Below are 52,125 nucleotides of genomic sequence, written 5' to 3'. Positions count from 1 at the left end.
ATGCTGCGCCCGGACGTGGCCGTCTTGCAGAAGGAATCCCGGTCCTTTAGGACCGGGAGGACGTCAACGAGTTCACAGATTGCGTCATTAGCTTCGAAGCATCGCTTATTCGACGCCGAAACGCATCGCTGCTATGGTCGACGACATCTCTTTCCTGCATAGAAATTGCCATGAAAAAGCTGTGCCTGTCGTTATCGTTCGCTGCCGCGTTCGCGTTGTTGCCTCTGTGCGCATCGGCACAAGATCCGGGGAGTTCGCCACCCAGGCAATTGCGCATTGGTTATCAGAAAGCCGGTCTGCTTGCCGTGCTCAAGGCCCAGGGTTCGCTTGAACAAAAGCTGAAGCCGCTCGGCTATACCGTCAGTTGGTATGAGTTTCCCGCCGGGCCGCAATTGCTCGAAGCGCTCAATACAAGCAACATCGATTTCGGATACACCGGCGCGCCGCCACCGATTTTCGCGCAGGCCGCGGGCGTGAATTTTGTTTATGTCGGCGCCGAGCCGGGCGGACAAACCAATGAGGCGCTGTTCGTCAAAGCCGATTCACCGATTCATTCGCTCGCCGAGCTAAAAGGCCGGCGCATCGCGTTGCAAAAAGGATCGAGTTCGAACTTCCTGCTGCTTGCAGTGCTGCAGAAGGCCGACTTGAAACTCGACGATATCCACCCGGTTTATCTCCCGCCCGCCGACGCCCGCGCGGCCTTCGAGAATGGCGATGTCGATGCATGGATTGTCTGGGACCCGTACTACGCCGCCGCGCAAAAGGCGTTGACCGTCCGCACGCTCGCCGACTACACCGGTTTGCCGAAGCCGTTCTGTTTCTACGAGGCCACGCGTAGCTTCGCCACGCAAAATCCCCAGGCGGTGCGTGCCGTGATCGATCAGTTGCGCACGACCGGTGCATGGGTCACGCAGCATCCCGCGGACACGGCGGCGTTGCTTGCGCCGAAAGTCGGGCTGGACACGGGGCTCGTGGAGACGTGGGTGCGGCGCGTGCCGTACGGCGCGACGCCGATCGACGAGAAGATTGTCGCGACCCAGCAGAGCGTCGCCGATACGTTCTATCGCGCGAAGCTGATTCCGAAGGCGGTGACGGTGAAGGACAACGTGTGGCAAGACCAAGACGCGCTGACAGCGCGGTAGGCGGAAGGTCTTTTGAGAGATTGCGAATTCGAACGAGCAGGACGCCGGTGAAACGCGATCGAGCGTTGTGATGAACCCGAGGGTCTGGCACGGCAGGAGGGACTCGAACCCCCGCCCCTCGGCTTAGAAGGCCGATGCTCTATCCAGCTGAGCTACTGCCGCGTCGCAGATGATCCAGGATTTTACCTCATCGAAAGGATGCGAGGCCTCATTCCGGAACCTCGCTCGCTTCAACGCGTATTAAAACCGGTCAAACCGGTTGCGCATGCAACATGAACCAGCCGAGACAGAACGCACCGGCAATCACGCAATACAAGCCAAACGCGGCCAGCCGCCCCTTTCCTTCGAAGTAACGCATCAGGAAACGCACGCTCAGGTACGCAGCAATCCCCGTCAACACGCCGCCAAGGAGGGCGTCGGCGAGCTGATCGGGTGCGTGGAACAGCTTCGGCAATTCGAGCACGCCGGCCGCGAAAATAATCGGCGTGCCGAGCAGGAACGAGAATTCCGCCGCTTTCTCGGCGCTCAAGCCAGCGCCAATGCCCGCGATCATCGTCAGCCCGCTGCGCGAAAAGCCCGGAATCAGCGCGCCGATCTGCGCAAGACCCACCAGGAACGCCTGCTTGAACGTGAGTTCTTCAGGCGCGCGCTCCGCCCGCGCACGCGTCAACCGGTCGCCGACCCACAGCAACACGCCGTTGACCATCAGCGCAGCCGCGACAATCCGCAGATCGTGGAACAGCGCCTCGAGCCGCTTTTCAAGCACCAGCCCGACGATGCCCGTCGGAATCGTGCCGATGATCAGCGCCCACATCATGTGGCCATCGGCGTTTTTACGGCCGCGCAACGATCCGATAAACCCCGCCACCAGCGCAATCCAGCGCTTGCGGAAGTACCACAGCAACGCGAGCGCGGTACCCAGATGCAGCGCGACCAGGAACGGCAACAACTGCGGCGCGTGTTTGTCGATGTGCATCCCGATCAGGCCGGGCACCAGGAGCGTATGGCCGAGGCTGCTGACCGGAAACAATTCGGTCACACCCTGCAGCACGCTCAGAAAAATCAGAAACCACAAAGTCACGTTGATCCTCTTTCGTTAGTGGCGACAGGCTCATAGCCGCGGTGCAGCATATGGCACGCAAACCCGGGCGATTATGCCGCCCACCCAATGCAGCGCCAAGTCTTTGCGTTGCGCTTGATGTTAACGAAAGAAAATTGGTCGATTATTAGAATAATTCCGTAAGAATAAAAAAAGCCCGTCGTAAGACGGGCTTTTTTTATTCGCTGCGTTATACCTGTGTCACGGTCACAGCTTGTATAAAAACAGCAGCGTGCCCGCGCCAAACGTGCCAAAAATAAACACTCCAAACATCATCGCCAGATCCATATCATCCTCGCCGTTGCGCAGGATCAACTTGATCGATCTGAGATCGTCAAGGCCGAAAAATGTTTCATCTGCGTTACATCGTGTTCACATTATCAGGGTAGTGAAACCAGCTGTGTCAGTCGCAATTTCCCGAAAAGGGTTTCCCCGTAGAATTGAGCGGCCACCTGAACGCACAACCTGCTCGTTGCTCGTTTGAACACTCACCCAAGGAGACCACCGACATGTCGTCACAACCCGAAGACATCCTGGCAATCACGTTCGATGACGCCGCCCTCGAAATCGCGCCGCGCGCGGGCGGACGGCTGATGACGTGGCGTGTGGGCGGTGAGCCGGTCATTTTCTGGCCGGCCGCGCCGGACTGGTCCAACTTCGTCAAGATTCGCGGCGGCAATCCGCTGCTGTTTCCGTTTCTCGGCCGCCATTTCGTTGATGGTGAGATCGGCAAGTGGCGCGATCCGGAAGGCGTCGTGCATGAACTTCCCATGCATGGTTTCGCGCGCAATCTACCGTTCGAGCACCGCAAGGACGCGGACGGGCACGGCGTGCGTATGACGCTCGTCGACAACGACTTTACGCGCCAGGGTTACCCGTTCGCGTTTCGCTTCGAGGCTGCGTACCGGCTGGTCGACGCCATGACACTGGATGTGGAACTCACCACGTCGAACCCCGGTGAGGTGCCGCTGCCCTATTACGCCGGTCATCATTTCTACTTCGTCCTGCCGCACGATCAGCGCGGCATCAGCAGCCTGGAATTGCCGCGCACGGAAACACGCCGGCAACGCGATGACGGCTCGATCACCGACCCGGAAGCGGGCGCGGCGCGCTACGCACTGGACGACGCCAGCATTCTGGATCGGTTCCACTGCTTTACCGGTCCCGCCGACCACCCAGTGCGGCTCGTGACGCCGGGTTTGAAGCGCGTGGTGAACTTCGATCTGCAACGCCCCGGCTCGGTGCCCTGGTACGCCGTCACCAGCTGGACCGAAGCGCCGACGTCGGATTTCTATTGCGTCGAGCCGTGGGTCGGTCTCCCCGATGCCATTCACAACGGTCGCGGACTACGCTGGCTCGCACCGGGGAAAACCGAAACGGCAGCGCTGCGACTGAGCATTTCGCCGCCCGCGTGAAGCGGGGAACGGGCTGCGAACAAACGGGGAAAGATGGTCGCTTCTGGGGGCGGCAGCGCCGGGACGGTAAAATCGGACATTTCGCCGTTACGCATTCTGGTTTGTTGCCGCGGCGTATTTGGGTTTGTCGGTTTGTGCGGCGCTTTGCGAGGTTTTGAGTTTGGTGAAAATAATTCGACGGCTGACCTGCGTGTCCTTGATCGCAGTGCTCGCCGCGTGTGGCTCTGCGCCGGTCGGGCCGGGGTTTTATCGAGTAGAACGGGGCGATACGGTGTCGAAGGTCGCGCGCGCGAACCGGACATCGGCGCAGAATATCGCGCGCTGGAACAACCTCACCGACCCGAATGCGATCGAAGTCGGCCAGGTGCTGCGCGTCGCGCCGCCCGCGGGAAGCGCGACGGTCGCAACTACGCCCGTCGAGCCGCCCGCCCGCACCGGCAGCGCGGATACATCGAACGCAGCGGCGTCCGGGTTGACTACGCCGGCCACGAGTATTGCGCTGATCTGGCCGACGCAAGGCAGCGTGATTCGCGGTTTCGACGGCAAGAATTCGAAGGGTATCGACATTGCCGGCGCGTCCGGAACACAGATCGTCGCGGCGGCGGCCGGCACGGTGGTCTATGCGGGGAACGGGCTGCGGGGTTACGGCAATCTGCTGATCGTGAAGCACAACGCCGACTACCTGAGCGCCTATGCGCATAACCGCGCGCTGCTTGTGAAGGAAGGTCAGAGCGTCACGCAAGGTCAAGCCATCGCGGAAATGGGCGACACTGACACCAATCGCGTGATGCTGCATTTTGAATTGCGCTACAAGGGTAGTTCGATTGATCCGTCGCGCTATCTGCCGGCGCGATAATGGCTCGATAAGCGCGCCGGGCATGCCAGACGTGCTTTATCAAACAGGGAAGAATCGATGAAATTGAAAGTACGCGTCACGACGCGTGGAAAGCACCTCATGACGGCTGCCGTAATGGCCGCTGCGGCAACACTGGCCGGTTGCGCCGACACGGCGAAGATGACGTATCTGCCATCGGGCGACACGGGTTTTGCCATCAATTGCAGCGGCGGCGACGCGAGTACGAGCTGGGCTGCGTGTTACAAGAAGGCCGGCGAGATGTGCGGTTCGTATGGCTACGACGTGGTGTCGAAGGATGTCGACAACGGCGCGACCTCGGGCGGAACGGTGGCGGGAATTTTCGGCGCGAACGTCAAGAACCGATCGATGGTGATTCGCTGCAAGCAATAGCACTCGCGTGTTTCTTGAAGGCGCTGCCAAGGTGCGCAACGCGTTTGCCTGCCGCGAATTCCGCTTGGCGGCGTAGCGAGCCGATCAGTTGGGCGCCACGCCAGCGACCGGAAAGCGGATCGATGTGCGACGCGAACACGAGCAGCGAACCCAGCGCGACCGGACAAATGGCGAAGAAGATCCACAACGAGGTCATGATCGGGAAATCTGTTTCGGCAGGAGATGCGATCATACCTTTGCAGCAAGAAATGCGCATAACACGGCCTTATGCCTGCGTTTTGACCGTAGTAATTACGTGCCGCGGCCTTCGTTGACCAGGCTTGCTTAACGGTCGGAGAGGGCCGTGCACATTGGGTTACGCGTTGATACAAGTGATCACCATCCGCCAGATTGATGCGTTTTAGAATACGGCCAGCCTGTGTTTTTCTGAGCGAACAGATCTCGCGGGTCAGAGACCCCGGTGTGCCCGCATCGGGGTTTCGCTTATTCGGGCTGTGAACATACAAAAAGGCCGTTCCGACTGACGTCAGGAACGGCCTTTTTACCTTCGCAGCGCTTTAAACGACGCGCATACCAGATCAATGCGAGGCGTGATCGTGGTCGTGCTGATGAGCGCTCGGGTCTTCAGCGGCCTGGCATGCGGGGCAAATGCCCTTTAACTCGATGTCGTCGCCCGCCAGCCGATAGCCGCTCGCCTCGACCTGCGACATCAGGGTCTGGCGCAACTGCTTTTGCTGCTGCAACTCGGTCACGCGGCCGCATTGTTGGCACACGATCAGCACGCCGTGCTGGCAATGGGTGAGATCGTGGCAGACGGTAAACGCGTTGATCGATTCGATGCGATGAATCAGCCCCGCCGACAGCAGGAAATCCAGCGCCCGATACACCGTGGGAGGCGACGCGTTCGGATGCATCGCCCGCATTTCGTCGAGCAGCGTATAGGCTTTGGTCGCGCGGCCCGAGGCCAGCAGCAATTCGAGCACCGTGCGGCGAATGGGCGTGAGCTTTTGACCACGCTCGCGACAATATTCGTCAGCCATCGTGACCGCCGCCTGGAGCGCGTCGGCGGACGAGTGGGCGTGAGGCTGGGCGGCGTTGGCGGGCGTGTTCATGAGCGGATTATACGCTGCGGTATCCGGACAGGCAGCGGGCAAGCGGCGTCCCGGCTGTCATTGCGGCTGCTCGGGCTTGGCCGGCGCGATGATCATCACCGGCGGTGTGGTATCGGTCGGCACGCCCTTGTAATCAGGCGGATCTTGCGGCGGCGTGTGGTGAGGTACGGTGGCATCGGCACAGGCGGACAGGAGCAGGGAGCAAGCAAGCAGGACGGCGAAACGCGGCATGGACGGCCCGGAAAATGGAGTTTGAAGTTCGAATACGGCGAGCGAACGCAGAAGATTAAACGATATCGGGAATTTGCGATTGAATCGAAACGCCGTGCGGCCCCGGGCAGCTGTAACCTGCTACCTGCTGAGGTAGCTAAAGTGCTCACCTCTTTCTTGACCCGCACACGAGCGCGCCAGAAATGACGTCAGAAGTGACAAAGGGGTCACGAGTTGAACTCGTGACCCCTTCATTTGTAACGTGGTCGGAGCGAAAGGATTCGAACCTTCGACCCTCTGATCCCAAATCAGATGCGCTACCAGGCTGCGCTACGCTCCGACAAGAACGAGATGATAGCGTATTTCCTGATACCCGCGCAATCGAAAGTATCCGGTGGCCGGGACAAGCCCGAAGCCGCAGCACGTTCACAGCCTTCACCGGTCCAAACGAAAAACCTGAGCACAACCCAAAGGAGACAGTCGATGAACCTCATTCTCTGGCGCCATGCCGAAGCAGAAGACCAGGCCGCGAGCGATCTCGTGCGTCAACTCACCCCGCGCGGCGTAAAACAGGCGCAGGCGGCGGCGAAGTGGCTGAAAAGCCGTATCGACGACGACACACTGTTTCTCGTCAGCCCGGCCACACGCACGATCCAGACAATGGAAGCGTTTGGCGACCGGTATAGCGTGGTGAAGGAACTGGCGCCGGGCGCGAGCGCCCAAGCCGTGCTCGATGCCGCTCAATGGCCGCGTGGCGTGGCGGAAACCGTGGTCGTGGTCGGGCATCAACCAACGCTCGGGCGCGTCGCGGCTTCGTTGATGACCGGCCACGAAGCCGAATGGACTCTGAAAAAAGGTGGCATCTGGTGGTTCCAGCAGCGCTCCCGCGCGGGCGACGACCAGATCGTGTTGCGCGCCGTAAACAGTCCTGATTTACTGTAGCTACAACAAATTGGACGCAAAAGCGGTAAAACCGTGGCGGCGCAGTGACGCTTCATTGAATCGTCATCGTGATGCCATGCGAGCGTCATTCGGAATACTTACATTGGCGGCTAACTGTAAAACGTCAGCCAAATCCACTTTGGGGATTGCCAATGCAAAAATCGACGACGCTCGCCGCTTTCTTGAGCACATCGAATGGACTGAGCGGGTCTGGTGGCTCGAACGTTGCCGAACGCCAGCGTTTGCCGAGCGCGGCGGAGACCGTGACGGGGCAACACCGGCTGCGGGTATCGTGGGCGCATTCCGAGGCTGAATTGCGTGAAGCGCAGCGCTTGCGGTACCGGGTGTTCGCGGACGAGATGGGGGCTCACCTGAAGGGCCCGGCAGGTCTGGACGTCGACGCGTTCGATGCCTTTTGCGACCACTTGCTGGTCCGCGACCTGGACACCTTGAAGGTTGTGGGTACCTATCGCGTGTTGCCGCCGCATCAGGCGGCGCGTGCCGGGCGGCTGTACGCCGAGAGCGAATTCGACGTCTCCCGCCTCGCGCATCTGCGCCCGAAGCTGGTGGAAGTCGGCCGGTCGTGCGTGCACGCGGATTACCGCAGCGGCGCGGTGATCATGTCGCTGTGGGGCGGTCTCGCGGCGTACATGAAGCAGAACGGCTACGAGACCATGCTGGGCTGCGCAAGCGTCGCGATGGCCGATGGCGGCCACTACGCCGCCGACCTGTACGAGGGGTTGGAGAAAGAGGCGCTGACGTCGCCGGAATACCGGGCGTTTGCGCATACGCCGCTGCCGGTGCAGGAACTGCGCACGGGAGCCACGGTCGCGCCGCCGCCGTTGTTGAAGGGCTATTTGCGCTTGGGCGCAAAAATCTGCGGCGCTCCGGCATGGGATCCCGATTTCAACACGGCGGACTTTTTGACTTTGCTGCGTTTATCGGAGATAGGTGAGCGTTACGTGCGCCACTTCATGGCCGACTGAAGATTGAAAACGCCAACGAGCAGATAGCGGAAGAGACCAAACGCGCCAGCGATAACGATCAGATCAACGCCGCTGGCGCGACGAACTGCGATGCAATTGGGTGCAGGGCAAGAAACGTGGAATAAAGTTCGAAGTCCGTACTAATTTCACTTTTGCGCCGGAGACTCGCGCACGCAATGGGGCAGCATGGAACCGGGCTGCCCCGCTTTCCCTAACGCCGCCCCGCTACGGCCATCAAACCCCGGTATAAACCACCCGATACGCCTTCCCGATCTTCTCCCACTCCGCCGCCTCCTGAACGAGGCTATAGTCGGTGAGCGGATTAAGCGCGACCCAATCGTTGGGCAAGCGCACATCGAAGCCGCCATTGGCTAGAGACACCTGGATAGCCGGAAACCCGACATCGGCCCGTCTCCGGCAAAGCAGCGCCGCAAGCCGCAAACAAAACAGCAAGGTCCAGTCAACATCCCGCGCCTGGGAAAGCTTGCCCAACTTCCCCACATGCCCAAGCACCAACCCGGCCAACCGCGCCTGATCGGTCCTTGAAAACCCGGGCATATCCGCGTGACTCGCGATATACGCAGAATGCTTGTGATAAGCGCTATGCGAGATAGAAAGCCCGATCTCATGCAACGCCGCCGCCCACCCCAGAAACATTCTATTTTCGATCCGGCGCTCCGCATCGGCATCGGCTGCTTCGAGCTGCTCATAGAAGCTGATCGCCAGCGCGGCAATGCGGTCCGATTGTTCACCATCCACCGCATAGCGCCGCTTGAACCCTTCAACCGTCACCGTGCGCATGTCCTGATGCTGTGTGCGCCCGAGCAGGTCATACAGCACGCCGAGCCGCAACGCGCCGTCGGTGGTATCGACGTATTCAATACCCAGTTCCTCGAATACGCCGAGCATGATCGACAACCCGCCCGCGAGCACCGGAATCCGGTCGGCCTTCAACGCGATCAGCTTCAGCCGGTTCACGTTCTCGGCTTTGATCAGCGCCTTTTTCAACCGCTCCAGCCCGCCTCGGGAAATGCCGTGCGTGATACCGGGATCGTTGAAACCATTCGCCTCGATCAACTCGGCCAGCGCCCGCGCCGTACCCGACGACCCTATCGCCTGATCCCAGCCGGTCTGTTTGTATTCGCTCGAGATAATCTCGATCTCGCGCTTGGCGGCGAGCTCGGCCTGCCGCATTGAATATTCGTCGACATTACCGGCTGCGAAAAACTGCCGGCTATGGCTCACGCAGCCGATATACAAACTCTCCATATGAATTGGCGTGTAATGCGAGCCAATAATGAATTCCGTCGATCCGCCGCCGATATCCACCACCAGCCGCTTGCCCGCGCTCGCCGGCACTGAATGCGCAGCGCCCGCATAAATCAGGCGCGCTTCTTCCCGCCCGGCAATCACTTCGATGGGAAACCCGAGCGCGTTCTGCGCTTCGGCGAGGAATTCATCGGCGTTCTTGGCCACGCGCAGCGTATTGGTCGCGACCGCGCGCACGTGGTCGGGATGGAAGTCGCGCAGCCGTTCGCCGAAGCGCTTCAGCGCGTCCCAGCCGCGCAATTGCGAAGCGCGGTCGAGAAATTTGTCTCGTGACAGGCCCGCCGCGAGCCGCACGGGTTCACGCAGCGCATCGACCTGATAGATCGGGCTGCCGGAAGGCGTCTCCTCGACGCGTCCGACGATCAGCCTGAAGCTGTTCGATCCAAGATCTACGGCCGCCAAAAGATGAGGGGGGTTGACCATCGATTTTCCAGTTTCCGTAGGGTTGTGCCCGCGAGCGCCTTGCGTACTCACGCGGTGCGGGCAGCATTTGAACACGCCGCGCCGCCGAAGCGCGCCAATTTTAAGTCCAACCGGACGACTGTGCTGGTCTGGCAAATAATCCAGTGAAGCGAAATGTGCCAATAAAACAATTATTAGACGAACTCGGACGAATCTTGCCAGAATCGACCATACGCGAGGCAGGCGTTAGATTTATGACATTACGATTTCACAAAAACGTCATCAACCTGTGATGCATTCCGGGCGATCCTTGCACATTCCGCTTTTTTGACTGCCAATACTTTCGATGTCCTTACGCTATCCCCTTCTTAATCGCGAACTGGGCATTCTGGGTTTTAACGAACGTGTATTGTCGCAAGCCGCCGATACCTCCGTCCCGCTGCTCGAACGACTCCGCTTTATCTGCATCACCAGCAGCAATCTGGACGAATTTTTCGAAGTGCGGATGGCCGGCATGCAGGAACAGATGCGCGACAATCCGGGCTCGCTCTCGCCCGACGGCATGTCGCTGCAGCATGTGTACGACCTCGTGGTCGAACGTGCGCATCGCCTGGTGCATCAGCAATACGTGATGCTGCAGGACACCGTGTTTCCCGCGCTGGAAAGCGAAGGGATCTACTTTCATGGCGTGGAGTCGTGGAGCGAAGCGCAGACTGACTGGGCCCGCGATTACTTCCAGAGCGAGTTGCTGCCGGTGTTGACGCCGATCGGCCTCGATCCCGCACATCCGTTTCCGCGCGTGCTGAACAAGAGCCTGAACTTCGTGGTCGAGCTGGAGGGGAAAGACGCGTTCGGCCGCCAGGCCGTGATGGGTATCGTGCAGGCGCCGCGCGCGCTGCCGCGGCTCGTGCGCATGCCCGAGGCGCTGTCGGGGTACCCGCACGGGTTCGTGCTGCTGAGCTCCCTGATGCAGCGTTTTGTCGACGCGTTGTTTCCGCATCTGATCGTGCGCAGTTGCAACCAGTTCCGCATCACGCGCAACAGCGAATTGTTCGTCGATGAAGACGAAATCACCAATCTGCGCGTGGCGTTGCAGGGCGAACTGCCCGCGCGGCACCTGGGCAACGCGGTGCGGCTGGAAGTGTCGGCCGAGACGCCGCCGCACATGATCCGTCGCCTGCTCGACGAGAGCGAACTGAATGACCGCGATTGTTATCGCGTGAACGGGCCGGTGAATCTCGTGCGTCTGATGCAGTTGCCCGAGATGGTCGACCGGCCCGACCTGAAGTTCGTGCCGCATATTCCGGCGGTGCCGAAGACGCTCGCGGCGTCATCGAATCTCTTCGATGCCATCGATCAGGGCGACGTGCTCCTGCACCATCCGTACGAGAGTTTTCAGCCCGTGCTCGAGTTGCTGTTGCAGGCAGCCAAGGACCCGCAGGTCGTCGCGATCAAGCAGACCATCTATCGGACAGGCACCGACTCGCCGCTGATGGACGCGCTGATGCAAGCCGCGCGCAATGGCAAGGAAGTGACCGTGGTGGTCGAACTGCTCGCGCGCTTCGACGAGGAGACGAATATCAACTGGGCTTCGCAGCTCGAAGCCGTGGGCGCGCATGTGGTGTACGGCGTGGTGGGCCACAAGTGCCACGCGAAAATGATGCTGATCGTGCGGCGCGTCTCGCAGAACGGCAAGATGATGCTCAGGCGTTATGTACATCTGGGCACGGGTAACTATCATCCGCGTACGGCACGTCTTTATACCGATTTCGCCGTGATGACGTCGGATCAGCAAGTCTGCGAAGACGTGCATCACGTGTTCCAGCAACTCACCGGCATTGGCGGTGAGTTGCGCTTGCATCAGCTTTGGCAAGCGCCTTTTACGCTGCATCCGAATCTTATCGAAGCCATTCGTGCTGAAGCCGATAACGCGCGCGCCGGAAAGAAAGCGCGGATTGTCGCCAAGATGAATGCGCTGCTCGAACCGACCGTGATCGTCGCGTTGTATGAAGCGTCGCAGGCGGGCGTGAAAATCGATCTGATCGTGCGTGGGGTCTGCGCGTTGAAACCGGGCGTGGAAGATCTGTCCGAGAACATCACGGTGCGCTCCATCGTCGGGCGTTTTCTCGAACATCACCGTATCTTTTATTTTTATGCGGGCGGTGAAGAGAAAGTGTATTTGTCGAGCGCGGACTGGATGGACCGCAACTTCTTCCGGCGCGTGGAAGTGGCTTTTCCCGTGAATGATCGCCGCCTGAAACGGCGCGTGATTGCCGAAGGACTGTCAGTGTTTCTCGGCGACAATCAGTCGGCGTGGCTCATGCAGAGCGACGGGCATTATCGGCGGCGCAGGCCGGGTAAATCGATGCGCAATGCGCAACTGGGCCTGCTCGCGAAGTTCTGCCCGTGACGGTTTGAACGTGCCTTTGCGTCGGGGCACCTTTGCGTCGGGGCACGTCAAGCAGCAATCGATTTTCTCAACGCCGTGCGGGCGGCAGAAAACTTCACCGAGAAGGTACTGCCCCGCCCTTCCTCGCTTTTGACTTCGAGGTCGGCCCCATGCCGTTGCAATACATGCTTCACGATCGCCAGCCCGAGGCCCGTGCCGCCGGTATCGCGCGAACGGCTTCTATCGACTCGATAAAACCGCTCGGTCAGACGCGGAATATGTTCGGCCGGAATGCCGAGTCCGCTATCGCGCACTGAAAACACCGCGCGATCCCGAATGCGCTGCCACGATACATCGATCGTTCCGCCATCCGGCGTATAGCGAATCGCATTCGTTACCAGATTGGCAAGCGCGCTGACAATCTCCGTTTCCGAACCGGCCACCGTCAGCGCTTCATCGGCACTGAATGTGATTCGATGCCGGCCATTCGAAAGATTATCGGCGTCTTCTTCCAGATGACGCAGCACCGCGCGCATGTCGAGAACGTCGTCGCTGGGCGGTTTGACATCGCCTTCGAGATTCGCCAGCACCAGCAGATCCCGCACGATGTTCTGCATCCGCGACGACTGCTGTTCCATCATCTCCAGATAACGCGCCCGGTCGGATTCATTCAGCGGCAACTCGCGCATGGTTTCGAGAAAGCCCGACAAGACCGTCAACGGCGTCTTCAACTCGTGGGAAACGTTCGCGACAAAATCGCGGCGCATGGAATCGGTTCTTTCCAGTTCCGTGATGTCCTGGGTCAGAATCAGCTTCCGGTTTTCACCGTACGGGAATATTTGCACCGCCAACACATGCTGCCGGTTCAGCCCCATCCCGCGCATCACCAGCACCGACTCATAATGCTGCGAAGCGAGATAACGAACGAAGTCGGGCTGACGCACGAGATGCGTGATGTGCTGACGCAGATCGCGTTTGGCATCGAGACCAAAATGGGTTTCCGCGATCGCGTTGCACCACTCTATCTGGTCGCTGTCGTCGAGCATGGCTACGCCATTCGGCGAAGCCTGTATGCCCTGGATAAATCGTGAATGCTGCTGCTCGACCTGGCGCACCTGCGCATGCCAGCGCTTTGCAAGCTTATGCAAGCGATAATAAATCTCGCCCCACACGCCCGGTGCGCTCGGCACTTCGCCGTACACCGGCGCGTCGAGCAAACGCCACAGGCGCTGCGTATGAAAGGTGGTGAAAAGGGTTTGCAGAACGAGCATGAAGAGCGCAAAACAGAGCGCGACACGCACTCCGAACAGTGCGCCAACAATCCCGCTTAATACCGCGAGCAACGCGAGGGACACGAGCGACCGCGTCCAGATGATATTCATGAATGAGCGGATCGAGATTATTGCCACGCGACCACAATTGGTCGCGGGCTTCAAGCACTCTTGGCCAGCCTGTACCCACTGCCACGAACCGTTTCAATCATAGCATCGCAACCCGCGGGCTTTAGTGCTGCGCGCAAACGCTTGATATGCACGTCCACCGTCCGCTCTTCCACGAATACGTGATCGCCCCACACCTGATCGAGCAATTGCGTGCGGCTATGCACGCGCTCAGGATGGGTCATGAAGAAATGCAGCAAGCGGAATTCGGTCGGTCCGAGATCGAGCTTGATATCGTCGGAATGACCGTTCGCATGCGCCGCCACCCTATGGGTCGCCGGATCGAGACGCAAACCGTTGATTGCCACCACGTCTTCCGTCAATTGCGGCGCGCGCCGGCGCAATACCGCCTTGATCCGCGCCATCAATTCTTTCGGCGAAAACGGCTTCGTCACATAATCGTCAGCGCCGATTTCAAGTCCGAGCACCTTATCCTGCTCGTCGCCGCGAGCGGTGAGCATGATGATCGGAATGTGTTTCGTGCGTTCGTTGCCGCGCAATTCCCGCGCAAAGGCGATGCCGGATTTACCCGGCAGCATCCAGTCGAGCAGTACTAGGTCCGGCAAGACATCGCTGATCAGGTTTTGCGCCTGTTCCGCGTTATAAGCACGAATGGGGCAATGGCCCGCGTGTTGCAAATTTACCGAAATCAATTCGGAAATCGCGGGTTCGTCTTCTATAACGAGAATGCTGCTGGGCATCGGCACCTCTGTAACCTTCTTCGCGTAAGTTAAATAACTGACATCTGGATCACAAAAGAATCAGCTCAGTGCTTCGCGTTCGAGTTGATCGCGCGACACATGGCGGACATCCGTTCCCTTCACAATGTAAATAATGAACTCGGCAATGTTCTTTGCGTGGTCGCCGATCCGCTCAACCGCCTTGGCGATGAACAGATAATCAAGACCCGCCGAGATCATGCGCGGATCTTCCATCATGTACGTCACCAGCTTGCGCACGAACGCACGGAATTCTTCGTCGATGGCTTTGTCGTCGCGAACGATCTGCGCGGCCGCTACCGTATCCAGGCGCGCGAACGCATCGAGTGCACGGCGCAGGATAGAGACCGCCATTTCGCCGGACAACTTGATTTCCGCGATATTGACGTTACGCCCCATGCCATCTTCGTTGATGCGCTTCACGCGCTTGGCGATCTTCTCGGCTTCGTCACCGGCGCGCTCGAGATTCGTAATAGTCTTCGAAATCGCCATCAACAAACGCAGGTCACGCGCGGCCGGCTGACGGCGCGCGATGATGTTGCTGCACTCCTCGTCAATCTCGACTTCCATGGTGTTAAGGCGCGTTTCGGCAAGAATCACCGCCTCGACAATATCCATGTCGAACGTATTGAGCGCCTGCATGGCGTTGATAATTTGCGACTCGACCAGACCGCCCATTTCCAGCACCTTCGATGACACCGCATTCAGATCGGCGTCGAACTGGCTCGACAAATGTTTATCGGACATATGTGCTCCTGAAGTCCTTTTTTAGCCCGTATGACTGTGCGAATGATTCACCGCAGACTCAACCAAACCGACCGGTAATGTAATCTTCCGTTTCCTTGCGGGACGGCTTGATAAAGATTTTTTCCGTATCGCCGAATTCAATCAATTCGCCCAGATACATATAAGCAGTGTAGTCCGAACAACGCGCCGCCTGCTGCATGTTGTGCGTGACGATCACTACCGTGTAGTCATCTTTTAGTTCGGCGATCAATTCTTCAATGCGGCCGGTCGAAATCGGGTCGAGTGCGGAACACGGTTCGTCGAGCAACAGCACTTCAGGCCGGATCGCAATGCCGCGCGCGATGCACAGGCGCTGCTGCTGTCCGCCCGACAAGCCGTAGCCGCTTTGCTGCAGCTTGTCCTTCACTTCGTTCCAGAGCGCCGCTTTGGTCAGTGCCCATTCCACGCGGTCGTCCATCTCCGAGCGCGACAGCTGTTCGAACATCTTCACGCCGAACGCGATGTTGTCGTAGATCGACATGGGGAACGGCGTCGGCTTCTGGAACACCATGCCCACGCGCGCGCGCAGCAGCGAGATGTCGCGGCTGGTGTCGAGCAGGTTGTTGCCATCCATCAGGATCTCGCCTTCGGCGCGCTGCTCCGGATACAGCGCGTACATCTTGTTGAACGTGCGCAGCAGCGTGGACTTGCCGCAACCCGACGGTCCGATAAACGCCGTCACCTTGTGTTCGGGAATGCGCAGGTTAATGTTCTTCAGCGCGTGAAACTTGTTGTAGAAGAAGTTGAGGTTGTTCACCTCGATCTTCGGTTTCATCGACCCTGCCGGGGGCGAGTGATGCGTCGGCTTGAAACTGCCGGGTATCGCGCCTCGCTCCACCGGGTTCGTGCCGGAGTTATCACCGCTGCTGGCCGGATTCGCGTTCCGGGTGCTCACATCGCTTGCGACTGTGTTCATGGAAAGATTTCCGCCTTATTTTTTCGAGAAGATCGCGCGTGCCAGGATATTCAGACCGAGCACGCCGAGCGTGATCAGGAACACGCCGGCCCACGCGAGCGCTTGCCATTGCGGGAACGGGCTCATCGCGAACTTGTAGATCGTGACGGGCAGGTTGGCCACTGGCTGATTCATATCCCACGAGAAGAACTGGTTGGACAGCGCCGTGAAGAGCAGCGGCGCTGTTTCACCGGTGATGCGTGCTACGGCAAGCAGTACACCCGTCACGATGCCGCTTACCGACGCCTTCAGCGTAATCGAGACAATCATCTTCCACTTCGGCGTGCCGAGTGCGAAGGCCGCTTCGCGCAGCGCATTCGGCACGAGTCTCAGCATGTTCTCGGTCGTGCGGATCACGATCGGAATCTGCAGCAACGCGAGCGCGATTACGCCGGCCCAGCCGCTGAAGCGACCCATTTGCGCGACCACCAGTGCATACACGAACAAGCCGATCACGATCGACGGCGCCGACAACAGGATGTCGTTGATGAACCGCGTCACACTCGCGAGCCAGCGCTTGTCACCATATTCGGCAAGATACACGCCCGCAAGAATCCCGAGCGGCGTGCCAACGAAGGTCGCGAGAAGCACAAGCATCAAGCTGCCGACAATCGCGTTCAGCAAACCACCGCCGTCCGTATTAGGCGGGGGCGTGTTCTGCGTGAACAGATCGACCGACAAACCGCCGATACCCAGCTTGACCGTAGTGAACAAAATCCAGATAAGCCACAACAAACCGAACGCCATGGCCGCGAGCGACAACACCAGCGCGACCACATTCTTGCCGCGGCGGCGCCGCTGCAACTTGATCCGCGTGGCTTCTTCCCGTTCCGGATTGCCGGAACCGGGGAATTGAGTAGTGGTCCGGGTCACTTGCCACCCTCCCCTTTTTCGAGGCGAAGCAGCATGAGCTTGGAGAGCGAAAGCACGATGAACGTGATCAGGAACAGAATCAGGCCGAGCTCCATCAGCGCCGATGTATGCAAGCCGGGACTCGCTTCAGCGAATTCATTCGCGAGCGCCGAGGTAATGCTGTTGCCTGGAGAAAACAGCGATACGTTGTCGAGCAGATTGGTATTGCCGATCACGAACGTCACCGCCATGGTCTCACCGAGCGCGCGGCCGAGGCCGAGCATCACGCCGCCGATAACACCGGTTCTTGTGAACGGCAGCACGATTTTCCACATTACTTCCCAGGTCGTGCAGCCAATGCCATACGCCGATTCCTTCAGCAGGACCGGTGTGACTTCGAACACGTCGCGCATCACGGCCGCGATGTACGGAATGATCATGATCGCCAAAATCACGCCGGCGCAGAGAATGCCGATGCCGATGGGCGGCCCCTGGAAAAAACGGCCGATAAACCAGACGTTGCCGAGCAGATGACCCAGCGGTTTTTCGAAATACGTCGCGAAAATGGGCGAGAAGACCAGCAGACCCCACATGCCGTAAACAATCGACGGGATCGCTGCAAGCAGTTCGATTGCCACGCCAAGCGGCCGGCGCAGCCACGCGGGCGCGAGCTCGGTCAGGAACAGCGCGATGCCAAAGCTCACCGGCACGGCGATGATCAGCGCAATGATCGAAGTGGCGATGGTCCCGTAGATAGGAACGAGCGCGCCGAAACTATCGGTCTGTGGATCCCAGTCCGCACGCCAGAGAAAACTGAGACCGAATTTTTGAAGCGTAGGCAGCGAAGCCACCACCAGCGACACAATAATGCCGCCCAGCAGCAGCAGCGTGACGACAGCGGAGAGCCGTGTCAGTCCACCGAAAACGATATCACCGAGCCGGCTCGGAGCGCGTTGAGCGCGGCTGGCGGGCGGAGTCGATGAGAGATGAATGTCCGACATGGGAGCCTTCGGAAGGGCCGCGCGGCGGATGCCGCGCGGCAATACGGAACAAGAAGCCAGATGCTTGTTGCTTACCGCTTGCTGACCTGCAGCTTACTGTGCGACAGCCTTGCCCGATGCGTCCTTGACCTTCGCCTTCCATTGCGTTTCGATTTCAGCGACAACCGAATCAGGCAGCGAAATGTAGTCGAGTTCGTTAGCAGCTTGCGTACCGTTCTTGAACGCCCAGCCGAAGAACTTCAGCGTTTCCGCGCCTTGCGCTTCCTTTTCCTGCGTCGTGTGGAGCAGCACGAAGGTCGCGCCGACGATCGGCCATGCGTCCTTGCCCGGCTCGTTCGTCAGGATCTGGTAGAACGACTTCGACCAGTCCGCGCTCGCTGCGGCTGCCTTGAACGTTTCCGTCTTCGGCTCGACCACTGCGCCCGCTGCATTCTTCAAGTCGACATACGTCATCTTGTTTTGCTTAGCGTACGCCCATTCCACGTAACCGATAGCACCCGGCAGACGCTGAACGAACGCGGCGACGCCGTCGTTGCCCTTGCCGCCCGTGCCCGTCGGCCAGTTGACCGTCGAACCTTCACCCACCTTGCTCTTCCACTCGGCGTTCACCTTGGACAGATAGTTCGTCCAGATGAAGCTCGTGCCCGAACCGTCAGCGCGGCGCACGACAGCAATGTCCGTATCCGGCAGCTTCAGCTTCGGATTCAACGCGACGATAGCCGGATCGTTCCACTTCTTGATCTTGCCGAGGTAGATGTCGCCGAGAACTTCACCCGACAGCGTCATCTCGCCCGCCTTGATGCCCGGCACGTTGATTGCCGGAACCACGCCGCCCACGACTGTCGGAAACTGGAAAAGCCCCTGTTTGGCCAGCTCGTCGTCCTTCAGCGGTGCGTCCGAGCCAGCGAAATCCACCGTCTTCGCGATGATTTGCTTGATGCCGCCCGAGGAACCGATACCTTGATAGTTGACCTTGCCGCCGCCCGACTTCTGGTACGTATCGGCCCATTTCGTGTAAATCGGTGCAGCAAAGGTACTGCCCGCGCCGGTGATGTCAGCAGCTTGCGCCGACATCGCAAACATTGCGCCGACGATGCTTGCGAGCGCGGTGTGCATCAATTTCATGTGATCTCCAGGGTTGTGAGCAAGTGGCTCGACACCGCGAAGGATAGGGTTTAAATGTGACAGTCAGATGACTATCCATGAAGACAGCGTGACAACCAGCTTACGATCATGAAAGTTTCTTGTACGGGGTTTTAGCCGCCGAGGCCAAGCGGGATGGGCGTTGGAGGCAACCTGGAGAGGTTTCTTTCAATGATTGGCGAGACGGACCGATGCCCCTTCATGTGGCGATCCATGTTACGGAAATAATTTTAGAAAGCGCGTGCTTTTTAAGCGTTTTCGAAACTACGGATTCGTGGACGGCGCTCACATGCAAAAACGCCACGGAGCGAACCGTGGCGTTTTCCTCGCGCCGATGCTTCGGCTCGCGTCAGGTTGTCGCGTCCTTCACGACCTTGGCGATGCTTTCCGCATGCGCGATGGCGTCCGTTTGCGACGCTGCCTCGACCATCACGCGCAACACCGGCTCGGTCCCCGAGGCGCGGATCAGCACCCGGCCATGCGAGTCCAGCGCGCGCTCGGCATCCGCAATCGCCCGCTTGATGGCGTCGCTGCTCTTCCAGTCGGCGTCCGGACTCATCCGCACGTTGATCAGCTTTTGCGGGAACAGCGTCACGCCTTCGAGCAGATCGGCAAGCTCCTTGCCGCTGCGCTTGATCGCCGCGAGCACAAGCAGCGCCGAGACAATGCCGTCGCCCGTGGAATGCCGGTCGAGCGACAGGATATGCCCCGATCCTTCTGCGCCGAGCATCCAGTTGTTCTCACGCAGCTTCTCGAGGACGTAGCGGTCGCCAACGGCGGCGCGCACCAACTGTACGCCCGCCCCCTTCAGCGCGACCTCCACGGCCATGTTCGTCATCAGCGTGCCAACCGCACCGTCCACGTGTCCGTCCGTCGCGATGCGGTCCTTCACCAGCACGTAGAGCAATTCGTCACCGTTATAGAGCCGGCCCGAGGCGTCGACTACTTGCAGGCGGTCTGCATCGCCATCGAGCGCAATGCCGATATCCGCGCGATGCTCTTTCACCGCCCGCACGAGCGCGTCGGGCGCAGTGGCGCCGACGCCGTCGTTGATGTTAAAGCCGTTCGGTGACACGCCAATCGACACCACTTCCGCGCCAAGCTCGTGGAACACCTGCGGCGCGACGTCGTACGCAGCGCCATGCGCGCAGTCCACCACCAGCTTGAGACCGTGCAGGTCGAAGCTGGCCGGGAACGTACTCTTGCAGAATTCGATGTAGCGGCCACGTGCGTCGTCGAGCCGGCGTGCCTTGCCCAGCAGTTCGGACGGCGCGCAGGACATGGGTTCGTCAAGTTGCGCTTCGATCTGCAACTCGACTTCGTCCGGGAGCTTGTTGCCATCGGCGGAAAAAAACTTGATGCCGTTGTCGTAGTAAGGATTGTGCGACGCGCTGATCACCACACCTGCCGCGAGACGCAGAGCACGCGTGAGGTAGGCGACGCCCGGCGTCGGCATCGGGCCGGCCAGCATGACGTCGACGCCCGCCGCCGAAAAACCCGACTCCAGCGCTGCTTCCAGCATGTACCCGGACACCCGTGTGTCCTTTCCGATCAGCACCGTCGGACGGCTGCCGCGCTGCGCCCACCGATCCGCGCCCGCCAGCACCTTGCCGGCGGCATAACCCAGCCGCAACACGAAATCAGGCGTGATCGGCGCTTCACCGACCTTGCCCCGAATACCATCCGTACCAAAATATCGACGTGCCATTGTTTCGTTCTTATCCTTGCGCAAAATTAAGCGCGAACCGTGAATTCCCGTACTTGCGATGCGTTCGCAAAGTTCATGCCGTCAAATGTTGCCGTTCATTGCGTCGCGTTGCCGGCAGCGCGCACCGCCTGCCATACTTTTAACGCGTCGGAAGTCGCCGCGACGTCGTGAACGCGCACTATCGCCGCGCCTCGTTGCGCCGCGCACACCGCCGCCGCCACACTCGCCGCCACGCGCTCGGCCGGTTGCGTTCGTCCGGTCACAGCACCGAGCATCGACTTGCGCGACATGCCGGCCAGTAGCGGCACACGCAAATTCGAAGGCCGTGTCTCGGCGAAATGCGCTAACAAAGCGTAATTATGATCGATCACGGACTTGCCGAAGCCGAATCCAGGATCAAGGCAGATCCGTTCCAAGGCGATTCCCTCGCTCGTCAGCGTCCGTACCCGTTCCTCGAAGAATTCCCGCACCTCCGTCACGACGTCGCGATACACCGGTTCATGGATTTGCATGGTTTGCGGCTCGCCGAGCATGTGCATCACGCAGACACCGCACGTGCTGTCTTTCACCGCATCAACTGCGCCTTCGCGGCGCAAACCCCAGATGTCGTTGACCATATCCGCGCCGGCGTTCAGCGCAGCGCGCATCACCGCGGGCTTGTAGGTATCGATGGAAAGCGGTACACCCGCCGACCGCAACGCTTCGATTACCGGAATCACACGCGCGAGCTCTTCGTCGAGCGGCACGGGCGGTGCGCCTGGACGTGTCGATTCCCCGCCAATATCGATAATGTCAGCGCCATCGCGAATCATGTCGGCAGCCTGCGCGAGCGCGGCGTCACGCGCGACAAAACGGCCGCCATCGGAAAACGAATCCGGCGTGACGTTGAGAATGCCCATGATCAGCGGACGCTCGAAGCTCAGCCTGAAGCGACCGCATTGAAGCGGTTGCGCGACAGCGTGATGAGCGTTTGAAAGGGGTGACGACTGCATAGTGGTCCAGCCAGGCAATTGAATTGAAGAGTCAGAAACGTTTGCGCGTGCCGATTCAAGGCGCCTACAGCAGCTATTAAGCAATCCTCGGCGAGGCCGGTAAATATGCGCCACAACGAAAAAGGGCTGGTGTGAGAACACACCAGCCCCTTCCACATTGCTTCAGGTTCGCGTCAGGCTGAAGCGGGAGCCGTGGCGTTACCCGGTTTGACTTCCGCGCCGGTATTTCCACCACCCGACGACGGATCGCTCGACGGCGGCGGCAGATTCTTCGGCGGACGCGGCGGACGACCGCCCATGATGTCGCTGATCTGGTCTGCGTCGATGGTTTCCCACTCCAGCAGCGCCTTCGTCATGGCTTCGACCTTGTCGCGGTTGTCTTCCAGCAGCTTGCGGGCCAAACCGTATTGCTCGTCGAGAATCCGGCGAATCTCGGCATCGACCTTTTGCTGCGTGGCCTCGGACACCGTCTTCGACGCCATCTTGCCAAACATGCCGTCCTGCTCCGTATCGACATACACCATCGTGCCGAGCACATCCGACATGCCGTAACGCGTCACCATATCGCGCGCCATTTTCGTTGCGCGCTCGAAGTCGTTCGAAGCACCCGTGGACATGGAGTTCAGGAACACTTCTTCCGACGCCCGGCCACCAAACAGAATGGCGATTTCCTCGAGCATCTTGTCGCGATACAAGTTCACGCGATCATGTTCCGGCAACTGCCAGGTCACGCCCAATGCCCAGCCACGCGGCATGATGGTGACTTTGTGGACCGGATCGGCATGCGGCAACAGCTTCGCCACCACCGCGTGACCCGACTCGTGATAAGCAGTATTGCGGCGCTCTTCTTCGCGCATCACGGCAGACTTGCGTTCCGGACCCATGAAGATCTTGTCTTTCGCGTCTTCGAAGTCCGCCATCTCGACGATCCGCTTGCCGCGGCGAGCTGCGAACAGCGCTGCTTCGTTCACGAGATTCGCCAGATCGGCGCCCGAGAAGCCCGGCGTGCCGCGTGCGATCACTGAAGCGTCGACGTCGTTCGAAATAGGTACCTTGCGCAGGTGAACCTTCATGATGTGTTCGCGGCCGCGGATATCTGGCAAGCCAACATATACCTGACGGTCGAAACGGCCCGGACGCAGCAACGCCTTGTCCAGCACGTCGGAGCGGTTGGTCGCAGCGATCACGATCACGCCGGAATTCGCCTCGAAGCCGTCCATTTCCACCAGCATCTGGTTCAACGTCTGTTCGCGCTCGTCGTTACCGCCCCCCATGCCGGCACCGCGATGACGGCCCACAGCATCGATTTCGTCGATAAATACGATACACGGTGCGTGCTTCTTGGCCTGCTCGAACATGTCGCGGACTCGAGCCGCACCCACACCGACGAACATTTCCACGAAGTCCGAACCCGAGATGCTGAAGAACGGCACTTTCGCTTCGCCCGCGATAGCGCGTGCAAGCAGCGTCTTACCTGTACCCGGAGGGCCGACCAGCAGCACGCCGCGCGGAATACGCCCGCCGAGCTTCTGGAATTTCTGCGGATCGCGCAGGAAGTCAACGAGCTCGGAGACTTCCTCCTTCGCTTCGTCACAGCCGGCCACATCGGTAAAATTGATCGCGTTGTTGTTCTCGTCGATCAGCCGCGCTCGCGACTTGCCGAACGAAAACGCTCCACCTTTCCCGCCGCCCTGCATCTGCCGCATCATGAAGAACCAGAAGCCGATGATCAGGATCGTCGGTCCGAGGTAATACAGCGCGGACACCAGCGCGTTCGGTTCGTCGTCGGCCTTGCCGCTGACCTGTACGCCGTACTTCATCAAGTCGCCGACCATCCAGATATCGCCAGGCGACACGATCTGATATTTCTGACCGTCTGCGGGAGTGACGGTGAGATTACGGCCCTGAACGGTAACGGTCTTGACCTTACCGGTCTTCGCATCGTCCATGAATTGCGAATACGAAACACCTTCCTGGACGCGGGGCTTGTCGAACTGCTTGAACACCGTGAACAGCACCAGTGCGATAACCAGCCACACCGCTGCCTTAGAGAACATATTGTTGTTCAAAGCACCACTCCTTCACTCATAGACGGGCGCCTACATTCGCCTTGCGGCACCACGAAAGCATTCTAATCCAGACCGCAAACCCCTGCTATAGCCTTTAACTAGCGCGGAGATAGCGGTCGGGACCTGATTTCCGGACACATCCGGCAAAAATGCCCGCTGAAGCAACCGGTCCAGCGCGGCGTTTTCACCAACAACTCTCAATCACGACGCTTGAGTTGCCTGCCCAAAATAAACGTTTCGGACGATTTATCGCGCGACGCCTTTGGCTTGCGCGGCGCGACGATTTTGAATTGATGCTTGAACTTTTCCACTATTTGACTATAGCCGCTGCCATGAAAACATTTCACCAGCAAAGCACCATCCGGTTTCAAATGGTTCTGCGAGAAGTCCAGCGCCAGATCGCACAGATGTTCCATTCGCGCTGCATCCGCACTGGCAACACCTGAGAGGTTGGGGGCCATGTCGGAGATTACAAGGTCAACTTGATGGTCTCCGACGATTTCCTTCAGTTGGTCCAGCACCGAGTCTTCACGAAAATCGCCCTGAATGAAGGTCACGTCGGCGATAGGCTCCATGGGAAGCAGGTCGAGCGCAATGATCTTCCCGTCGATCCCGCCTTCGCGCGTTTCGCCGCGCTTGGACCCCTTGGCCAATTGGTTGCGCGCGTACTGGCTCCAACTGCCCGGTGTCGAGCCCAGATCCACGATGATCTGGCCCGGTTTGATCAACTTGTCCTGCTCGTCGATCTCCTTCAGCTTGTACGCCGCGCGCGCCCGGTAGCCCTCGCGCTGCGCGAGCTTCACGTACGGGTCGTTGATGTGGTCGTGCAGCCACGAGTAATTGAAGCGGTTTTTTGCCATTAAGAATGAACTCTTGCTGCGTGAAGCTGTGCTTTTAGCGGATAATACGCGTCTAATTCGGGCTGCTGCTCATTTATGAGGCAGCCTTCGTCGATGTGGGCAGCCGATTTCGGCGCCGTTGTGCCCTGTGTTTGCCAGCGGCGTTTGCCAGAAGCCAAGGCTGATAACGTGCTTTCGGCCTTTCTGGCAACGGGCGGCGTCCGGGCTCCGGCGATTAAAGATTCGTTAAAATCAAGTCCGTTTGCTCGCCGCACCGCCTCGCGCCGTCCGTCATTTTCTCGAGCAAGGCGTCCGCCCTGCCCGTCTTTGTTTTGCAATCGCGACCGTTTAGCCGCTTTTACGCTACGGCGCCTCTCATTTTAGTCGAGTCCGTTACTTCTCATGCCAGCTCTTAAACTTTCTCCCGCCCAACGCGCCGACCTGCGCTCCCAGGCTCATGCGCTCAAGCCCGTCGTACTCGTTGGCGGCGAAGGGCTGACCGAAGCCGTGCTGACCGAGATCGAGGTGCATCTCGCAGCACATCAGCTCATCAAGATCCGCGTTTTCGGCGACGACCGCGAAGCCCGCACCGCAGCCTACGCCGAAATCTGCGACCGGCTGAACGCGGCGCCGATCCAGCAAATCGGCAAATTGCTCGTAGTGTGGCGCCCGGAAAGCGACGAAGTCGCCAAGCCTTCGCGCACGGCCGGGGTCCGCGGCGCCAATCGCGTGGCGCCTCCCAGTGCCGGCGAAGCCGCTGCCGAAACGTCGTCGAAAGGACGTGCGCCACGTGTGGTCAAGGTCGTCAAGATCACGCGTGACGCGCCTGTGGTCCGCAAGCCGAAGAAGCAAAAACTGCTGGTTCGCGGCAACGAACGTGTGACGGCTGGCGGCAACGTCAAGCGCGCAAAGAAGCGTCTGCCCAGCGCCAAGCGTCACCATCAATCGTCGAAATAAGTTTTTCCGGCTTGTCCGGAAAGCAGAAAGCCGGTGTTGCCCGATTAGCTCGGGTAACACCGGCTTTTTTTAACCGCGTGCGCGACGTGCTGCGACGCTGGCCGTTTTTCCCTTCGGAATCACTGTTTGCGTGGGAAACCGTCCCGGCGGCAGGCGCCAGAACAACACCAGTCCCAGCACGCTTTCGATCAGATAGAACGCGCTCGACACCCCGTGCAGCAAACCAAAGCGGCTTGCATACGGCGATTGCGCGAGTTCCATCCCGCCTTCCTGTGCCGCCACTCGCAGCGCGCTCATGAACGGTTGCAGGGCGAAATAGCCAACCAGCACACACACCAGCATGGCTGCGATAACCCAGCGGGTGCGCTTGTATTCGACGAAACCCGTGCGGACGAGACGGTTAGCCATCACCAGCAGCACCAGCGCGCACACCACGCCCAGCATGCCTTCGATGCGAAACAGTTGCGCCGCGACCGATCCCGCCGAGGTCCGGTCGAGCATACTGAACAGCACAGGCGCTGCCACGTACCCCAGCGTCAGCATGCTGCCGACCCAGATCATGGCGACGATCCGAAAGAATCGATGGGCCATCAGACGTACTTGACCGCGATGACTTCGTATTCGCGCGCGCCGCTCGGAGCCTGCACCGACGCCACGTCGCCCTCGCTCTTGCCGATCAGCGCACGCGCGATCGGGGAGCTGATGGAAATCAGCCCATGGTCGATATCCGCCTCGTCGTCGCCGACAATCTGGTAGGTCACTATGTCGCCCGTGGCCGTCTCTTCCAGCTCGACCGTCGCGCCGAAGATCACCCGGCCGTCGGCTTCCACCGCCGTCGGGTCGATAACCTGCGCGCCGGCCAGCTTCGACTCGATCTCGGCGATGCGGCCCTCGATAAAGCCCTGCTTCTCCTTGGCCGCGTCGTATTCGGCGTTTTCCGACAAGTCGCCCTGCGCGCGCGCTTCGGCAATCGAATTCACGACAGCCGGACGCTCCACGGATTTGAGGCGTTGCAATTCGTCGCGCAGCAGCGCTGCGCCGCGTTTGGTCAAAGGAACTGTGCTCATAAACAACTCATTACGCAAAAATGCAGACGTAAAAAAATTACCGCGGTTAAGTGCATCTCCCGGTAAAAAAGGGAGACGCCGCTTAACCGCGGCCCTTGAAACTTAGAACTTCATTTGGAGACTGCTGATACTGCTGAGACTCGAATCAGAAGCCTTAGTTTAGGCGAGCATGCAGTCCTTGTAAATCATAGACTTCCAGGTCCTTCAGATATCGCAGACCTTCGACCGCCGCGCGCGCGCCCGACATGGTCGTGTAGTACGTGACCTTGTTGGCCTGCGCGCTCATGCGGATCGAGCGGGAATCGGCGATGGCAGCTCGGGTTTCGTCGACGGTGGTGAAGACCAGCGCAATCTCGCCGTTCTTGATCATGTCCACGATGTGCGGCCGGCCATCCTTGACCTTGTTGACCACTTTCACCGGCACGCCCGCTGCCTGGATGGCGGCGGCCGTGCCCTTCGTCGCGACGATCGGATAACCCAGTTCGTGCAGCATGGTCGCAACTTCCACGGCCTTCTGCTTGTCCGCGTCCATCACGGTGAGGAGAACCGTGCCGCTTTCCGGCAGGCGCGAGCCGGCCGCGAGCTGCGACTTGAACAACGCCTCGCCGAACGTACGTCCCACGCCCATCACTTCGCCGGTCGAGCGCATTTCGGGTCCGAGCACCGGGTCGACAGCCGGGAATTTCACGAATGGGAACACCGCTTCCTTGACGCTGAAGTACGGCGGAATCACTTCCTTCGTGACGCCTTGATCGGCCAATTTCTGGCCGACCATCGCACGGGCGGCGATCTTGGCGAGCGGCAAACCAGTCGCCTTCGACACATACGGCACCGTGCGCGAAGCACGCGGATTCACTTCGAGCACGTAGATCACGTCCTGCTTCGTGCCGTCTTCACGCGGCACTTGCTGGATCGCGAACTGCACGTTCATCAGGCCGATCACGTTCAGCGCGCGCGCCATGGCGCCGGTCTGGCGCTTGAGTTCATCGACAGTTTCCTGCGACAGCGAATACGGCGGCAGCGAGCATGCGGAGTCGCCGGAATGCACGCCCGCCTGTTCGATGTGCTCCATCACGCCGCCGATAAACACCGCTTCGCCATCCGAAATACAGTCGACGTCACATTCGATCGCGTCATTCAGGAAGCGGTCGAGCAGCACCGGCGAATCGTGCGAAACCTTCACGGCTTCGCGCATGTAGCGTTCGAGATCGCGCGGCTCGTGGACAATTTCCATCGCGCGTCCACCGAGCACGTACGACGGACGCACAACCAGCGGATAACCGATTTCTTCGGCGAGACGCAGCGCTTCGTCTTCGGCGCGCGCCGTGCGGTTCGGCGGTTGACGCAGGTTCAGGTCCTGCAGCAGCTTCTGGAAGCGCTCGCGGTCTTCGGCGGCGTCGATCATGTCCGGCGACGTGCCTATGATCGGCACGCCGTTCGCTTCAAGGTCCAGCGCCAGCTTCAACGGCGTCTGACCGCCGTACTGCACGATCACGCCAACCGGCTTTTCCAGTTCGACGATTTCGAGCACGTCTTCAAGCGTCAGCGATTCGAAATACAAGCGGTCAGACGTGTCGTAGTCGGTGGAAACCGTCTCGGGATTGCAGTTGACCATGATCGTTTCATAGCCGTCTTCGCGCATCGCCAAGGCTGCGTGCACGCAGCAATAGTCGAACTCGATGCCCTGTCCGATCCGGTTCGGGCCGCCGCCCAGCACCATGATTTTCTTTTTGTCGGTCGGATTCGCTTCGCACTCTTCCTCGTAGGTCGAGTACATGTAAGCGGTTTTCGTCGCGAATTCGGCCGCGCATGTGTCCACGCGCTTGTAGACCGGACGCACCTTCAATGCATGACGATGCTTACGCACAGCCGTTTGATCCGAGCCGAGCAACTTGGCGAGACGTCGATCCGAGAAACCGCTCTGCTTCAGATACAGCATCTCGTCTTTGGTCAGGCTCTCGATCGTGCGGCCGCTCAGCGCCTTTTCCTTCGAGACGATCTGTTCGATCTGCGCGAGGAACCACGGGTCGATTGCCGTTTCTTCGAAGATTTCTTCGGCGGTCAGGCCGAGACGGAACGCGTCGCCGAGGAACCAAATGCGGTCCGGACCCGGCTCGCCTATCTCACGAATCACTTCGTCGCGGCTGGTGGTCTTTTCGTCGAGTCCGTCGACTCCTACTTCCAGACCGCGCAACGCCTTTTGGAACGATTCCTGGAACGTGCGGCCAATCGCCATCACTTCACCGACCGACTTCATTTGCGTCGTCAGGCGTGCATCGGCTTCGCGGAATTTTTCGAACGCAAAACGCGGAATCTTCGTGACCACATAGTCGATGGTCGGTTCGAACGACGCCGGCGTCTGACCACCGGTGATCTCGTTCTTCAACTCATCGAGCGTGTAGCCCACGGCCAGCTTCGCTGCGACCTTGGCGATCGGGAAACCCGTCGCCTTCGACGCCAGCGCCGACGAGCGCGACACACGCGGATTCATCTCGATGACGACCATGCGGCCGTCTTTCGGATTGATCGCGAACTGCACGTTCGAACCGCCCGTATCCACACCGATCTCGCGCAGCACGGCGAGCGACGCGTTGCGCAGGATCTGATATTCCTTGTCGGTGAGCGTTTGCGCCGGCGCGACCGTGATGGAGTCGCCGGTATGCACACCCATCGGGTCCAGGTTTTCGATCGAGCACACGATGATGCAGTTGTCCTTGGTGTCGCGGACCACTTCCATCTCGAACTCTTTCCAGCCCAGCAGCGACTCTTCGATCAACAATTCACGCGTCGGCGACAAATCCAGTCCGCGACGGCAAATCTCCTCGAACTCTTCTTTGTTGTAGGCAATCCCGCCGCCCGATCCGCCCAGCGTGAACGAAGGACGAATGACGGTCGGATACCCGCCGCTGCCGGTCTGCGCGGCGATATCCGCCTGCACCTGCAGCGCTTCTTCCATGGAATGCGCGATGCCCGACTTGGCCGAACCGAGGCCGATCTTCGTCATCGCTTCCTTGAACTTCTGGCGGTCTTCGGCTTTATCGATAGCTTCCGGCGACGCGCCGATCAACTCGACCTTGTACTTTTCCAGCACGCCGTGGTGGAACAAATCGAGCGCGCAGTTCAGCGCGGTCTGTCCGCCCATGGTCGGGAGAATTGCGTCGGGACGTTCTTTATCGATGATGCGCTCGACGACTTCCCACGTGATCGGCTCGATGTAGGTCACATCGGCCGTGTTCGGGTCGGTCATGATCGTCGCGGGATTGCTGTTGACGAGAATGACCTTGTAGCCTTCCTCGCGCAGCGCCTTGCAAGCCTGCGCGCCCGAATAATCGAACTCGCACGCCTGACCGATGATGATCGGCCCCGCGCCGATGATGAGGATGCTCTTGATGTCTGTCCGCTTCGGCATAACTGCTCTCAATGATTGTGTTGCTGTGTTCTGTGCGTTGCGTCTATTTAAGCTGCGACTTTCTGCGCTTCCATCAGCGTGACAAAGCGATCGAACAAGTACGCGATATCGTTCGGTCCGGGCGATGCTTCCGGGTGCCCCTGGAAGCAGAACGCGGGTTTGTCGGTGAGCGCGAAGCCTTGCAGCGTGCCGTCGAACAGCGACGTGTGCGTGACTTTTGCGTTGGCGGGCAGCGTGGCGGCATCGACGGCAAAACCGTGATTCTGCGACGTGATCACCACGCGGCCATTCTCAAGATCCTTCACCGGATGATTCGCGCCGTGATGGCCCGTTTTCATCTTCATGGTCTTCGCGCCGACGGCCAGACCCATGATCTGGTGGCCGAGGCAAATGCCGAACGTGGGAATGCCGCGCTCGATGAACTCGCGCGTCGCGCGGATTGCGTAGTCGCACGGCTCCGGGTCACCGGGGCCGTTCGAGAGGAAGATGCCGTCGGGATTCAGCGCGAGCGCATCGGCGGCGGTCGATTCAGCCGGCAGCACGGTGACGTGACAACCGCGCTCGGTCAGCATGCGCAGAATGTTGTACTTGACGCCGAAATCGAACGCGACGACGCGAAACTTCGGCGCCTTCTGCTCGCCGTAGCCGCTTTCCAGACGCCATTCGGCCTGGGTCCACTCGTACTTCTCTTTGGTGGAGACGACCTTGGCGAGATCCATTCCCGACAAACCCGGAAACGAGCGCGCGAGTTCGAGGGCTTTGGCTTCATCATCGCCGGCGAGAATGCAGCCGTTTTGGGCGCCCTTGTCACGCAGAATGCGCGTGAGTTTGCGAGTATCGATGTTGGAAATCGCGACGACGTTCTCTGCTTTCAGATAGTCGGCGAGGGATTGTTCGGAGCGGAAATTCGATGCGAGCACCGGCAGATCCCGAATGATCAGCCCGGCGGCATGGACTTTGGTGGATTCGACGTCTTCAGCGTTCACACCGACATTGCCGATGTGCGGATACGTCAGCGTGACGATTTGCTGGGCGTAGCTCGGATCGGTCAGGATTTCCTGATAACCGGTGATCGCGGTGTTGAACACCACTTCACCGATAGTGTGACCGGACGCGCCGATCGAGTGACCACGAAAGACCGTGCCGTCGGCGAGTGCGAGGATTGCGGGAGAGAATGACGGCAACACGGGAGGCTCCTTTGGAACACCCTGTTTGCCGACCTGTCATCCGACCGTGGAGTCGCGCGCGGCCGTAAAGTGGCGCGCGCAGACCCGCATCGCGTTCGATTGCGTCGGGCGCAAAACCCGCCGTTTTCTGCCTGTATCGCTCCAGTGACTGGACGCGCGAATCAGGCGTTTGGCGGGATGCGCGCGTGCTGCAAGGCGCGGCGGATGAACGGTGAGTGGGAGGTAGGCGCTAGGGTGTAGGTTGATTTGCTCAAACCTTCGAATTATAGCCCGAAACCGCCCGTCCTTCCAAATTTGAGACACATCGCACGCAAGACGCGTTCCAGGCGAGGCGCTGCGGGCCTTATCCGGTGGCCATGCAGCGATTACGACGGCACGCCGCCGCGCTTTTCGAGAACGCTGCTCGGCAAGACGTACCAGATGGCGCTGGCGATCTGCAGCGCGATCAAGACACCCCACGCACTCAGGTGCGCCGCTGCAGGATAGTGGCCGCCCTGGGCGGGCCAGCGTGACAGCATGGCGCCTATGCCCACCTGCAATCCGAAGATCAGGATGAACAGCACCAGCGTGAGCGTGCTGTGCGCGCGACCGATCATGTGCGTCGGAAAATACTCGGCCATCACCGCGTAGCTCAGGATGCCCGTGCCGCCGAAAATGCCGTAGCACGCGATCAGCAAGGCCGGCGAAATCGGCGCACGCACGAGCATCAGCACCTGGACGAGCACGAACAGCGCCATGCCGAAGCCGCAGAACGCGTAGACGGTGACGCCGCGCTTTTGCAGACCGCGCGCCGCCACGCCGAAACCGACGCAGCCGATCATCATCGCGACACCGAGCACCGATACCAGCACCGCGGCGTATTGGGCGCTGAGGCCCATGACATCAAGGAGATAGGGACGAATCCAGAGCGACTGCATCGCATAGAAGACGCCCTGCGTGACGACCGAAAACGATGCGATCTTCCAGAACGCGCCGCTGCCAAGGATGTGCCAAGTGCCCTTGAATTGCGTGAGCATGTCGGCCTTGCGATGCACACCGTCACGATGCTCCGGCGCGAACAGGTAGATTGCCGCCGCAACCGCGAGTGTCATCGCGACAAGGCCGAAGCAGACGTTTCGCCAGTCGGTCACGCCGAGCAGCATGGCGAGCGGCGAGCCGACCACCACGCCGCCGAGGCCGCCAACCGCCATCACGAGGCCGTTGACCATTGGCAATTGCGCCACGGGCAGAATTTGCGCGAGCGCCTTGAACGCGGCGCTCATGCAGACGGACACGCCCACGCCGATCAGCAGCCGCCCCAACATCATCGTGCCGATACCGTGCGCCGCGCCAAACACGCCGATCCCAAGCGCGGCGAACAACAGCATGCCTGCGGTGACCCGGCGCGGGCCAAAGCGATCGAGCAACATTCCCACGGGAATTTGCGCCGCCGCGAAGCCGAGAAAATATAGCGACGTGAGCAAACCGAGATCCGCGCCTGATAAACCCAGATCGTGCGTGATGTAAGGCGCGAAGCCGAGATTCACCCCGCGGAAGACGTACGAGACGAAATATCCGGCGGAAAACAGAAAAAAGACGCGAAACCGAACGGAAGACGTCATGTGCAGCGCGGGGGTTTTTGAAATGAAGCGGAAGTTTAACGCGCGCGCGCAAGTGAAAACGCCGTCACCTTGGTGACGGCGTGGATTCTTGATCGCGCGGACAGGTTATTGTTTCTTCTTGTCTGCCGACTTGGTCGATTGCGTGGTTTTCGATACCGCTGCGGGTTTTACCGCAACCGATTTGGACGGCGCGCTGGATTTTTCGGCCACCCGCCTCACCTTGACCGGCGCGCTCGTTTTGCCGCCGCGCGCAGCCGTGCTCTTCGATTCCGGCACGTGCGTGCCGATCTTCGTCACGCCACCTTTGTTCCGGCTTGACGCGGCCACCGTTTCCACGCGCACCGGGCCGGGTTCGGCCGGGACCGAGCGCCCAACCGGGACGTGCAGCACGATCAACTGACCGGGCATAACTGAATCCCGGTGAGTGCGGTTCCAGCTTTTAACCTGCCCTACCGATACATTGTAGCGATCGGCGAAAGTCGACATCGATTGCGCGCGGCGAACGCGGATCAGCATCTTGCGGGTATCGGGGACATCTGGCTCCACGGCCAGCATCGCGCTTTCGGCGACGTCGGCGCTGATGTCCTCGTCGTCGTCATCGCTGCGCGGCACCACGATAGTTGAGCCCGCCTTCAGCCGCATGCCGGCCGGAATGCGGTTCACCGACATCAGCGTATCCGCGTCCACACCAATCTTCTGCGCGATAACCGCAGGCGTCGCACGCTCGCTCACCGTATAGGTCGTCCACGACGACAACGCGCCCGAATATGACTTCAGGTTTTTCTGGAAGGCGCTGGCGTTATCGAAGGGAAGCAGGATTTGCGGGCTCGTCGCGCCGAGAATCACCGGCTTCGCAAACGATGGATTGAGCGAACGGAACTCCTCCACCGTCATGCCGGCAAGCTTGGCGGCCATCGTCACGTCCATGTCGCGCGACGTGGTGACCGTCACAAAATAGGGGTGGTTCGGGATATCCGGCAGCGCCAGCCCGTACATCTGCGGATTCGCAATGATGTTCTTCACCGCCTGCAGCTTCGGGACGTAATTGCGCGTCTCGTTCGGCATGCGCAGGCTTTGATAGTCCGTCGGCAAACCCAGCGCCTCGTTTTTCGCGATCGCGCGCTGCACACTGCCCTCGCCCCAGTTGTACGCGGCGAGCGCCAGGTGCCAGTCGCCGAACATGTCGTGGAGACGCGAAAGATAGTCGAGCGCCGCACTGGTCGACGCCAGCACATCGCGCCGCTCGTCCTGAAACATGTTCTGCTTCAGGTTGTAGTCGCGGCCCGTGCCCGGCACGAACTGCCACATGCCCGCGGCCTTCGCGACCGACAGCGCCTGCGGGTTATAGGCCGACTCAATGAACGGCAGCAACGCGAGTTCAGTCGGCATGTGCCGCTGCTCGAGTTCCTCGACGATGTGATACAGGTATTTTTGCGAGCGGCCGGTCATACGTTCGACGTAATCCGGGCGCTGCGCGTACCAGTTCACCTGCATGTCGACGAGGTCGCTTTGCAGGTCGGGAATCTGGAAACCGCGGCGGATACGCGCCCACAAATCGCCGTCAGGTCCGGAAAGCGAATCGACGGACGTCTTGTCGACGTTGATCGTTTCCTTGGCGGTGGCGTTCTTGCGGATTGCGTCTGCTACGGCTTGCTGATTCTGGGCGGAAGGGAGTGAAGAAAGGGAGTTGGTCGCTGTCGGTCCCTGGCTGGCACATGCAGCCAATGTCAGGACGAGGAGCGCGCTAAAAATCAATCGCATGAACGTCTCGGATTCCAAAAAATGTGCTTGGAAATTTGGACCCGATAGTACGGAACCGCATTCACCACGTCAATATAAACGCAAAAAACATAAAATAATCCGAGGCCTGCAATGGTTTTCCACGTTTCAGATGAAGATAACCGCAGGCGTGAACGGGTTAGCGAAATTTGTCCTTCCAGCCGCGCATCAGCGTGAACGCATCGAGCCGGTCGCGCACCGGGCGTTCGAACTGCGCGGCGAGCGTGGCTTGCACGTTTTTTTCACCGACGCGCAGGAACGGATTCGCCTGGCGTTCGTGCAGGAGCGTGGTCGGAATGGTCGGCTGGTTGCGCGCGCGCAGTTGTTCCACTTGCTTCTGCCATTCGGCCAGCGCCGCGTTGTCCGGCTCGGCTGCGCGCGCGAAACGGATGTTCGACAGCGTATATTCGTGTGCGCAGTGAACCAGCGTGGCGTCGGGAAGGGCGGCAAGCGCATCGAGCGAGTTCAGCATTTGCTGCGGCGTGCCTTCGAAAAGACGGCCACAGCCGCTCGCGAACAGGGTGTCGCCGCAAAAAAGATGCGGTGTGCCTTGCGGGTCGTTCGGCTGGAAGTACGCGATGTGTCCGGCAGTATGTCCGGGCACATCGATAACCGAGCATTCCAGCGCCGGACTCGCGATACTAACGTGATCGCCCTGCTTCACACGCCGCGTCAGATGCTCGATAGCCTCGCCAGCCGGGCCGATCACCGGGATTTCCCCATCCGCCGATTGGCTAACGAGCAGTTTTGCGACGCCGCCGACGTGGTCGTGATGGTGGTGCGTGAGTAAAATAGCGGTCAGCCGCCAACCGCGTTTCGTCAGATACGCTTCGACGGGCGCGGCGTCGCCCGGATCGACCACGACGGCATCTTGACCGTCGGATATCAGCCAGATGTAGTTGTCTTCGAACGCCGGAACCGGCACGTACTCAAGCGTTTTCATAAGGCGACTCACCCGAACATGTCAGAGCGAACGATTATAGACTGGCCCGCCTGGACGGTTTCCGCGCCCGGCCGCTACGTGCTCGACTGGGAACAGGCACAGCTCGACCGCGTGGTATCGGATATTTTCGGCTATCACGCGCTGCAGCTCGGCCTGCCCGGACTCGACGCGTTGCGCGAAAATCGCATGCCCTATCGCGGCCTTGTGCTCGATACCGCGAGCGCCGCAAGCTCGCCGTTTACGCTGCCACCGCCGGTTTCGCCCGACGCACGGCCGGGCGTGACGTCGTTGCCATCGGCGAGCCGTGGCCTGCACGCGCCGGAGGGACGCAGCGCCGTGTGGTGCGATCTGCTCGATCTGCCGTTCGAGGCGCAGAGCGTCGATCTGCTGGTCATGCCGCATACGCTGGAATTCACGAGCGATCCACATCGGTTGCTTAGAGAAGCCGAACGTGTGCTCATGCCCGAAGGACAGTTGATCATTCTCGGCTTCAATTCGCTGAGTCTCTGGGGGGCGCGGCAATCGCTCGGCAAGGTTGCTGGCAAGCCGTTCGTCCCTTCCGCGCACGAAATGATCGCGTTCACGCGGATCAAGGACTGGATCAAGCTGCTCGGATTCGACCTTGAACGCGGACGCTTCGGCTGCTATCGTCCGCCTCTTCTCACCGAGCAGTGGCTGGCGCGCTATCAGTTCATGGAAGCCGCCGGTGACCGCTGGTGGCCGATCTTCGGCGCGGCCTACATGATCACGGCCATCAAGCGTGTGCGCGGCATGCGCCTGATCGGGCCGCGCAAGCTGAAAAAACCCGCCCTCGCGCCGGGCCTCGCCCCGGTCGCCGCGCCGCATACACGCAACGAGCATTGATGACCTTAGACACTACAGACAAAGTAATCGACATCTATACCGACGGCGCCTGTAAAGGCAATCCCGGCCCTGGCGGCTGGGGCGCGCTGCTGCGCTTCGGCGACCAGGAAAAGGAATTGTTCGGCGGAGAAACGCCGACGACCAACAACCGCATGGAGCTCATGGGCGTGATTTCGGCGCTCGAGGCGCTCAAGCGGCCGTGTCGCGTGGTCATTCACACCGATTCGCAATATGTCCAGAAGGGCATCAGCGAATGGATTCACGGCTGGAAGAAGAAGAACTGGATGACGGCGGCGAAAACGCCGGTCAAGAACGCGGATCTCTGGAAGCGGCTCGATGCACTTGTCGGTCAGCATCAGATCGAATGGCGCTGGGTGAAAGGCCATTCGGGCCATCCGGAAAACGAACGCGCCGATGCGCTCGCGAATCGCGGCGTGACTTCACTCGCCGAAGGCTAATTACTTATCTCTATGCGCCAACTCGTACTCGATACCGAAACCACCGGCCTCAACGCCCGCACGGGCGACCGCATTATCGAAATCGGCTGCGTCGAGCTGATTAATCGACGGCTCACCGGCAATAACCTGCACTTCTACGTGAATCCGGGACGTGACAGCGATCCGGGCGCGCTCGCGGTGCACGGCCTGACCACGGAATTTCTCAGCGACAAACCCAAGTTCGCCGATATCGCCGCCGAGTTGCGCGACTTCATCGCGGATGCGGAGCTGATCATCCACAACGCGCCGTTCGACGTCGGTTTCATGGACGTCGAGTTCGGTCTGGTTGGCATGCCTTGCGTGAAGGAAGTGTGCGGCGGCGTGATCGACACGCTTGTGCAGGCGAAGCAGATGTTCCCCGGCAAGCGCAATTCACTCGATGCCTTGTGCGATCGCTTTGATGTCAGCAATGCGCATCGGACGCTGCATGGCGCCCTGCTCGACTCTGAGCTCCTTGCAGAAGTCTATTTGGCGATGACGCGCGGCCAGGAAAGCCTGGTGATCGACATGCTCGGCGAAACGCCAGCGGCCGGCAAGGGCCATGCACCGCGTATCGCGCTTGATGATCTGCAGTTGCCAGTGCTGGTGGCATCGGCGGAAGAGTTGAGCGCGCATCTCGCCGTTCTTGACGATCTCGACAAGGCGGTTAAGGGAACGAGCGTGTGGCGGATCGAGATGGCGATCGCTGCCGAGGTGCCGGCGGCGTCCTGATTCAGGCGATCAGATTATTGAAGCACTCAAATATTCGCTTTACGAAACGGCCAAGCTCTGACATAATCCAAAGCTCTTCGGGTGGTTAGCTCAGCGGTAGAGCACTGCCTTCACACGGCAGGGGTCACAGGTTCAATCCCTGTACCACCCACCAGGATTTCGCGGTTGAGTTTGCATCGCGTTGAAAAAGGCCCTCAGGCAATTGCTTGAGGGCCTTTTTCTTTTCTGGCAGCAGAGCCTAACTCGCGCACAACGCCATTTGGCGCAAAAGCGGCGCAGTCGAAAATAGCCCCAGACACAAAAGCAACCAACATCGTCTGGAGCATCAAATGGCGGGCATCTGGAAACGCGGCAACTACTGGCGCGCATACATCAGGCGGCAGGGTTACCCCCAGCAGAATCGCAGTTTCGACACCCGAGCCGAAGCCGAGGCTTGGGCTCGGAACATTGAATGCGAGATGGACCGCGGCATCTTCGTCGACCGAATCGAGGCCGAGCTCAACAGCTTCGGCGATCTCCTGAAGCGTTATGCCGAAGAAGTCTCGCCGCACAAAAAAGGCGGTGCGGGAGAAATCCTACGCATCCGCAAACTGCGCACGGAATCGCTGGCCGAGTACAAGGTTGCGGCGCTGACAAGCAAAGTCATGGCCGAATACCGCGACAGCCGGCTGCGTCAGGTGAGCGGATCCACGGTCAACCGTGAGCTGACTCTGATCGGCCACGTGCTTACTATTGCCCGCAAAGAATGGGCTATTCCCATCAAAGCCAACCCTGTATCGGAGATCCGTCGCCCCAAAGAAAATCGGGCACGCACACGTCGTCTATTCAATGACGAAGAAAACCGCCTGCTTTCCGAGCTCGCCCCCAGCCGACGTGACGAGAACAGGCGCTTCGAGCCCGGCGGCTGCCGCAACAAATGTGTGCTGCCCGTCGTGGTCTTCGCGATCGAAACGGCCATGCGCCGCAGCGAGATTCTCTCCCTGCATTGGCCTGATGTGTACCTCGACGAACGATTTGTCCGGCTGCACGACAGCAAGAACGGAGAGCCGCGTGACGTTCCGCTCTCGACACGAGCTGCGGCCACACTGGCGGCCCTGCCACGCGAGCCTGACGGACAAGTGTTCCCGATCACCGGGGAAGCCCTCAAAAAGGCATTCACCCGCGCCTGCGAGCGTGCCGGGATCGCAAACTTGCATTTCCACGATCTGCGGCACGAAGCGACGTCGCGAATAGCTGAGCGCCTCGACAACATTCTGGAGCTATCAGCCGTGACCGGACACAAGACCGTACAGATGCTGAAGCGCTACTACCACCCGCGTGCGACTGACCTGGCGAGAAAGCTTGGCTAATGCACGGGTGTCCGCCCTGGCCCGACTGAAAAACCTAACTTGCACACAACACCATGTACGGCTGCGGGCTCGGCCGCATAGGATGCGCTCAACGTAACTCAACTCAGAGTCGCCGGGCAAAGCTCGGAGCGGCACGACTCGACGGTGAGTAACTTAACTCCAAGCCACTCGGCGCAACTCCAAGTAGTTCCACGTGAAGTTACTCACCTCATCAGGGAGCGAAGCGATGATCCTATTGATCGCCGCAGAGAAAGGGGGCGTTGGTAAGTCGACGCTTGCCACAAATTTGGCCGTTCACTTGGCCCATCAGGGCGTGGACATCGTGTTGCTCGATACCGACGGCCAGGCGACGGCGGCCCGGTTTGTCGAGCGGCGCGATGAGGTTGGTATCACGCCGGCTGTGCCGTGCGTTCAGCGTTCCGGCGAGATTGCCTCGACGCTGCGTGACCTCGCGCGACGGTATCAGGTGGTCGTGGTCGATGCAGGCGGCCGCGATTCGCGCGAAATGCGGTCCGCGATGGCCGTCGCGAATCTGCTGCTCGTGCCAACCAAGGCCAGTCAGGCGGATCTGGAGACATTCTCGAAGGTCAACGAGCTGATCGGCCTGGCGCGCGGACTGAATCCGAAACTGAAGGCAGTAGCGGTCCTTTCCATCGCTCCATCCAACCCGTTGATTCGTGAAGTCGAGGACGCACGGAACCTACTGGCCCAGTTTGACCACCTTGAACTCGCTGACACGATCATCCGGGACCGCAAGGTCTATCGCGATGCCCTCTTGGCTGGAAAGGGCGTCACCGAGCTCGACAACAGCCAGGCACGCGCGGAGATCCAGCTTCTCGCACAGGAATTTTTCGACCTCAGTTGACAGGATTCACATGACCAGCAAATTCAAGCTTCAACCGCACACGGCCAGGCCAGAGCTTCGCCCGGCCAGCCCCGAAGATTTTTCCAACGATGCCGGAATGGTCCGTTCACAGCAGCAGCCGCGCCCATTAAAGCCCGTGCGCCTAAATCTGGATCTCACCCCGGATTTCCATGAGCGAGTGAAGCTCCGTGCAGCATATCTGCGGTTGACCGGCGCGCAGTACGTGCGCGAACTGATATTGAAAGACCTGCAAGACCGAATACTGGATTAACTCAACTCTAATCAACGCTGATTGACTTTACTCAACTCGCGTGGCCCAACTCATAGGAGAGGCATATCATCGGTGTTACGAAGGTCGCGACGGTAGCCGTCTCTACTCATTGCCGTCGAGAGACCCGTTGACGGGCGCCCCGTAGTTCAGGGGGTGGAATGAGATGCCCAAGCCCCGCCCCGCCTACCTCTCCCACCTTGCTATAGAAATTCTGTAGCAAACCAGATTCGCTCGATCGCACAAGCGAACTCCTTCCCTAATGACCCTGCGATACCGCTATTGACACAGTTAACAGCCAAAGCAGCCCTCGGCTCGACATCCTCGCAGCAATATCTCGTTCGGCGTAAATCGGCCACCTTCGTCCTTTGACCGGCGCTCTCACGAGGACGCTCGAACGTCGGTTCAACCTAACACCGGACCTTCACACACGGACGCAGTTCGTAGCTGAGTTCGGGCAGGTGATATTCTTTCTGCTCGCTGTATTTCCACACACGGATGCGGTATGAAACGTTCTCTGTCAATCGCTAATGGGCCGAAGCAGCAACTTTTTCTCGCATACCTGAACAGCGAGTTCGCCAAGCGAGCGGTGCGCTCCCAAGCGGCGCTTGGAGTCACAGCAGACGGATCTTTCAGCACTACGGTACATACAGTATTCGGCGAAAACTTCGGCCAGCTCGAACTGCAATGGGTATTCGACACATCGTCGACCGGAGAGCTGATCAGTGTTGAGGTATCCCCGATAGGCGAGGCCATTTATGGGCCTGTGGTGGACTGGGAGAACGCTGCTCAGGATATTGTGAATTCGGCACTACTGTCTGCATTCAACGAGCGCCGCACTCGAACGGTTAGGCGCCAAATCTTGTATTACATCGGTCCTCAACTGGATGGCGAGTATTGGTTCCGCGGTGTGCGGCTGGCTCCCGCCATGTTGGACGATCCCTTTCCCGCCCTGCTCAATGCTGAACGCGTCGTTGCCTTGGACTTCGAGGTTGATTCGATTGACGAACGAGATGCTAGCTACTTGGCCTCTGAGTTCTCTCGGCGCTTGGCGGCTCGCTTTTCGCTCTTGCTGGACGTCGATCTATATGAATATACCGGTGAACAAGTCTGGGTTCTCCTTCCTGAGGGATCGCGAAGTGAAAGGTTTAGTCGGGGCGTCTTCAATGTACCCGTGCCAACCTCCATGCCGGGCAAAGGAAACATTTGCGGCGCGGGCGCCTGGGGATCGGCGATCGCAACATACGGCCGCACCACAGGTACGCTGAAAATGCCTCCCGAGGCCAGAAGGATTCTGAGAGGACTTGACGGTTTGGCAGAACCAGTGAAAGACGCGTTCGATGGTGCTGCGAGGATGTATCAGATTGGCCTGTCGCTATTTCAACGTTTTCCCTCTGCTGCACTAGCTTATCGTGTTGCGTCAATCGACGCCCTGCAGCAAACGGAGCCGGACTGCAATGGCTTTAGCGAATTCATGCGGAAGTATTCACCCCAAGCCGCGGCAGACCCGAAGATGCTGGATTACCTGCATAGTGACATCAGGTCGTCCCACTTTCATGCGGGTAAGTTCGATCTGGGCGAGTTTTCAGCGCAGCGACATATGGACATTGTGTCTGACCCAGACACAGCCCACCGTTCCCTCCTGCGCTATCGATGTTTCGAGGTAACACGGGAGGCGCTGGTGAACTGGATGGTGTCGATCGCCGCGCCCCCTTGTTCATGAAGCCTCTGTAGGCACCCGCTACCGCGTAACGACGTCGGCGATGATGCGGGCCTTGAGCGCGGAGTTTTTCCCGTCGTTCCGCACTTGAGTGGTCACCGTTGCGGAAGCCTCCGTGCCCGCATGGTTGATCTTCACGGCTGCTGGTGGGTATGTTGGCTTCCGGGGACCGCCTCGTAGATGTCGAGGGGAGTGACGAGTTTCTTCTGCGGGTCGGCTCACATCTGAAAACGGAGTTCCGCGTCGTCATGAAACCAATAGACACGAGGGACGGAAATACGTTGTCCTTCGCAGGGATCAATTAGGGCCGCCTGTGGTGAGAATTTTGCGAAGCACCTGTCGCTCATTCGGGGTAAGTAAACGAAATGTGATCTCGTTATCGAGCCCCTTGATCGCTGCGTCTAGCTGTGAGGTCTTGGCATTCTCCCGAGCGGTCCGTAAATTCACTTTTAATTCCTCAAGCTCCTTCGTTTCTTGATGCGAGGAGTTCTCGCGGAGAATAGCGGTTTCTACGGCCTGCGCTCGCGCTATATCAAAATAAAGGTCGAAGCCATACGATTTTCTGAGCTCGGAGTTTTGAAGCAAAGCGACAGCCTCACGCAAAGGGGTAAGCGAATCTGTTTCCAATTCGGCTATATATATAGACGATTGCGACTTTTTTTCCTGAACCGAAAGATCTCGCCATTCTCGGGCGATCGCCTCGAAGGTCGAGACACCGAGTACGTCTAACGGTGATAAACGCTGGTCGAGTGAAGTCAATCCCGCCTGATTCGCCTTCCATGCCGTCTTTAGACTCTGCTGCGCATCGCGCAGGCGTTTGGTCCATTCTCGATCGTTTTCTTGTGGAGGATTGTTTGAGACCTTGATTACGGTTCGTGTGAGTTGATTTACATTCTTTATATCGTTACGATCAGTATCATAGGCTTCTTTGGCCTTATTGTAGGCCAGTAACAAATAGTTGTTATCCCATTCATCGGATAATCGAAAGCTCCTGGGGCGGGCAAGATTGTAATAAAACCTCGATGAAATTCTCAATACTGACGTGCGTTGATCGCTATTGGCTGTTTGATATGCTTGCGTCATAATTTTATCGCCATCACGCGCGACATTCTCAAACTGTTGTTTGTCATTATTTCCCAGTTGAGATATTTCAAGGAAGATGGCTGCTTTATCGAGCAGTGCCTCTGTCAAGAGCTTTGGGCTCTGAATCTCTTGAAAGTAGTGAACGGCTTCATCGGCCCAGAATGTCGCATTCGGCTTTGTTGAACTATCGTCTTCTACAATCCGATACATTCGATTAACGTACGACAGGGATTTAGAAACCTTCTCCGGATTCTGTTTTTTTCGATCAGCGAGCGACGATTGCTTCCAGGCATACTCAAATTGATTGCGGGCTTCTATCAGGGAGGTCGCGGGCGTCGTGCCTGGGGAAATAGTGCGGGCTGAACGCGCTACCTCCGCCGCTGCGATCCACTTATCGATAGCTGCAGACAGCGTGATCCCTCCCGTCGGGCTCGGTGTCTCGTTCGCGGACCGTATTACTGAGTAACCGAACGACACGCAGCCAGCGAAGAACAGTAGAAGCGCCGCAAACCGCCATGTATCGTGCGATCTGCGAAAAAATCCATAGGCAAGGCACGAAAACAAGATACACATTAAGGCAACTATCCCGAGGTTACTCGCCGCAGCTGCCTTAATGATTTCCGGTAAATTCTTCGCGAAGTCTTCCATACCTAACTCCGCAGCAAGGCGATTGATGATTAATACGAACGCGTTCAAATCGCCGTAAGTTATGTCACAGAATCGCAACGGGCCGCCGGCACTTCGAAGTTCTTTGTATTGTGCGAATATATACGTCGCGGTACAGAATAGATATTCCGGCCGCCATTCTGAAACATACTGCACGGTCGATTTCCGTATGTACGCTAGCGCTCATTTGTGCCATTTCGTCCTTGAAAAACGAACAGCATTTTCCTACGTTTGTTTGGACTGCCCGACATTCCCGGCAGCGCCTATCAACCAACCTCAAGGAAGTATATGGACCAGTTGCGCGGTAAAGTCACCACAGTTTCATTCCATGTTGTGTACACAGATGGGTCGACAAAGGATTCCATTTTCGAGCCCAAAGAGGAACTGAAAGCCATCTTGCTGTCGGAATCCTTCATGACGGAAGAAATGAAAAAGCTCTTTACTAAATCTAAGACAGACTGGAAGGTAAACCCAGCGATGATCATTGTTGACGGGGCGAGGATTTTGGCAAATTGCGATTGGCCAGACTGCCAACAAGCTTAAATGGCAGATCTCACCAAGATAGTGGTGTTTTGAAGCACTTGCAGGGTGCAACTCGACCTGACCGACGGTTTTGTGTCAACAGGCTTGCCACCCGAATGTCATGTTCGGGTCGATGCTGTTGGCAAAGTCTGTGTCAATTCGTTCCGCAAGATTTTCATGGGTCGTTTAGTCTACCCCTAACCAAGGCTTACGAGTGGCTTGTAGCCCGATCTGAAAGCTCGAAATTTTTGCCTGCGGCGCGGCAATTCCACGCGGCGACTTTTTCAACAACGTCGGTCGGACTGAGGACGGTCAAAGTTAGTTTGACCAATGCGTGAATAGCTGTGCCGCGAAATGCTCATTTCGGTTACCTATCTATGCCGCAAATTTGAGAACCGATAGTATCCATTGTCCTTCGCAAGGGCTCGCCTCCCGCCAAATGCACCGCTCCCCATGAATGAAGAATGAATCGACCTCGGCGAGCTAAAGTGAAATAAAAAGGAGGCACCTGTGGCAAAAGCTAAATCCGCGAAGAGTCCCGCCCCCAGCGGCGAGGTCTTGACAACAGCGCCGGTCCAGATGCTTATCGCAAATAGGGACCAGCTCGGCGCTGATGTTTTCCCGCTCCAGACAGGCGAGGCATTTGCATCAATCCCAGTCGGGGATGTCCGCCCCGGCAGCCAGATTACGTGGTATTACTCTGGCCCCGCCGGAGCGACGATGACGCTTTCGTTGAATCGCGTTCCGAATAGCGGAGGACATATCCACGCCGGTGGCCCGACCGGTTCCCTGAGTCGTACCTCGATCATTCTTGGTACGAAATACCCCCAAAATGAACCGGTGGTTTTCACCGCCCCCGATGCCGCTGGAACGATCGAGATCACTGGCGTCGCCTCGAAAGGGGGAAGTACTACTGGCCAGAACCGAGTCCATATACCGGGATTTACCGCGCTCACGGGTGGCGTCGGTCTCACATTGACCGGAGGGATGCCTGAGCATCCCGGCAATCATTTCGGTTTGCCGGCATTAGTGCAGAAAATTCAGCAACTGGGTGCGCAATTTCACGCGAAATTTGGCAAAAATCTGTTCGTTAATGATATGAGTTTGCACGATGGGGGCCTTTATGACTTCCATAGTACATGGGCGCCCCCCCACGCAACACATCGCGAGGGACGTACCGTTGATGTCAATAGCACCTCGATGTCGAGCGAAGAGAAGGCGTTCTTTAAGGCAACTGCTACTGGTCTCGGCTTTCGCGTCGCGTTAGAAAGCACCCCTCCGCACTGGCATCTGACGATGTAGTGTCGTCGTCTAAAGATAACCCGAGGCGCGCCCATGTAGTCCGGCAGCGAAGTATCAGTCGAGTGATTCAGCGACGTTCGCTTGCTAATCTACCCCCGCTTAGTACCTTCTCACGCGCGAAAAGCCCGCGATACTAGTACCGCTGACTTTTTCCGATCTGAACGTCTGCGTTGCAGTTCTCTCCGCCGCATCGCATATACTGTTCGAAATGCTGATTAACCCTGAAATGCGAGAAGCCCTCACGCAATGACCGTTCGGCAATGGCGAGAAAAGCATGCTATAAAATTACAAGGAGACCAACTTGGCAAAGGCAGCAAACAAGCGGGTAAGGACGGTTGGGTCAATAGCAAATGAATTGATCAAAAAATCTCGCGAAGCAGCATTATCCGCAGTTCAGATCTTTAACAGTCCGTCGATCACATTTAAGTCTGAGACGTTTATTGTTTTGATGGTTATCGCATGGACGTATTTACTTCATGCGCACTACCGGAAAAAAGGCGTTGAATACCGGTATCACAAAATTGCCGGTGCACGTAGGATTTTCGAACGTACAGGTCAAGGTGCTTTTAGGTATTGGGACCTCGCACAGTGCCTGAAAATTGGAGATTCACCTGTTGAAGAGAGCAGCGCGACGAACCTGGCCTTTCTAATTGGGCTGCGACATGAAATCGAGCATCAAATGACCACGCGGCTTGACGAACAACTGAGCGCTCGATTTCAGGCGTGTTGCCTCAACTACAACGATCTGGTCAAAAAACTATTTGGCGACGCACACGGCATTGACAAACACTTATCGTTCAGCCTGCAATTTTCCTCTATTGATACCGAGCAGGTAAAGACCTTGGACGATGCAAAAGGCCTGCCTGCTCATATCCGAGCCTATATAAACGCATTTGACGCCAAGCTAACCGAAGACGTTTTTAATGATCCTAGATTCGCTTATCGCGTCTTATTTGTCCCTAAGAGTGTAAATAAGAAAGGACAGGCAGACAAAGTCATTGAGTTCATTAAATCTGACTCTGATCTGGCGAAAGATGTAAATCAGCATTACGCTGTGATCAAAGAAACCGAAAAAACGAAATATCTGCCTTCGCAAATAATCGAACTAATAAAGGATAGAGGCTTTAAAAATTTTACCATGCATGACCACACTACCCTCTGGAAGAAAGAAAACGCGAAAGACCTGAAAAAGCATTTCGGCACATCGGTAGCAGGTCATTGGTATTGGTACGATTCCTGGCTTGAGTATGTGACAAATCATTGCCAACACCAGCCCGAACTCAAGCAACAGTAGCAGCAACTTCCTAAGAGGTGTGTCGCCATAGTGAGATAGGGTTGTTTGGGCTAACGGAGGAAAGCGTAACGCTAGTGCTTCCCGAGAAGTTCATTCATCATCTGAACCCTTTTTCTCGTCCGAATCGCCCGCATGGCTTTCTGAGTGTACGTACCTGAATCGCCCCTCAGGTTTAGGAAGTATTCGGTAGCACCGTGTTGAGCCAGAGAAACTCGATTGCAAAGATGTCCGAACCTACTCGGGCAGTTGGACATTCCAGGATTTACGATTTTCAGTTGTCGATCTCCAGATAGCGAAAGCCAATCAACCAAAGTTTCGTCAATGTGTCGATCGCCAAATCCATAACCAATGCATATCAGTTCCGATGCATAGTTAACATATCGGCGAAACAGTTCCATAAATTCAGGTGGCGCAAGTTGATGCGCCTGTGGTGTAAATTTGTGCGCCCCCGAAAGCAGCGTATTCCGCAGAAATTGTATTTCACCATGGGAATCAATGTAGATATTTTCATTTATCGCGCGAACGCCATCCCTTTTCCCCAGCGCTAGATCGATTGAGCTTATTAAGGCGAGCTGCTGAGCATACGAGCTAGGGTCGCCATTTTTCGCAGCAATCTTAACGTAACTTAACTCGTCACCCTGTGCAAAAATATCTAACGCGCCATGTATTTTTATAAGATTTATACCTGCCTCGCCAGGCTTGAAGAAGTGATAGTCGTTTGCCTCGATGCTAGCGCGAGGTAGGCGCTCGAAACTTACACTCTTTGATTCTCCATCACCGGCTCCCATTTCTATTTCGACAGCCTCTTTAAAACCTGATCTTATTGGGATAGAGAATTTTCCGGCTAGCAACTCTATTATGAGATCGTGATTTATTGAAAATATCCATAAGGGTTTATTCTCTTCGACCAATTTGGTGATTCCACTAAAATCATCTAAGACGCAGGCTGAAAAAGCGAGATTTTTTATTTGCCGCTCCATCAAAAGACCACGAACTGCTTGGAGCAGGAATCCATTTATTGCGTGTAAATTTCGACGTTTCTCTTGATCCCTCTCACGGGAAAACGCAACTTCGACTGCACCAATAATGTTTTCATAATGCATATCTTTGTTACTCAGGAACGAAACAAGCATCGAAATCAAGTCGTCGCTCCAGCCCCCTCCCTGTGCCCGCCATAACGCATTAAAGCTCTCTAGCTTTTCTTTCGGAAGCCATCTTTTCAATTCTGCGGTCAACTCACTAACCAACTGCATTCCACAATCGAATGACGCCCCTGCACCCAGAAACAGCGCTTGCATAGGAAAACCTTCAAAAATTAACGATATGAAACTGCGTCCCCATTTCCCACGATGAATGCCCAGTGTCGATTGTTATCGTCCGGCTGCCATGCCTTGGGTAGGATACCGACTCGCGCAGCGCTTCAGGCCGATCAGGGACGTTCGTCGGATAGAAGGACTTTCGCACGGTGCCCCCCGGAAATTAGAATAACGCATAGTAACCCCGTAGCCGCCAGGATTTTGCGAGTATTGGTCATCGCGTCTCTGCTCCGGGAATTTAGAGGCATGGATTGTCCACGATTCAATTGCGTTTGGTGAAGGTCCGTTTGTGGCGCGGTCTTTGCCTGTCGTTATCCCCAGGCGGGTCATCACTTACGGTGATGCTAGGTGAGATTGCCATGAGACAATCGTTTATCCGCTAATCCATTTAGTAGACGCGAACAAACGGATCAAGCTTCTTAGCTACAAAGTGGTTCGGGCGCCATCCACTTAGTAGCTTTTCGATAAGAAATGTATCCGCTAGGCTGGTCAGCACTCCGACAACTGGGTTCATGAAGCCCGCCCCTGTCGTCAATGCATATCGAAGAGTTTTTCCCTTTATGCCTTGGACCTGGTCCTCGGACAAAATTGCTTTCATATATGCTGAGACCAAATTCTCATCGATATTCACTGAAGTAATCCAGTTCTTGAATCGGCTAGCGCTGCTCAGCAATTGCAGGAATTCATCGAATGAGCGTTCTCCAGAGTCTATGCATTCGGCTAAGCTGGGTGCATCTGGAAGATTGACATCGACGAACTTTTGTTGGGAATCCGCGTGCTCCTTTGTGCTCTGAAGCAGTTCGACGTATCGAAGACGGATCAGAGACGAGGCAACCTCCGAAGTCACGAAGTCACCACTATAGTGAGACGCCATTGCCAAATCTGCTCGCGCCTCAAGAATCGTGGTCAAAAGATTGGCGATCGTCACTGCCTCCTGAGGCGGCGCCTTAGCGTTGCGATGCGTGTTAATTTCCCCAAAATCGATGTCCGAGAAGGCGCACACCCCATTAGGTAACCGAAGAAGCTCAATACTCAGTGATCGGTCGCCATCAAAATACCGATCATCAGCGTGGAGAATTGCCTGCCGAATTGCGGTTTGCATATACACATCGTCGCCGAGATCAGATCGAGCCGCCTCGGGGATACCCCCCTTTACAAAGTGGTTTCCCGAAAGCTTCCGTGCGACGACCAGATCTATAAACCACAACGAGAACTTTCGCGCGTCCTTGCGAGCGAATCCCTTGCGCTCTAGTTGTAAAGCGATTCGATCGTATGGTGTCGCCAATTTGCCTTTTTCGTGCCCGGACATAGTTACCGCGGCGAAGTCGTAGAACTCAGTTACCCCTACTTTGTTTGTGACCGTGGCGAGAATCTCGTCGCAAAACACCGCACTCACCTGTGGAAGGTCGAGAAGGGTCTTTAGGCGCGGAAGACCGATTTGGTGTGCAAGCCCCACAAGCGTGCCGGGGTCAAGGACAAGATGGACGCCCTGATAGTAGAGAAGCGCCTCTGCGATCTGGCCGACCGTCACCAAACTCCCGTTTTCCGCCCGTCTCAGGACGACCTTCTCGAACATATTCGTTTCCGCCGTTGATTGTGCAGCCCAAATTGTTGCGTCCAGGACGGGCGATCCTACGACCGCCCAAGGATACGTTTACGGGTAGTTCCCGGTGTCCGGCTATGCATTACAGAAATACCCCCGCCGGCCTTCTTACGCCTATTCCTCTTTCTCGTCCGTTTCGATCAATTGTGCTTCTTCTTGAATGATGCGAAAGCACAGCCACCGCAGCTTGCCAAGTAGGCTTCGCTCAAAGACTGTAAGTCGGCTTTTACCGCGGTGAACAATCTTGGACCGAATATCGTAGATTTGGCGGAATTGAACAAGTATCTCTGCTCTTTGAGTATGAGTTTTCGCGATAAGGTAAGCACAGCGGTTTGATAGTAGCTCGCCCAAACCGGTCTGGTCAGATGAGGCTTTATCGCCGAGAAGAATCTCAACAACGACCGCGGCTTGGACGAATTGGAGCAGCTCATCGTTGCCGCAATAGCTGTCGAGAAGCCATTGTGCGGCAAGGATGAGGTGCTTCGCGCGCTCTGCGTTTCTGTAGATCGCACTCATAGTGTTGAGTTCTATCTTAATGCGACGCACGAAACTCTCGTCTGTGCCCGAATGGCCATTCAGGTCGTCCATGACCAGACAGCGTATTAGCTCGGAGTGACGCGTCTCCAGATTCTCCGCTTCCTGAGGGATCCAGTTGCCATCTATATGCCTGTGTACGTAGTATTTTTCAGGCGTGGAGTACAAGTTGTAGGTCCAGATGGGCTTCATTAGACGTTGTGCAATGCAAATGCCAAAAAATGATCTGATCGTATCGATTGCCTGCCTTTGCGGCTCGGTAGCAGAGTATTTGCCACAGAAGCCAGCGATTCTTATCTGTAGATATGCGGTGTCATTTTTCCATTCGGCTGGGGTTTGACTGGAGAGCAGACCACCGCCGGCGATGGCTTCATCCCGTTTTGCAATTCCAGAAATTAACGGAAACTCATCTTTCAGGGATTCGCCTTTTCGGATCGAAATGGTATCCGAGATATCGAACTGCCCGACATGCTCGCAGAATAGACGGCTAAACGCAGCGGGCAGCGCTGCTGTGACAGTGTATTGCCAAGGCAGCGAATTGAACTCAGTTACTAGCCTGGATGCTAGTGAGCCGAGATCTGCGTAGGGTTCGATTTCTGACAGCGGTTTGACTTCGCCACTTTCATACACCTGTTGCTCAAAGAGCTCTCGGGAGAGAGTTTCCGACACGAAGTCGACGAATGGCGATTCACCGATGTATTTTTTTAACGCTTCCTGAACTTTACCTGTCTGCGGCAAGATAGCGTCGAGCCCGATAAGGCGATCCGATGCACCTGAGCCTAAGAACATTCGGTTTCGGACTTCGATCTGACCGAGCGCTTGTGTCAGCGTTGCGGCTAACTGCGCCAAACAATTTTCATGGAGATTGAGTGTCATTCGCAGGTCAGTTTAGTTTTTTGCGTCAAAATAATGTCCGTGAATATTTTACGGTCCCAATGTGCAGCATGCCGCAAATTCGTCGAATCGCCGCGTAACGGTCCCGACGGGCTCTGATGCCCGAGGATGAGCCGGGATGGGACGCCAGAGGCTGAGCCACGAGTGACGTGGCAAGATCGCATCTGTGTTATCCACCAAAGAGAAATTTAATGGCGTTGAATACGTTGAAGCAATCGCTTCGATCGAACTGTGACGGTCAAAGTCACTTCGACGGATTGATCCGAAGCGGCGATAGATTAGGCGGAAGTGCAACCAGTCTAGGCGCCTGCGGTAAAGATCTCCCGCGGCACCAGACTTATCCGACAGCGTCTGAAAAAGTGGGAAACCTCTTCGGGCTTTAGTTCGACGAAAAAATGTCCGAGGTGCAAATCCCCGGACTTCAGCGCGTGAGCGACCGCCGATTCCGGGTTCGTGAAACCCGTGGTGTCGAGCACGAACACTTCGACATACGGCGCTTTGTGTTTCGGCTTACCACCGCCGTCATCGGTAAGCCAAAGATCGACGCCGAACACAATATGCTCAGGCGGAATCAGCCCGGTATCGTGTAGCAATCGCCTCAATGCAACGGCACCTTCGGCATCGTCCGCGTATGCCGTACCCATCCAGTCATCGGCTGTTTCTGGTGCACCGAGAAACGTATCCATTCGACACTCCTTCGGAACAACCTGTCTTCAACATATCAGCGGTCTGGTTCAGGCTGCCATTCGGTACTCGTAATACGGCCTATTACGATCATCGAGAATGGCGTACTGCGCCGCGAGGTTCGCAGGGTCTGGATTGAGCCACGCGTCGATGTGTTCAGGCTTGATCGGGATGATGCAGCGGTAGGAATACTTCTTTTTATTAGCAAGAAATGCGTTGACAGACATGGCACTCT

At 57.9% G+C, this 52,125-nt stretch carries 47 protein-coding genes, 3 tRNA genes and 1 pseudogene; 19 read left to right on the top strand and 32 right to left on the bottom strand.

What is annotated here, in order from left to right; genetic code table 11:
- Positions 1-170 precede the first annotated feature (170 nt).
- A complete protein-coding gene (locus M0D69_RS31325) occupies positions 171-1,142 on the top strand; it encodes a sulfonate ABC transporter substrate-binding protein (protein ID WP_301785727.1) in 972 nt (323 codons plus the stop codon).
- Positions 1,143-1,227: 85 nt separating this feature from the next.
- Here M0D69_RS31325 and M0D69_RS31320 read toward each other — a convergent pair.
- Together M0D69_RS31320 and M0D69_RS31315 are read right to left on the bottom strand one after the other, a co-directional pair.
- Positions 1,228-1,304, bottom strand: a tRNA-Arg gene (locus M0D69_RS31320).
- A gap of 88 nt (positions 1,305-1,392) precedes the next feature.
- On the bottom strand, positions 1,393-2,223 hold the full coding sequence (locus tag M0D69_RS31315; protein ID WP_301785726.1) for an undecaprenyl-diphosphate phosphatase: 831 nt from the start codon (positions 2,221-2,223) through the stop codon (positions 1,393-1,395).
- Positions 2,224-2,750: 527 nt separating this feature from the next.
- On the opposite strand from M0D69_RS31315, the gene M0D69_RS31310 reads away from it, so the two are divergent.
- The 3 genes from M0D69_RS31310 (at position 2,751) to M0D69_RS31300 (ending at position 4,902) form a co-directional block, all read left to right on the top strand.
- Positions 2,751-3,656 carry an aldose epimerase gene (locus M0D69_RS31310; protein ID WP_301785725.1) on the top strand — a complete coding sequence of 302 codons (906 nt, stop codon included), beginning with the start codon at positions 2,751-2,753 and terminating at the stop codon, positions 3,654-3,656.
- A 190-nt stretch (positions 3,657-3,846) separates the two neighbouring features.
- Positions 3,847-4,512, top strand: a complete 666-nt coding sequence (locus M0D69_RS31305; protein ID WP_301785724.1) for a peptidoglycan DD-metalloendopeptidase family protein — start codon at positions 3,847-3,849, stop codon at positions 4,510-4,512.
- 99 nt (positions 4,513-4,611) lie between these two features.
- Positions 4,612-4,902, top strand: coding sequence for a hypothetical protein (locus M0D69_RS31300; RefSeq protein ID WP_301785723.1), 291 nt, complete (start codon positions 4,612-4,614; stop codon positions 4,900-4,902).
- Here the strand turns inward: M0D69_RS31300 and M0D69_RS31295 are convergent.
- The 4 genes from M0D69_RS31295 to M0D69_RS31280 all read right to left on the bottom strand — a co-directional run bounded on the left by M0D69_RS31295 (position 4,865) and on the right by M0D69_RS31280 (position 6,564).
- Positions 4,865-5,134: a hypothetical protein gene (locus tag M0D69_RS31295; RefSeq protein ID WP_301785722.1), complete on the bottom strand. Its 270-nt coding sequence runs from the start codon at positions 5,132-5,134 to the stop codon at positions 4,865-4,867. The two genes, M0D69_RS31300 and M0D69_RS31295, sit on opposite strands and share 38 nt — an antisense overlap.
- A 346-nt stretch (positions 5,135-5,480) precedes the next feature.
- Entirely contained in the window at positions 5,481-6,014 is a 534-nt protein-coding gene (locus tag M0D69_RS31290) for a Fur family transcriptional regulator (RefSeq protein WP_301785721.1), read from the bottom strand.
- Positions 6,015-6,071: 57 nt separating this feature from the next.
- The gene (locus M0D69_RS31285; RefSeq protein ID WP_166681214.1) at positions 6,072-6,245 is read right to left on the bottom strand and encodes a hypothetical protein; all 174 of its coding nucleotides are present in this window, start codon (positions 6,243-6,245) and stop codon (positions 6,072-6,074) included.
- Between the two features lie 242 nt (positions 6,246-6,487).
- Positions 6,488-6,564, bottom strand: a tRNA-Pro gene (locus M0D69_RS31280).
- A gap of 143 nt (positions 6,565-6,707) precedes the next feature.
- On the opposite strand from M0D69_RS31280, the gene sixA reads away from it, so the two are divergent.
- Complete coding sequence (sixA, locus tag M0D69_RS31275) at positions 6,708-7,166, top strand: phosphohistidine phosphatase SixA (protein WP_301785720.1); 459 nt, start codon at positions 6,708-6,710, stop codon at positions 7,164-7,166.
- A gap of 152 nt (positions 7,167-7,318) precedes the next feature.
- The gene (locus M0D69_RS31270) at positions 7,319-8,152 is read left to right on the top strand and encodes a GNAT family N-acetyltransferase (RefSeq protein WP_301785719.1); all 834 of its coding nucleotides are present in this window, start codon (positions 7,319-7,321) and stop codon (positions 8,150-8,152) included.
- A gap of 234 nt (positions 8,153-8,386) precedes the next feature.
- On the opposite strand, the gene ppx is transcribed toward M0D69_RS31270, so the two are convergent.
- On the bottom strand, positions 8,387-9,904 hold the full coding sequence (gene ppx / locus M0D69_RS31265; RefSeq protein WP_301785718.1) for an exopolyphosphatase: 1,518 nt from the start codon (positions 9,902-9,904) through the stop codon (positions 8,387-8,389).
- 325 nt (positions 9,905-10,229) lie between these two features.
- On the opposite strand from ppx, the gene ppk1 reads away from it, so the two are divergent.
- Positions 10,230-12,293 carry a polyphosphate kinase 1 gene (ppk1, locus tag M0D69_RS31260; protein WP_301785717.1) on the top strand — a complete coding sequence of 688 codons (2,064 nt, stop codon included), beginning with the start codon at positions 10,230-10,232 and terminating at the stop codon, positions 12,291-12,293.
- A 47-nt stretch (positions 12,294-12,340) separates the two neighbouring features.
- On the opposite strand, the gene phoR is transcribed toward ppk1, so the two are convergent.
- The 12 genes from phoR to M0D69_RS31200 form a co-directional block, all read right to left on the bottom strand.
- Entirely contained in the window at positions 12,341-13,654 is a 1,314-nt protein-coding gene (phoR, locus tag M0D69_RS31255; RefSeq protein ID WP_301785716.1) for a phosphate regulon sensor histidine kinase PhoR, read from the bottom strand.
- A gap of 50 nt (positions 13,655-13,704) precedes the next feature.
- The gene (phoB, locus tag M0D69_RS31250; protein ID WP_060819746.1) at positions 13,705-14,412 is read right to left on the bottom strand and encodes a phosphate regulon transcriptional regulator PhoB; all 708 of its coding nucleotides are present in this window, start codon (positions 14,410-14,412) and stop codon (positions 13,705-13,707) included.
- Positions 14,413-14,472: 60 nt separating this feature from the next.
- A complete protein-coding gene (gene phoU / locus M0D69_RS31245) occupies positions 14,473-15,177 on the bottom strand; it encodes a phosphate signaling complex protein PhoU (protein WP_047844681.1) in 705 nt (234 codons plus the stop codon).
- A gap of 58 nt (positions 15,178-15,235) precedes the next feature.
- Positions 15,236-15,991, bottom strand: coding sequence for a phosphate ABC transporter ATP-binding protein PstB (pstB, locus tag M0D69_RS31240; RefSeq protein ID WP_031363387.1), 756 nt, complete (start codon positions 15,989-15,991; stop codon positions 15,236-15,238).
- 156 nt (positions 15,992-16,147) lie between these two features.
- Entirely contained in the window at positions 16,148-17,044 is an 897-nt protein-coding gene (gene pstA, locus M0D69_RS31235) for a phosphate ABC transporter permease PstA (RefSeq protein WP_301785715.1), read from the bottom strand.
- Positions 17,041-18,024: a phosphate ABC transporter permease PstC gene (gene pstC / locus M0D69_RS31230; protein ID WP_301785714.1), complete on the bottom strand. Its 984-nt coding sequence runs from the start codon at positions 18,022-18,024 to the stop codon at positions 17,041-17,043. Before pstC ends, pstA begins: the two co-directional genes overlap by 4 nt.
- Before the next feature lie 93 nt (positions 18,025-18,117).
- Positions 18,118-19,149: a phosphate ABC transporter substrate-binding protein PstS gene (pstS, locus tag M0D69_RS31225; RefSeq protein WP_301785713.1), complete on the bottom strand. Its 1,032-nt coding sequence runs from the start codon at positions 19,147-19,149 to the stop codon at positions 18,118-18,120.
- 367 nt (positions 19,150-19,516) lie between these two features.
- Complete coding sequence (gene glmM, locus M0D69_RS31220) at positions 19,517-20,875, bottom strand: phosphoglucosamine mutase (RefSeq protein WP_301785712.1); 1,359 nt, start codon at positions 20,873-20,875, stop codon at positions 19,517-19,519.
- A gap of 95 nt (positions 20,876-20,970) precedes the next feature.
- Entirely contained in the window at positions 20,971-21,867 is an 897-nt protein-coding gene (gene folP / locus M0D69_RS31215; RefSeq protein ID WP_301785711.1) for a dihydropteroate synthase, read from the bottom strand.
- A 173-nt stretch (positions 21,868-22,040) separates the two neighbouring features.
- Positions 22,041-23,936 carry an ATP-dependent zinc metalloprotease FtsH gene (gene ftsH / locus M0D69_RS31210; RefSeq protein WP_047844686.1) on the bottom strand — a complete coding sequence of 632 codons (1,896 nt, stop codon included), beginning with the start codon at positions 23,934-23,936 and terminating at the stop codon, positions 22,041-22,043.
- Positions 23,937-24,133: 197 nt separating this feature from the next.
- The gene (locus tag M0D69_RS31205; protein WP_047844687.1) at positions 24,134-24,796 is read right to left on the bottom strand and encodes an RlmE family RNA methyltransferase; all 663 of its coding nucleotides are present in this window, start codon (positions 24,794-24,796) and stop codon (positions 24,134-24,136) included.
- The gene (locus tag M0D69_RS31200) at positions 24,796-25,113 is read right to left on the bottom strand and encodes a hypothetical protein (protein ID WP_301785710.1); all 318 of its coding nucleotides are present in this window, start codon (positions 25,111-25,113) and stop codon (positions 24,796-24,798) included. The genes M0D69_RS31205 and M0D69_RS31200 overlap by 1 nt, the downstream gene beginning before the upstream one ends.
- 64 nt (positions 25,114-25,177) lie before the next feature.
- Between M0D69_RS31200 and M0D69_RS31195 the strand changes: the two genes are divergently transcribed.
- A complete protein-coding gene (locus M0D69_RS31195; protein WP_301785709.1) occupies positions 25,178-25,732 on the top strand; it encodes a YhbY family RNA-binding protein in 555 nt (184 codons plus the stop codon).
- A gap of 69 nt (positions 25,733-25,801) precedes the next feature.
- On the opposite strand, the gene M0D69_RS31190 is transcribed toward M0D69_RS31195, so the two are convergent.
- The 7 genes from M0D69_RS31190 to gloB all read right to left on the bottom strand — a co-directional run bounded on the left by M0D69_RS31190 (position 25,802) and on the right by gloB (position 35,718).
- Positions 25,802-26,323, bottom strand: coding sequence for a DUF4149 domain-containing protein (locus tag M0D69_RS31190; protein WP_301785708.1), 522 nt, complete (start codon positions 26,321-26,323; stop codon positions 25,802-25,804).
- A complete protein-coding gene (greA, locus tag M0D69_RS31185; protein ID WP_301785707.1) occupies positions 26,323-26,799 on the bottom strand; it encodes a transcription elongation factor GreA in 477 nt (158 codons plus the stop codon). The genes M0D69_RS31190 and greA overlap by 1 nt, the downstream gene beginning before the upstream one ends.
- A 154-nt stretch (positions 26,800-26,953) precedes the next feature.
- Positions 26,954-30,208, bottom strand: a complete 3,255-nt coding sequence (gene carB / locus M0D69_RS31180) for a carbamoyl-phosphate synthase large subunit (RefSeq protein WP_301785706.1) — start codon at positions 30,206-30,208, stop codon at positions 26,954-26,956.
- 47 nt (positions 30,209-30,255) lie between these two features.
- Positions 30,256-31,395 (bottom strand): glutamine-hydrolyzing carbamoyl-phosphate synthase small subunit, encoded by a 1,140-nt coding sequence (gene carA, locus M0D69_RS31175; protein WP_301785705.1) that lies wholly within the window; start codon positions 31,393-31,395, stop codon positions 30,256-30,258.
- Between the two features lie 365 nt (positions 31,396-31,760).
- Entirely contained in the window at positions 31,761-32,996 is a 1,236-nt protein-coding gene (locus tag M0D69_RS31170) for an MFS transporter (protein WP_301785704.1), read from the bottom strand.
- Between the two features lie 105 nt (positions 32,997-33,101).
- Complete coding sequence (locus M0D69_RS31165) at positions 33,102-34,757, bottom strand: transglycosylase SLT domain-containing protein (RefSeq protein ID WP_301785703.1); 1,656 nt, start codon at positions 34,755-34,757, stop codon at positions 33,102-33,104.
- Between the two features lie 157 nt (positions 34,758-34,914).
- Positions 34,915-35,718 carry a hydroxyacylglutathione hydrolase gene (gloB, locus tag M0D69_RS31160; RefSeq protein WP_301785702.1) on the bottom strand — a complete coding sequence of 268 codons (804 nt, stop codon included), beginning with the start codon at positions 35,716-35,718 and terminating at the stop codon, positions 34,915-34,917.
- A gap of 18 nt (positions 35,719-35,736) precedes the next feature.
- On the opposite strand from gloB, the gene M0D69_RS31155 reads away from it, so the two are divergent.
- The 8 genes from M0D69_RS31155 to M0D69_RS31120 all read left to right on the top strand — a co-directional run bounded on the left by M0D69_RS31155 (position 35,737) and on the right by M0D69_RS31120 (position 41,995).
- Positions 35,737-36,582, top strand: a complete 846-nt coding sequence (locus tag M0D69_RS31155; RefSeq protein WP_047844696.1) for a class I SAM-dependent methyltransferase — start codon at positions 35,737-35,739, stop codon at positions 36,580-36,582.
- On the top strand, positions 36,582-37,040 hold the full coding sequence (gene rnhA, locus M0D69_RS31150; RefSeq protein ID WP_062084660.1) for a ribonuclease HI: 459 nt from the start codon (positions 36,582-36,584) through the stop codon (positions 37,038-37,040). The genes M0D69_RS31155 and rnhA overlap by 1 nt, the downstream gene beginning before the upstream one ends.
- 12 nt (positions 37,041-37,052) lie before the next feature.
- A complete protein-coding gene (dnaQ, locus tag M0D69_RS31145) occupies positions 37,053-37,790 on the top strand; it encodes a DNA polymerase III subunit epsilon (protein WP_301785701.1) in 738 nt (245 codons plus the stop codon).
- 79 nt (positions 37,791-37,869) lie between these two features.
- Positions 37,870-37,944, top strand: a tRNA-Val gene (locus tag M0D69_RS31140).
- Between the two features lie 175 nt (positions 37,945-38,119).
- Positions 38,120-39,139 carry a site-specific integrase gene (locus tag M0D69_RS31135; protein WP_301785700.1) on the top strand — a complete coding sequence of 340 codons (1,020 nt, stop codon included), beginning with the start codon at positions 38,120-38,122 and terminating at the stop codon, positions 39,137-39,139.
- A 226-nt stretch (positions 39,140-39,365) separates the two neighbouring features.
- On the top strand, positions 39,366-40,004 hold the full coding sequence (locus tag M0D69_RS31130) for a division plane positioning ATPase MipZ (RefSeq protein WP_301785699.1): 639 nt from the start codon (positions 39,366-39,368) through the stop codon (positions 40,002-40,004).
- Between the two features lie 10 nt (positions 40,005-40,014).
- The gene (locus M0D69_RS31125; RefSeq protein WP_301785698.1) at positions 40,015-40,275 is read left to right on the top strand and encodes a hypothetical protein; all 261 of its coding nucleotides are present in this window, start codon (positions 40,015-40,017) and stop codon (positions 40,273-40,275) included.
- A 502-nt stretch (positions 40,276-40,777) separates the two neighbouring features.
- Positions 40,778-41,995, top strand: a complete 1,218-nt coding sequence (locus tag M0D69_RS31120; RefSeq protein ID WP_301785697.1) for a hypothetical protein — start codon at positions 40,778-40,780, stop codon at positions 41,993-41,995.
- Between the two features lie 294 nt (positions 41,996-42,289).
- Here the strand turns inward: M0D69_RS31120 and M0D69_RS31115 are convergent, their stop codons facing one another.
- Positions 42,290-43,723, bottom strand: coding sequence for a hypothetical protein (locus M0D69_RS31115; protein WP_301785696.1), 1,434 nt, complete (start codon positions 43,721-43,723; stop codon positions 42,290-42,292).
- A 306-nt stretch (positions 43,724-44,029) separates the two neighbouring features.
- Between M0D69_RS31115 and M0D69_RS31110 the strand changes: the two genes are divergently transcribed.
- From M0D69_RS31110 to M0D69_RS31100, 3 genes are all read left to right on the top strand, one after another.
- Positions 44,030-44,284 (top strand): hypothetical protein, encoded by a 255-nt coding sequence (locus M0D69_RS31110; protein WP_301785695.1) that lies wholly within the window; start codon positions 44,030-44,032, stop codon positions 44,282-44,284.
- Between the two features lie 489 nt (positions 44,285-44,773).
- Positions 44,774-45,565: a penicillin-insensitive murein endopeptidase gene (locus tag M0D69_RS31105; RefSeq protein WP_301785694.1), complete on the top strand. Its 792-nt coding sequence runs from the start codon at positions 44,774-44,776 to the stop codon at positions 45,563-45,565.
- A gap of 301 nt (positions 45,566-45,866) precedes the next feature.
- A complete protein-coding gene (locus M0D69_RS31100) occupies positions 45,867-46,859 on the top strand; it encodes a DUF3644 domain-containing protein (RefSeq protein ID WP_301785693.1) in 993 nt (330 codons plus the stop codon).
- A gap of 71 nt (positions 46,860-46,930) precedes the next feature.
- Here M0D69_RS31100 and M0D69_RS31095 read toward each other — a convergent pair whose 3' ends face one another.
- The 5 genes and pseudogenes from M0D69_RS31095 to M0D69_RS31075 all read right to left on the bottom strand — a co-directional run.
- A complete protein-coding gene (locus M0D69_RS31095; protein ID WP_301785692.1) occupies positions 46,931-48,157 on the bottom strand; it encodes a hypothetical protein in 1,227 nt (408 codons plus the stop codon).
- 406 nt (positions 48,158-48,563) lie between these two features.
- A complete protein-coding gene (locus tag M0D69_RS31090) occupies positions 48,564-49,751 on the bottom strand; it encodes a hypothetical protein (RefSeq protein WP_301785691.1) in 1,188 nt (395 codons plus the stop codon).
- A 141-nt stretch (positions 49,752-49,892) separates the two neighbouring features.
- Entirely contained in the window at positions 49,893-51,188 is a 1,296-nt protein-coding gene (locus tag M0D69_RS31085; RefSeq protein ID WP_301785690.1) for a HEPN domain-containing protein, read from the bottom strand.
- Between the two features lie 317 nt (positions 51,189-51,505).
- Entirely contained in the window at positions 51,506-51,892 is a 387-nt protein-coding gene (locus M0D69_RS31080; protein WP_301785689.1) for a hypothetical protein, read from the bottom strand.
- Between the two features lie 48 nt (positions 51,893-51,940).
- A pseudogene (locus M0D69_RS31075) lies at positions 51,941-52,125 on the bottom strand (hypothetical protein); the annotation flags it as partial.

This window comes from Caballeronia sp. SEWSISQ10-4 2, assembly GCF_030464885.1.
Taxonomy (GTDB): Bacteria; Pseudomonadota; Gammaproteobacteria; order Burkholderiales; family Burkholderiaceae; genus Caballeronia.
This window is presented reverse-complemented; position numbering and strand designations above follow the sequence as displayed.

Excerpts from the sequence above, each read along its gene's own strand:
- sixA (WP_301785720.1), top strand. The coding sequence starts at position 6,708 with ATGAACCTCATTCTCTGGCGCCATGCCGAAGCAGAAGACCAGGCCGCG.
- M0D69_RS31130 (WP_301785699.1), top strand. The coding sequence starts at position 39,366 with ATGATCCTATTGATCGCCGCAGAGAAAGGGGGCGTTGGTAAGTCGACG.
- rnhA (WP_062084660.1), top strand. The coding sequence starts at position 36,582 with ATGACCTTAGACACTACAGACAAAGTAATCGACATCTATACCGACGGC.
- M0D69_RS31270 (WP_301785719.1), top strand. The coding sequence starts at position 7,319 with ATGCAAAAATCGACGACGCTCGCCGCTTTCTTGAGCACATCGAATGGA.
- folP (WP_301785711.1), bottom strand. The coding sequence starts at position 21,867 with ATGCAGTCGTCACCCCTTTCAAACGCTCATCACGCTGTCGCGCAACCG.
- carB (WP_301785706.1), bottom strand. The coding sequence starts at position 30,208 with ATGCCGAAGCGGACAGACATCAAGAGCATCCTCATCATCGGCGCGGGG.
- M0D69_RS31195 (WP_301785709.1), top strand. The coding sequence starts at position 25,178 with ATGCCAGCTCTTAAACTTTCTCCCGCCCAACGCGCCGACCTGCGCTCC.
- M0D69_RS31290 (WP_301785721.1), bottom strand. The coding sequence starts at position 6,014 with ATGAACACGCCCGCCAACGCCGCCCAGCCTCACGCCCACTCGTCCGCC.
- M0D69_RS31115 (WP_301785696.1), bottom strand. The coding sequence starts at position 43,723 with ATGGAAGACTTCGCGAAGAATTTACCGGAAATCATTAAGGCAGCTGCG.
- gloB (WP_301785702.1), bottom strand. The coding sequence starts at position 35,718 with ATGAAAACGCTTGAGTACGTGCCGGTTCCGGCGTTCGAAGACAACTAC.
- pstS (WP_301785713.1), bottom strand. The coding sequence starts at position 19,149 with ATGAAATTGATGCACACCGCGCTCGCAAGCATCGTCGGCGCAATGTTT.
- M0D69_RS31095 (WP_301785692.1), bottom strand. The coding sequence starts at position 48,157 with ATGCAAGCGCTGTTTCTGGGTGCAGGGGCGTCATTCGATTGTGGAATG.
- pstB (WP_031363387.1), bottom strand. The coding sequence starts at position 15,991 with ATGAAACCGAAGATCGAGGTGAACAACCTCAACTTCTTCTACAACAAG.
- M0D69_RS31285 (WP_166681214.1), bottom strand. The coding sequence starts at position 6,245 with ATGCCGCGTTTCGCCGTCCTGCTTGCTTGCTCCCTGCTCCTGTCCGCC.
- pstC (WP_301785714.1), bottom strand. The coding sequence starts at position 18,024 with ATGTCGGACATTCATCTCTCATCGACTCCGCCCGCCAGCCGCGCTCAA.
- M0D69_RS31295 (WP_301785722.1), bottom strand. The coding sequence starts at position 5,134 with ATGATCGCATCTCCTGCCGAAACAGATTTCCCGATCATGACCTCGTTG.
- dnaQ (WP_301785701.1), top strand. The coding sequence starts at position 37,053 with ATGCGCCAACTCGTACTCGATACCGAAACCACCGGCCTCAACGCCCGC.
- M0D69_RS31205 (WP_047844687.1), bottom strand. The coding sequence starts at position 24,796 with ATGGCAAAAAACCGCTTCAATTACTCGTGGCTGCACGACCACATCAAC.
- M0D69_RS31170 (WP_301785704.1), bottom strand. The coding sequence starts at position 32,996 with ATGACGTCTTCCGTTCGGTTTCGCGTCTTTTTTCTGTTTTCCGCCGGA.
- M0D69_RS31300 (WP_301785723.1), top strand. The coding sequence starts at position 4,612 with ATGACGGCTGCCGTAATGGCCGCTGCGGCAACACTGGCCGGTTGCGCC.
- M0D69_RS31125 (WP_301785698.1), top strand. The coding sequence starts at position 40,015 with ATGACCAGCAAATTCAAGCTTCAACCGCACACGGCCAGGCCAGAGCTT.
- phoR (WP_301785716.1), bottom strand. The coding sequence starts at position 13,654 with ATGAATATCATCTGGACGCGGTCGCTCGTGTCCCTCGCGTTGCTCGCG.
- ppk1 (WP_301785717.1), top strand. The coding sequence starts at position 10,230 with ATGTCCTTACGCTATCCCCTTCTTAATCGCGAACTGGGCATTCTGGGT.
- M0D69_RS31135 (WP_301785700.1), top strand. The coding sequence starts at position 38,120 with ATGGCGGGCATCTGGAAACGCGGCAACTACTGGCGCGCATACATCAGG.
- glmM (WP_301785712.1), bottom strand. The coding sequence starts at position 20,875 with ATGGCACGTCGATATTTTGGTACGGATGGTATTCGGGGCAAGGTCGGT.
- M0D69_RS31325 (WP_301785727.1), top strand. The coding sequence starts at position 171 with ATGAAAAAGCTGTGCCTGTCGTTATCGTTCGCTGCCGCGTTCGCGTTG.
- phoB (WP_060819746.1), bottom strand. The coding sequence starts at position 14,412 with ATGCCCAGCAGCATTCTCGTTATAGAAGACGAACCCGCGATTTCCGAA.
- M0D69_RS31310 (WP_301785725.1), top strand. The coding sequence starts at position 2,751 with ATGTCGTCACAACCCGAAGACATCCTGGCAATCACGTTCGATGACGCC.
- phoU (WP_047844681.1), bottom strand. The coding sequence starts at position 15,177 with ATGTCCGATAAACATTTGTCGAGCCAGTTCGACGCCGATCTGAATGCG.
- greA (WP_301785707.1), bottom strand. The coding sequence starts at position 26,799 with ATGAGCACAGTTCCTTTGACCAAACGCGGCGCAGCGCTGCTGCGCGAC.
- M0D69_RS31090 (WP_301785691.1), bottom strand. The coding sequence starts at position 49,751 with ATGTTCGAGAAGGTCGTCCTGAGACGGGCGGAAAACGGGAGTTTGGTG.
- M0D69_RS31120 (WP_301785697.1), top strand. The coding sequence starts at position 40,778 with ATGAAACGTTCTCTGTCAATCGCTAATGGGCCGAAGCAGCAACTTTTT.
- M0D69_RS31110 (WP_301785695.1), top strand. The coding sequence starts at position 44,030 with ATGGACCAGTTGCGCGGTAAAGTCACCACAGTTTCATTCCATGTTGTG.
- M0D69_RS31190 (WP_301785708.1), bottom strand. The coding sequence starts at position 26,323 with ATGGCCCATCGATTCTTTCGGATCGTCGCCATGATCTGGGTCGGCAGC.
- M0D69_RS31085 (WP_301785690.1), bottom strand. The coding sequence starts at position 51,188 with ATGACACTCAATCTCCATGAAAATTGTTTGGCGCAGTTAGCCGCAACG.
- M0D69_RS31155 (WP_047844696.1), top strand. The coding sequence starts at position 35,737 with ATGTCAGAGCGAACGATTATAGACTGGCCCGCCTGGACGGTTTCCGCG.
- ppx (WP_301785718.1), bottom strand. The coding sequence starts at position 9,904 with ATGGTCAACCCCCCTCATCTTTTGGCGGCCGTAGATCTTGGATCGAAC.
- M0D69_RS31080 (WP_301785689.1), bottom strand. The coding sequence starts at position 51,892 with ATGGATACGTTTCTCGGTGCACCAGAAACAGCCGATGACTGGATGGGT.
- M0D69_RS31165 (WP_301785703.1), bottom strand. The coding sequence starts at position 34,757 with ATGCGATTGATTTTTAGCGCGCTCCTCGTCCTGACATTGGCTGCATGT.